This is a genomic window from Streptomyces sp. NPDC058653 (assembly GCF_042716895.1).
Classification (GTDB): Bacteria; Actinomycetota; Actinomycetes; order Streptomycetales; family Streptomycetaceae; genus Streptomyces.
This window is the reverse complement of the sequence record NZ_JBHXRM010000014.1, coordinates 68,169-124,720: the sequence shown is the minus strand read 5'-3', so window position 1 is coordinate 124,720 and position 56,552 is coordinate 68,169. Positions and strand designations below refer to the sequence as shown.

The window sequence follows — 56,552 nt, the reverse complement described above, 5'->3', positions numbered from 1 at the left end:
GGGACATACCGGTCGAGGTGATCCAGCACGGGAAGCGGTATCTGGCGGCCGTTCCGGAGTACGGGCCGGCGTTGGAGAAGGCGTGGACCGAGGGCCAGAGGAAGTGGCTCGGGGTGTCGAGCAACAGCAGGCTGAGCACGGCGAAGAAGAGCGAGCACTACATCTATGTCGACGAGCCCGAGGTCGCCGCCGAGGCGATACGGAGCGTCGTCTCACGCGCCGGGGACGACTCGGGGGCCGCGAACTGAAGCCCGCCGATCGCCGCCCGTGCGGCGGCTCAGGTCACCAGACCGTGGCGGTAGGCGTAGACGACGGCCTGGACACGGTCGCGGAGCTGGAGTTTGGTGAGAATGCGCGACACGAAGGTCTTCACGGTCTCGGGACTGATCAACAGGGTCGCGGCGATCTCGCTGTTGGAGAGACCGTCCGCGAGGAGGCGAAGGACCTCCAGCTCGCGCGGGGTCACGGGGATGTCCCGGTGGGTGTCGTCGGCGGGCCGTATCCGGGCGGCGTACCGGCCCACGACCTGGCGCGTCACCTCGGGGTCGAGCAGCGCCGCGCCGCTGGCCACGGTCCGGATGCCGTGCAGCAGTTGGGCCGGAGGCGCGTCCTTGAGAAGGAACCCGCTCGCGCCCGCGCGTAGCGCCTTGTACACGTACTCGTCCAGGTTGAACGTGGTCACCACGAGCACCTTCACGGGCTTCGGTACGCCGGCGCCGGCGAGCAGGCCGGTGGCCGCGATGCCGTCGAGCACCGGCATACGTACGTCCATGACCACGACGTCCGGGTGCAGCCGCCCCGCGAGGTCGACCGCGGTCCGTCCGTCCCCGCACTCACCGACCACCTCGAGGTCGGGCTGGGCGTCGATGATCGTCACGAGCCCGGTGCGGATCAGCAACTGGTCGTCACAGACGAGGACCCGGATCGGCTCGGTCACGACGGGCTCCCCGCGGGTATCCGTGCCCGCACGACGAAGCGGCCACCGGTGTTGCGGCCCGCGCTGAAGTCGCCGCCCAGGACGTCGACCCGTTGGCGCAGACCGGCCAGGCCCTTCCCACTCCCGCCGGGGGACGCGGAGCGCGAGCCGGAACCGTCCGTGCTGACCTCCACGGTGATCTCCCTCTCCAGATGCCGCACCTGAACGGAAGTGCTTCTGCCATGGGCGTACTTGAGCGCGTTCGTCAGCGCCTCCTGCACCACCCGGTAGGCCACGAGTCCGGCGCTGCCGACCGCCTCCGCCGGCGTGCCCTCCTCGGTGAACTCCACCGGCTGCCCGGCCCGGCGTGTCTGCTCCACCAGCGTGAGAAGCCTGCCGAGGTGCGGTGTCCCGGGCTCGGCACCATGGTCGGGGTTGAGCAGGTCGAGCAGCTGCCGCAGATCGGCGATGGCTCGTCGTCCGGTGTCGGTGACGTCGGTCAGCGTCCGGTCGAGCCGCTCGGGCGCCGCGGTCAGATACCGCGCGGCCTCGGCCTGCACGACCATGGCCGTCACATGGTGGGTCACCACGTCGTGCAACTCGCGGGCGATACGCGTGCGTTCGGCGGCCAGGGTCTCCTCGGCGCGGCGCCGGAGTCGCTCGGCTTCGGCGGCCCTGCCGGTGCGCAGCCACACCCCGATGCCCCATGCGAAGGCCAGCGCGAGGTAGAAGGTCAGGAACTCACCGGGCGACTCCCCGGAACCGAGCCGGGACAGTGCGAGCGCCAGCGATACGTACGCCGCGGAAAGGACGACCACGGTGGTACGCCGACGCTGATCCAGTCGGGATCCCAGGGTCAGCAGAGCGATCGGAAGCGCGGTGCCCGCCAGCGAGTGGTAGCCCCGCAGTTGGTCGAGAGCGAAGCCCGCCGCCACCAGAGCGAAACAGACGACCGGCCACCGCGACCGCACAGCGAGCGGAAGGCACTGGAGCCCGACGGCGACGACGGCCAAGGCGTCGTAGGGCCGGTCCGGCACCCCGCCGAGCACCGTTCCATGGCTCTGGAAGGCCGGCACGAACGAAGCGACGAGGAGTACCAGCGCGAGGGGTACGTACCAGACCGTGGACCGAATACGGTGCCACGGCTCCCGGGCTCGTCGAAGAGCGATCACCGGGGCAGTCTAACGACGGGAAATCCGCGCCCACATGTGGCGAACGCCGTTGCCCGCGTCGGGCCGACCCAGGGGCGGACGGCCCGGAGAGGAGCTTGCTCAGAGGAAGGGGGTGACGACGTCGGAGGAGTTGGCGTGCCAGTTGGTGATGAGGGGCCGGTCGACATTGACGGACTCGACCTTGAGCTCACCGGCGTCGCCGGCGTCGTCCGAGACGGAGACGATGAGCGTCTCGAACATCTTGCCCTCGTCGCTGTCGGTGCTCTTCGGGTTGACCCCGAAGTACGCGGCGGTGGAGTCCTTGAGCTTGATGGTGTCGCCGGAGCCCTGCTCGGCGTTGGACGCCACGGTGTCGGGGTCGGAGCCGAACATGACCTGCTCGGGCGCGCCTTCCAGGGTGCAGACGACGCCGGGCTTGGCCTTGGCGGTGACGAGGTAGTAACCGCCGGCCTGGGACTGAAGCTTGAGCGTGAAGTTCAGGTCGACGTTCTCGCAGGGCTTGGCGTAGTGGTCCTGCTTGGCACCGTCGACGTCGTTGTCGGCCGAGCCCTTGTCCTCGTCGTAGTACGCGTCCTTGGCACCGTCGACGTCATTGTCCTTACCGGCCGAGCCCTTGTCCTCGTCGTAGTAGTCGTCCTTCGCGCCGTCGACGTCGTTGTCCTTGGCGGATCCGGCGTCCGCCCGCTTGCCGGCGTCGGCCGAGGCGCTGCCCGAGGTGTCCCCGCCGGAGTCGCAGGCGGTGAGAGTGGCGGAGAGGGCCACCATGGCGACGGCGGCCAGGGCGCGGCGGGCGGACCGAGCGGACCGGGTGGCGAGGCGCGAACTCATGCTGGTCTCCGTCGAGTTGGTGTTTCCTGTGCTGTCCTGCTGACGTCGCCAACAGTAGGGCGGAGATCATCGTCAAACGATCCCGTGAATGTCCGGGTTCCGTCCCACCGCCTTCTCCCCACGCGGCGAAGGGCCCACCTGCGACGGGCGGTCACGAGGCGGTCACCCGCACGAGCGGCACCGCCCCCGCGCGCCTCGGACGGCGCCGTCGACGGCGGTAGCCTCCCCCCATGAGCCCGTCACCGAGCGACTACACCCCGGAGATCACGGAAGCGGAGTGCCGACGGTGCGGCACGCTGATCGCCGGCCTCGACGGGCGGTACGCGTGCGGAGTCTGCGGCTGGTCCAACCACTGGAGCGAGGGCCACACGGACCTCCCCGGCGCAGACGACGACCCGGACGCCGACGCCACGAACCACCTCGCCTGACCGAGCCCCGCACTCCCCTCGCCCCGGGGTCGGCAACAGGCCCCGTTCAGAACCTTCCTGACTACTCCTCACCTGGGCGAGTACGGATCACGCTGTGCGGAAGCCGGTCAGTGGACCGGATCGAGGAGTGAGTCGAAGGCGGCCGGCAGGTTCTTCCACGCCTCGCGCCCGGCCTCGTACTCGCCGTCCGTGAGCAGGCACGACTCCAGCAGCGCGATCAGCGCCTCGCGGTCGAGGCCGGGCGAGACGAAGACCAGATGCTGGCAGCGGTCGCCGTGCTCGGGATGCCAGTCCAGTGCGGCCGCCGCCCGGCGGACCGGGGGCACCATCTCCCAGGCGGCTTCCGGCAGGGACGCGAGCCAGGGACCGGTGCTCTCGACGCAGAGCGCCCCACCGGCCGCGTCCCAGGACAGAAGCGTGTCCGGCCGGTCGGCGAGCCAGAAACGGCCACGGCTGCGGGCCGCCGAGCAGGTCAGCCCTTCCAGGGCGTCGTACAGCCGTTGAGGGTGGAACGGCCGGTGCCTGCGCCACACCATTGTGCTGACGCCGCTCCTCTCCGCCTCTTGGGGCAGCAGCGCGGAGGCCGGATGCTGCCCGGCTCCGGCGGCCTCCACGTCGAAACCCGCGACAGCCAGCCGCGTCAGCTCGCCCGACCCGGTCGCCACTCGTCGGGCCGTCGGGTGCAACTGCTCGATCAGCGCGAGGTCCTCGCCCCGCGCCCCGCCGCTCTCGATCAGCGCGATGACGGAGGCGTACTCCAACTGTCTGGCCCAGGTGTCCCCGACGGTCCGCCGGTCGGAGGCCGCTGCGGCGAGTCCGACTTCGGAGAGGTCGTCGCCGTTGACGAGGTACGGCAGGACGAGCGCGGGATCCACCGCCGTGATCACGCCGGTCACCTCGGCCAGGTCGGCGCCGTGCGCGGCGATGACCTCCGCCATCGCCCGGGGCTCGACGGAATCCCATAGTTCGAGGACCGCCATCCGCGTCGTCCCGTCGGCCGACAGGCGTTCCAGTTCGGGGATCAGGTCCTCGCGCAGGGCGCAGCAGGCGCAGTCGTTGACCAGGGGCGCCTCGCCGCTGGAGATCTCCCCCGAGGCGTTCCGTACGGTCCGGTGCACCGTTCCCCGGCCCGCGGTCGACAGGTCGTGATGCAGCACGACGCTCTGGGGTGTCGCGTTGAGCAGTTCCTCCACGACCTCGCGGCGGGCGTCGGAGTGCAGCCCGCTGACGATGACGACGGGCAACAGCCGCTTGTCGTCCATCACTTGGCCTCGCGGCGGCCGTACCGCCGCTCGAAGCGCTCGACGCGGCCCGCGGTGTCCAGAACGCGGGCGGTGCCGGTGTAGAAGGGGTGGCTCGCGGAGGAGGTCTCGACGTCGACGACCGGGTAGGTGTTGCCGTCCTCCCACTCGACGGTCCGGTCGCTTGTGAGGGTGGAGCGGGTCAGGAAGGCGAAGTCGGCGGCCGTGTCACGAAAGACGACGAGGCCGTACGCGGGGTGGATTCCGGGCTTCATGGAGTGTCCTCGGGATCGGGACCGGGAGTGGCCGGTCGGGCGTGGTTCGTTACGAGCCATGGCGGTACTATATGGCAATGATTTCCATGTTCAAGAGTGGAATCGCTCGATGAGAGGCAGGTAACTCCGTGTCCGCCCACTGCCAACTGACCGGCGCACAGCCAGGCTTCGGCAACAACATCAGCCACTCGCACCGCCGTACGTCACGCCGGTTCGACCCGAATGTCCAGCGCAAGCGGTACTGGCTGCCGAGTGAGGGGCGTCATGTGCGTCTGATCCTCAGCGCCAGGGCGATCAAGACGATCGACACCATCGGTATCGAGGCGGCGGTGGCCCGCATCCGGGCGCGAGGAGTCACGATCTGATGGCCAAGAAGAGCAAGATCGCGCAGAACGAGAAGCGCAAAGCGACGGTCGCGCGGTACGCGCGACGACGTGCGGAGCTGAAGGAGATCATCCGCCACCCCGGCACACCGGAATCCGAACGGGCGGCCGCGGTCGAGGAGTTGCACGGCCAGCCCCGCGACGCGAGCGCGACCCGGGTGCGCAACCGCGACAGCGTGGACGGCCGCCCCCGCGGCCACCTCCGAAGGTTCGGCCTCTCCCGCATCCGCGTGCGCGAACAGGCACACGCCGGCTTTCTCCCAGGAGTGACCAAGTCCTCCTGGTGAAACGGCGACAAGCCCCGGTCCGAACCTTCCTGACCGGGGCTTGCACGCTAGGCCTGTAGGACTCGAACCCACACCCAACGGATCGCCGATGGTGCCCTTCACGGACGGCCGACGGAGCGGGTCCAGCGCGGACTCATCACCGCGTAGGTGCTGGAGTTGCCGACCCCGGCCAAAACGGTCGGGGCCTTCGTTGTGGCAAAGCTACTCGTCGGCCCGTCGAGCGTTCTCGGCCTCGTCCGCCACTTCCTGCCTGTAGCGGCGAACATCCCGATCAAAACGACTCATCTTGGGAATAGTTGCAGGGCTCAACCACCTCGGCTTCAAGAGCATGGGGTACATGGCCAGGGCAGGCGACAAGCAGATCCAGACAAAGCCGAAGACCACAGCCGCGAAGCAGTGTTCCGCAAGGCGCGGATCCGGACCCGCCTTGGGCGTGCCGAGCCAGTGAAGCGCGCTCACCTCCGCGTAGACGAGCGCCGCGCAAGCGAGCATCGCGGAGACGACATACACAAGGATTGAGAGGTCTCTCCACGAGAGCACCGAGTACTCAGGCAGTGCGTCATCAGCGGCGAGGACCTGCTCCCGAGTCGGTTGAGCGCCGGCGGCGTACAGGGACGCGGCTGCGGCCATCCTGCGCTCTAAGCCTTCGTACACTCGGCCGACGTGCTTCCGGTGGTTGTTGATCTCCACAACCGCGACGAGAAGGATCACCGGCGCCACCGCCGCGACGGTGGCCGCGAACGCGTCGTTCATCTCTAACCTGGACATCCCGCCAGTCTGGGCGCCTTGGCGGGGCCGTACCGGCCGAACGACAGAATGGGCGAAACCCCGCCCCGGCCGCCCCCGCTGAGCTCGACAACGCCACCGAAACCGCGCACTCGATGCGCGCTCCTCTCGGTCCGTGTGGAGGTCGGCGCCGACCGCATGGACCGGGGTGGCCGCGCACTGTCGGAGGTCCCGGAGGTTGATCGGCGGGAGGCCGGCCGTCTCGTATAGGCGCCGGAACTCCTTGGTCACGACGTCGGGGTACAGCCACTCGCCCAGCTCGGTCGTGAACACCTTGTCCCTCTCGACCCACTTCTCCCGGCCGCCTCCCGCTCCGCGTCCTGGCGGGCCTTGTGCTCGCGCAGTGCCTGAACCGTGGCCCGGTCCAGACCGATGGTGGCCGCGCTGCCGTCCGTCTTGGGCACGTCCTCGACCGGGGTCCACCCGTCGACCACGATCTCCTTCGCGACCGTCAGCTCCTGCGCGTCCAGGTCGACGTTCACCCAGTCCTGCCCGACGCCTTCGCCGCGGCGAAAGCCCCGGAACGCGATCAGATGGAAGTAGGCGTACAGCCGGTGCCCGTCAGCGGCGCCCAGGAACGCACCGATCTGCCCCTCATCCTCTCCCCCACCAGGAGACCACCCCCTCTCCGGATGGAGGCGCAGGTCAGGAAGCCGGACAGCAGCCGGAGAGGGCCCCGGAGAACGGTGGAGAGCAGCGCGGAGAGGAGGCGAAAGCCGCGTGATCCGCCAACTCATTGCCGCCCTGCTCGCCTTCGAACGGCCCACCCTCAACTACCGTCCGCAGCAAGGCGGCTGGTACCCGCCGTCCCACTTCCCCTGTCGCTGACTCGCTGCCCGCTCTGTTCGTACGGGCAGAGTCGAGGGGAGCCGGGACAGCCTCGGACAAAGGAGGGGACCTCGCGATGAACATCAAGCATGTACTGAGCGTCGTCGGAGCAGCTGTCTTGTTCGCAGCGACCAAGTCATCAGAGGGCGGCGGCCGCTACAAGGTGCAACGTCACGGCGACGGCAAGAGTCACTACGTCACCATCGGCCAGGGCGGCGCCATCGTCACAGGGCTCGCCTACGACGCCGCACGTCGTATCGCCCGCGAGCGCAATCAGGCTGCCCGCAACCAGCTCTGACCAACACACCTGGGGATCTTCACTGCGACCGTGAAACCGGCCCCACCGCGCACCCACCGGGCGGCGGGGCCGCGGTACGAGAGGATCCGACCGTGACCGCGAACTCCCGCGAGCCCAACCTCGCCACCGCGCTCCTATGGCTTGTCCTTGCCGCCGCCGCAGTCCTCCTGCTCCTCGGAGGCATTAACTTCCTCACCAACATCGGGGAGGAGGACACCGCACCCCCCACACCAGCAGAGACCGTCACAACGTACGAGACGCGCCCTACGCCAGGCCCGAGCCGCGCACCCATCCTCGACGAAGATGTCTTCACGTCCCCGCTCCCCGGCATCTGCGCGACAGCCGACGTGTCCCGAACACGCTGGTCCCCATGCGGGCAACTCCTCGGCTACTTCGATGACGAGACGCCCAACCTCTGAGCCACAATGAGGCCATGGACGACAAACCAACCCCTGGCGCACTCGCTCCCAACCGCGCGTCCACACTTGAAGACGCCCTCGAACTCTTCGAAGCAGATCTCAACTCGGACGACCCGGTCCACCGCCAGGCTGCCCAACTCGCCAACCTGTGCGTTCAGACGTTCCGCGAGTACGCGGCGCTCATGACCGAAGCGGACAAGCACCTGGCCCCGGTTGATCGCGACCGCATTATCCCGACGCATCAGAAGCGGAGCCTCGAAGGGCTCTCGCGTCTCACGGAGATCCTGGGCCTTGACGACACTCAGCGATGACCCCCCGATCGAGCCGCTCATCGTTGACGTCTACGCCGCCAAGACCGCCACCGGCATCAAGCCCGGCACCATCCACGTATGGATCCCCCGCGGCCATATCACCCGCCACGGATACGAGCGCGCAGGCGCGTCCTCATCGACCTCCACGAACTCGAAGCACCCATCGCCCCGCAGCCTGCTTGACCAGCCAGATCAACGGGTGCAGTGGTTCAAGGGCGTTCGGCGTGCCCACAGACTGTCGAGGCAAGGCCTGAACCAGGGAACTGGATTCCTCCACCCACGGTGGCAGCGGCCCCCGGAACACACGAAGACCTCAACCAACACGGTCGGGGTCCTCGCCGTTCGCGCGACTACTCCTCCGCCGACTGGGACTGTCCGGCCTCGCGCCTCTCGCGCGCTTCCTGTTCCCGATACCGGCGCACATCCGCTGTGAATCTGGAGAGGTACGTACCGCTTCCATCCAGCATTTTCAGTGCGTCCACGGCCATGAATTGGACGCCAACTACCCACGCGAAGCCAATCACCAATGCGATCATGCACGCTCTCGCAGCGAATGGCTCGGGCTCAGGGTCGGGCGTGGAGAGCCAGGAAAGTGCGACGAACTCAGCCACCAAGAGCGCGTTGCACACCAGCATGCCGGAGAGTATGTACCACCAGTTGACCTTGTACTGCGGACTCACCTGAGGGCGATCCCCCAGTGAGTCATCCGCTGCAAGCACTTGCTCTCGGGACGGTTCGGCACCACCCTCATACAGGTACCGGGCGACAGCACTCTCACGTTCATAGAGCTTGTTCATCTCACGAATGCGCGAGCCCCGATTATTGATCTCTACCATAACCACCAGAAGGATCACCGGGGCAACCGCCGCGACCGTGGCCGCGAACGCCTCATTCATCTCCACGTTGCTCATTCCGACAGTCTCGATGCCGTCGTCAGCCGTCGCAGACGAACGACAGAATGGGCGAAACCCCGCCCCGTGACACCGACATGACGCACCATGTCCCCCTCATCACGCAACGTCCTTCATACGTCCTCCGGTCGGTCCCAGTGCCGGAACGGGCCACAGCTGAGGTGCGCGTCAGTGCCGCAGGCCCGCAGAGAGGGTGGCGTAAGCCACGTCCGGCCTGCGCACGGGATGACCATGAACCACGGCACCCCGCTCTACACCACGCCCGAAGCCGCCGCCCTCGCCACCCGATGGCGTCAGCTCCTGTCGTCCCGAGCTGCCGCCGTCCGCCCCTCTGCGATCGCGACTGACCGAACCTGACCAACCATCACGGAATCATCACAAGCTTCGCCATAAGGCCATCAAGGACGCCGTGAGGCCCCAGGGTGAGCGGATGAAAACCAGACATGCCACAGCAGCCGCAGCCGCCACGGCAGTCCTGTTACTCGCCCTGACCGCCTGCGGCGGCACCGAGACCGACCCGGACAAGGCCACGGAGACCGCGGCCGCCCCCGAGGCCGCACCCGAGCCCGTCGACGACACGGTCGACGTCGAAGAGGCCGTGGAAGACACCGCCCCCGCCGAGACCGCGCAGCTTCCCGACCTGACCGGCGAAACCCTCCAGGCCGCACAGGACACAGCCCAGGCTTCCGGCTTCTACGGCCTCACCTCTTCCGACGCGACCGGCGCCGACCGCATGCAGATCCTCGACCGCGGCTGGCAGGTCTGCTCACAGACCCCGGCCCCCGGAGAGCACCCGACAGACACGATCATCGACTTCAGCACCGTGAAAACCGAAGAGACCTGCCCGTAGAAGCCCGCGGATCGGCCCCACCGCGCGTGCGCGCGGCGGGGCCGACGGACGAGCGCGAGAAGCGCCGTGCGCGTTACGGTTCCGCCCGCCCGCGCGATGATCCACCCCGCCCCTCACCGCGTTGACGGCACGCCTTCCGCCTCTCGATCCCCGTGGTTGAACGAACCACCGTTCTCAGCAGCCGAGATCAGGCTCTCAGCGACCTGCGCAATTCATTTCGAAGCGCCACTAGCCGCGCTGCCCTCTGCCACTCGTCTCGTATGCCCCGGAACATAGGCACCGTGGTGATGACCGCGAATCCAGCGACCAAGATGATCAGCAAGGTCCAAGCCAGGGCGGTGTTTGCTCCTGTCTCCGCACCAGGGCCCCCGTCTTCCGCCAGCCAAAGGAGCGGAGCGACAGTCGCCGTGATGAGCGACATTGCGAGGAAGATCCACAAATACAGGCCCGCCAATGGAAGGCGCTGACTAGCCGGCGGTCTCTCAATATCCCGCAGCACCTCTGCCGCCAGGGCAGGATCGGACTAGGCCCCTATTGTCCGGAGACCATCAGCAAGCCGAGCTTCCTCGTCTAACTGCAGCTGGATAAACCGCTTGATGGCCTGGTGATACTCAACTGCCCCGACAAGCCAGATGACGAGGGCAACAGCTGCAACCGTCGTGGCAAAAGGCTCTGACATCTGCATAACCCTCAGTCTGCCTACGCACACCCGCTAGCACAGCGGGATGAAGGTTTCGCGCGAGCGAGAGGGCCGTATGCGACATAGAGCCCGTCAGGTCTGCCCGACGCCCGGGTGCCCGACGCTGACCGCATCGGGCCGGTGCCCCGACTGCTCCGCGAAGGCTGACCATGAACGAGATCAACCACATCGACGGCCTGGGCCCCAATGGGCCCCGCGGGCACGACTGGGCCAACCTCCAGTCCATGACCAAGTCCCACCACTCGCGTCACACCGCGCGCGAGCAGCCAGGCGGATGGAACGACAGAGAGGCTGAGGCATGGCACGCAGGTACGACGTGGAGATCACCTCCGACATCACCACGGTCAGCTCCTAGAAGACGGAGCTTCTGATCCCTGAGCCGACAGTGGAAGCGCTGATCACGCTGGGATGAACGCCCCCTGGGCCGTCAGAGGCCTCACCGAACGTCACCTAGGTCTCTGAGGGCAAACCCGCAGGGCAGAAGCTTGTGAGCGGAGAAGTTCCAGGTCACAGAGGGTGAGGGGTGATCCCCTCGGAGCTGGGGCGCCGGAACGCCGGGGAGAGCTCGGGAATGCCGGTCGGGTTCAAAGGATCACCGCCGTCACTGCCAGTAACCGCCTAACCGTCGCCGTCACGCAGGGGGAGATGCGCGGTGCGGACTGCGTGATGTGCGAGACGCGCCTCAGCAACGCCACGGCGGTGAGCCTGGGGATTCGGACCGTTGAAGCTCACGGCACGGCGACGTCGTGGTACCCGCGCACCTGCTCGGGGTGTGCGCCGTGACTCGATTGGAATGGCAGTGGCGGGAGCGTGGCAGCGGCGGCGTGCCACGGGCAAGGCCTTCCCCTCCGGCCGGCACCTGTCCCCCGGGTGTGAGCTGGCCGAAGCGGGGAGCACGAAGCCCCGCCCACCGGATGCGGGATGCGCTCGGTGGGCGGGGCTTCGCCGTGTCGTGATCGTTTGCACTTCGATGGAGCATCGCTGGAGCAAGTGCCCGAAATGGGCTCGAACATGAAGCGACCCCAGCTCGGGAAGGGGCCCTGAGCTGGGGTCAAGCGGTAGGCCGTGTGGGACTCGAACCCACAACCAACGGATTAAAAGTCCGCTGCTCTGCCAATTGAGCTAACGGCCCCTGACGAGTCATCCACGAGCATAGCCCGCCCCGGGCGCCCCGCCGATCGGGTATCCCCCGGTGGGGGGGGTGGGGCACCGGGGCGGGGCCCGTGCCGCAGCCGGGGTCGGTGCGGTACGGGCCCCGTCGGGTCCGGCTCAGGGGATGGGGTCAGCCGTTGCGCTTCCAGCGCGGCTTGTCGTCGCGGCGGCCGAACGAGCCCGTGCTCGTGCCGGTGCCGGTCGTGCCGCCACGGTGGTCGTCGCGGCGGCCCGACGGGCGGTCGTGGCCGCCCGAGCGGAAGCTGCCCGAGGGACGGTCGTCGCGGCGGTCGCGGTTGAACGGGCGGTCACCGGTGGGACGGTGCTCGCGGCGCTCCAGGGGGCGGGCGCCGTCGCGGCGGTCGCCGCCCGAGGGGCGGTCGTCGCGGCGGTCGTCACGACGGCCGTAGTTGCCACGGTCCTCACGACGCTGGAAACCACCACCGGCCGGCCTGTCGTCACGGCGCTGGAAACCGCCGCCCGCGGGCCTGTCGTCACGGCGCTGGAAGCCACCGCTCGCCGGACGGTCGTCGCGGCGCTGGAAGCCGCCACGGTCGTCGCGGCGGTCGTCACGACGGCCGTAGCTGCCGCGCTCCTCACGACGCTGGAAACCACCACGGTCGCCGCTGCCGCCGTCGCGCGGCGTGTACCCCTTCGCGCCGCCCCGGCCGCTGCGCTCACCGCGGTCGTCGCGGCGGGCGTAGTTGCCACGGTCGTCGCGGGGAGCCTGCGCCGGCACCGACGCGGCCGCCGTCGCGGCCTCGATGGCCGCCACGGCCTCGGCGGCGACCTCCGCCACCGCCGCCTCCGGGTCGTCCCCACGCTCGCGCGCGGCGCGGGCGACGAGGCGGTCGGCCTCCTCGCGCAGTTCGCCGGCCCGTCGCTGGAGGCGCTCCAGCTCCTTGGTGAGGTCGGCGACCTCGCGCTCGGCCTGCTTGGCGGAGTTGTTCGCGGAGTCGGCCTGGACCTCGGTCAGCGAACGGGCGCCGGTGATCTCGGCGACCTCCGGCTCGAACGCGCCGGCTCCGGCGACCATGTGACGCGCGGCGTCGACGCCCGCGTCCTCCATGAGCCGGAAGATCTGGCGGCGCTGGTGCGGCAGGGCCAGTGAGACGACGACGCCGGACTTGCCGGCCCGAGCCGTACGGCCCGAGCGGTGCAGATAGTCCTTGTGGTCACCGGCCGGGTCCACGTTCAGGACCAGGTCGATGCCGTCGACGTGGATACCGCGGGCGGCCACGTCGGTCGCGACGAGCGCGTTGACGTGACCCTCCTTGAAGTCCGCCAGCGTCCGGGTGCGCGCGCCCTGCGTCATACCGCCGTGCAGCGCGTCGGCCTTCACACCCGAGTCGCGGAGCTGCTCGGCGATACGGTCGGCGCCCAGCTGCGTACGGACGAAGATGATCGTGCGGCCCTTGCGCGCCGCGATCGCCGCCGTGACCGGCGCCTTGTCCTTGGGCTTCACGACGAGCACGTGGTGGCTCATGGTCGTGACGTTGCCCTGCGCGCTGTCGACCTCGTGGTGCACGGGGTTCTTCAGGTAGCGCTTGACCAGCGTGCTGATCTCGTTCTCCATCGTGGCGGAGAAGAGCATCCGCTGGCCGCCGCTCGGCACCAGGTCGAGCAGCTCGGTGACCTCGGGCAGGAAGCCCAGGTCGGACATCTGGTCGGCCTCGTCGAGGATCGCGATCTGTACGTTCTCCAGGGAGCACGCGCCGCGGTTGATGATGTCGCGCAGCCGGCCCGGGGTGGCGACGAGGACGTCGACACCGCGCTCCAGCGCGTAGATCTGGTTGCCCATGGACGTACCGCCGCAGACGACCTTCATCTTCAGGCCGAGCACGTCGCCGTACGGCTGGAGGGCGTCGGCGACCTGCATCGCCAGCTCGCGGGTCGGGGTCAGGATGACGCCGCGGGGCTTCTTCTTCTCGGTGTGGCCCTCGGCGAGGGTGGCCAGCAGCGGCAGACCGAACGCGAGGGTCTTGCCGGAGCCGGTACGGCCGCGGCCCAGGATGTCCTTGCCGGCCAGGGCGTCCGGGATGGTCGCGGCCTGGATCGGGAAGGGGGCGATGACGCCGTTCTGGGTGAGCTTGCGGACGATGCCTTCGGGCAACCCCAGGTCGCCGAAGGTGATTTCGGGGGTCTTCGGGGTCGTGGGGGCCTCGGCGCGCTCGGCGGCCTCGGTCGTCTCCACGGCGTCCGCCGCGCTGCTCACGAGCGAACCGTCGGAGTGGTTCTCGTTGGATTCGTTCTCGGGCATGACGGCGTGGTCAGTACTGGAAATGGACATGCGAAATGCGAAACCTTCCGGAGTCTCGGCACGCGCCCAAACTCCGTGATTCGCAATTCGACCGCCTCAATGCGGTCAGCCACGGCAAGGGAGAGTACGCGCCACGCGGCGCTCTTCTGTGTCGGCGCCAGGCAATGATCAAACGATCTACTACCATACGCACCGCTCCCCCTCCCTGGCAAACCGCTTCCCCGCGATCCGCCTCACACCGGCCCCAACTGCGGCGACGCCACGGGCTCCTTCCGCATCCCCGTCCCGTCCCCCGGCCGCCAACCGTTCGTCCGTACGTCCGCCGCCGGCGACGCCGTGGGCACGTCCGGCGGGCCGGTCGGCTCGGGCTCGGGCTGCGGCTCCGCAGGGGGGTTCGGCTCGGGCGGCTCGGAGGGCGGCAGCGGGGTCCAGGTCGGCTGTTCCACGGGCGGTACGTCGCCGCCGGGCGGCCTCGGCGCCGGGGGCACCGGCTTGCCGTCCGGGCCCTTGGACGGCTTCGCCGACGGGTCGCGGGAGGATTTCGGGTCGCCCGGCCTCCTCTTCTCGCCGTTCTTGCCGCTCTTCCCGGCGTCTTTCGGCACCGCGCCGCTCAGGCCGCCCGCCGGCAGGCCCACGCCGGCGTCGGCCGCCGTACCGCCGTCCTCCTCGGCCGCGGCCCCGGCCGGCTCGGCCGATCGTGAGGGGGCCGGCTTCCCTCCGTCGTCACCGACGCTCATGCAGCCCGTGGAGGTCGCGACGGCCAGCGAGGTGACGATCCAGACGGCGAAACGGCCGGGGGCGGACAACTGGCGCACGCGGGGCACCTCCGGGGCGGGAAACGGCTCGCCCGCCGAGGGGAGCCCGAGGGAAGCCCGACGGCAGGGAAGGAATGCCCTGTCCAACTCCCTTTTCCCCACAAGGGACACGCCCGCCACGCCCCGAAGCCCGACCGGCCGTCCCGCGCCGGCCGCCCTCGGAGCACCCTCAGAGCGCCCCCAGCTCCCACCCCGCCCACACCGCGCCGAGCCCGACCAGCACCGACGCCGTCACATACGCGCCGGCCACCAGCCCCCGCCCGCGCTCGGCCAGCCGCAACGTCTCGTACGAGAACGTCGAGTACGTCGTGAGCGCCCCGCACAGCCCCGTACCCACGAGCGCGTACGTCGCGGAGGACACGGCCGCCCCGGCCAGCACACCCAGCACCAGACTCCCCGCCACGTTCACCGCGAACGTCCCCCAGGGGAACAGGGTCTGGTGCCGCGCCTGCACCGTACGGTCCGTCAGATACCGCAGCGGCGCCCCGACCGCGCCGCCCACGACCACCAGCAGCCAGTTCACGGCGCCGCCACCCGTCCCACCGCCCGCCGGGTGAGCGTCGCCGTCAGCCAGACCGCCGCCGTCGCGCCCACGAGCGTCACGGCCGCGTATCCGATCGCCGCGGGCGCCTCGCCGTGGCGCACCAGCCGCAGGAAGTCCAGCGTGTACGTCGAGAACGTCGTGAAGCCGCCCAGCACCCCCACCCCGAGGAACGGCCGCACCAGCGGATGGGCCGGCCTGTCGTCCTCGGCGACCAGCACCATCAGCACGCCGATCAGCCCGCAGCCCAGCACGTTCACCGCGAACGTCGTCCACGGGAACGCGCCGCCCGCCGTGGGCCACAGCCGCTCGGCGCCGTACCGGGCCGTGGCGCCCGCCGCGCCGCCGGCCGAGATGACGGCCAGCACCTGCCACAGCCGGTGCCCCGCCGTCTCGGCCCGCTGACCGGGCACCCGCAGATCGACATCGGGGTCGACGGGCTCCCCGGACGCGCGGGCCGGGAAGTCCTCCGGGCCCGGCGCACTCACCCGTACCCCAGCTCGTGCAGCCGCTCGTCGTCGATCCCGAAGTGGTGCGCGATCTCGTGCACCACCGTGATCTCCGTCTCGGCCACCACGTCCTCGCGCGTCTCGCACATCCGCAGCGTCGGCCCCCGGTAGATCGTGATCCGGTCCGGCAGCACCCCCGCGTACCACTCGCCGCGATCGGTCAGCGGCGTCCCCTCGTAGAGCCCGAGCAGATCCGGATCGAACTCCTCCCCCGACTCCTTCGCGGCGGCGGGATCGGGCTCGTCCTCCACGAACACCGCGACGTTGTCCATCAGCCGCATGAGCTCCGGCGGGATCCGGTCGAGCGCCTCGGCCACCAGTTCCTCGAACTCCTCGCGCGTCATCTCCAGCACCCCGCCATTGTCACGCAGGTGGACAAGATCAGGGCACGGCGGCGCCCAGGCATGATCGGGGGCACCCCTGGGCATACGCGCCCAATGGCTCGTGACGTACGACGTGTCCCGTTCCGTACCGCGCTCACGGCGATCAGCCGGATCCGGCGGCACTACCGGTCCCGAGGCTCCGTACCGACCAGCGCCCTCGTGAGCTCCCCGCACCCCTGGACGCGCGCGCTCGGCCTCGTCGCCGTCGTCGTGCTCGGCGCCTGGCTCGGGCTGCTGATCGTGGGCAGTGTGCGTACGCCGGTGGGCCCCATGGACACCAGGATGACCCTGCGTCCCTCCCTCACCGGGGGCACGAAGATCAACGTCTCACCGCTGGGCGCGCTGGAGCTGGACTCGCACACGGCGCCGATCCGGCTCGACGTCGACGTCGACCAGCTCGACCCGGTCCGCTCACAGGCTCTCGTCGAGCACCCCGAACGCCTCTCCGGTCTCCAGGAGGAGGTCGCGAGCGACGTCTCGGCCGGGACGACCGAGCTGGCCGTACGGTCCTGTGTCGCCGTCGTCTCGGGCGCCACCGCCCTCGGTCTGGCCGTCTACCGCCGCCCCCGCCGCGCGCTGGCCGCCGGCGGCCTCGCGCTCGTGCTGCTGAGTGCGTCCGGCATCACCGCGTTCGCGACCTGGAACCCGAAGTCCGTGCTGGAGCCGCGCTTCTCCGGGCTGCTCTCCTCGGCCCCGCAGGTCGTCGGCAGCGCGCGCTCGATCGTCACCGAATTCGACGTCTACCAGAAGGAGTTGGCGCGGCTGGTCACCAATGTGACCAAGCTGTACGACGCGACGTCGACCCTGCCCTCGTACCAGCCGGACCCGGGCACCCTGCGGGTCCTCCAGGTGTCCGACATCCATCTCAACCCGGCGGCCTGGCACATCATCGGCTCGCTGGTCGAGCAGTACCGGATCGACCTGATCATCGACTCCGGCGACACCATGGACCACGGCTCGGCCGCCGAGAACAGCTTCCTGGACCCGATCCCCGACCTCGGCGCGCCGTACGTCTGGGTGCGCGGCAACCACGACTCGGCCGACACCCAGAAGTACCTGGAGGGTCTGAAGAACGTCCATGTCCTCGACCACGGCCGCGCCGTCACCGTCGCGGGGATCCGGGTCGCGGGCACGGGCGACCCGCAGTTCACCCCCGACCGCTCGCTGGTCAACGCCGGTGATCCGGCGGAGGAGATGGCGGGCATCCGGCTGGCGTCGGCGATCCGCGACCAGGAGCGGGCGGGCACGCCGGTGGACATCGCCGTCGCGCACAACCCGATCGCGGCCAGGGAGACGGACGGCACGGTGCCGCTGGTGCTGGCCGGCCATGTGCACCGCCGGGACACCGAGATCATGCCGCTCGGTACGCGGCTGAAGATCGAGGGCTCGGCGGGCGGCGGCGGACTGCGCGCGGTCCAGAACGACCAGCCGGAGAAGGTCCGGGCCTCGCTGCTCTATCTGGACAGCACGACGAAACGGCTCCAGGCGTGGGACGAGATCACGCTGGGCGGGCTGGGGCTGACGACGGCCGAGGTCAGCCGCCATCTGCCGGAGGAGGCGGGCGTACCGGGGACGGACCCGTCGCCGTCGCCGACCACCGCACCGTCCGGACAAGGCTCGCGCCAACCCTCCGGATCGCCCTCGGGTTCACCCTCCGTCCGGCCGCCCGGCACCCGCTCACCCGTCGCCCCCGCGGGCCCGTCCCCCGCCCGGTAAACCGTTTTGGCGATAGCTCCCCGCATCCCATATGCTTCTCACGTCCCCGACGCGCTACCAAGCGCCCAGGCGGGCCCTTAGCCCTCATCGTCTAGTGGCCCAGGACGCCGCCCTTTCAAGGCGGTAGCACGGGTTCGAATCCCGTTGGGGGCACGCAACACCGTGTGCGAGACTCGTCTCGCACATTGCTTGGTCCTGTGGAGCAGTTTGGAGTGCTCGCCACCCTGTCAAGGTGGAGGCCGCGGGTTCAAATCCCGTCAGGACCGCTGTGGCTCGCGAGAGCCGCGTGGCTGGGTAGCTCAGTTGGTACGAGCGATCGCCTGAAAAGCGATAGGTCGCCGGTTCGATCCCGGCCCCAGCCACTTCTCTTCTTCGGTACGGACCTTCTTCAGTACGGGCCGTCGGTACCGGTCATTCAGTACAGACGCCCCTGCCGAGAGCTTCGGTGGGGGCTTCCCTGTGCCCGCCCCGCGAAATGGGTTCGCCACTCGCCCGGCCCGGGTGAGATCCTGGGCTCGGTATGTCTACTTCCCTCGCCGACCTTCAGTCCCTGCTGGCCGAGGTGTCGCTGCGCGACTCGCAGCGCCTCGGCCGCCGTCTCGAAGGCGTCCGGCGCATCCGCAAGCCCGAAGCCCGGCAGGCCGTCCTCGACGAGATCGCGGTCGAGGCCGGCAGGTCCGCCGAGCGTGTACGGGCCCGGGCCGCCCGGATGCCGGCGATCACGTACCCGGAGCAACTGCCGGTCAGCCAGAAGAAGGACGTGATCCTGGACGCGATACGCGACCACCAGGTCGTGATCGTCGCCGGTGAGACCGGATCGGGCAAGACCACCCAGATCCCCAAGATGTGCATGGAGCTGGGCCGGGGTGTCCGGGGCATGATCGGCCACACCCAGCCCCGCCGGATCGCCGCCCGTACGGTCGCCGAGCGTGTCGCGGACGAGCTGCGGACCCCGCTCGGCGAGGCCGTGGGGTGGAAGGTCCGCTTCACCGACCAGGTGAACCAGGACTCGGCGTTCGTCAAGATCATGACGGACGGCATCCTGCTCGCCGAGATCCAGTCGGACCGCGACCTGCGGGCGTACGACACGATCATCATCGACGAGGCCCACGAGCGCAGTCTCAACATCGACTTCCTGCTCGGCTACCTCGCCCAGCTCCTCCCGAGGCGCCCGGACCTGAAGCTCGTCATCACCTCGGCGACCATCGACCCCGAGCGCTTCTCCCGGCACTTCGGCGACGCGCCGATCGTGGAGGTCTCGGGCCGTACGTTCCCGGTGGAGGTCCGTTACCGCCCGCTCCTCGAAGAGGACGGCGACGAGGGCGACCGCGACCAGATCACGGCGATCTGCGACGCCGTCGACGAACTCCAGTCGGAGGGCCCGGGCGACATCCTGGTCTTCCTCTCCGGCGAGCGCGAGATCCGTGACACGGCGGACGCCCTCGACAAGCGCAAGCTCCGGCACACCGAGGTACTGCCCCTGTACGCGCGCCTCTCGCACGCCGAGCAGCACCGCGTCTTCCAGAGACCCGGCGGCGGCGCGACCCGCAGGATCGTCCTGGCGACGAACGTGGCGGAGACCTCGCTGACCGTGCCGGGCATCAAGTACGTGATCGATCCCGGCACCGCCCGTATCTCCCGCTACTCCCACCGCACCAAGGTCCAGCGCCTGCCGATCGAGCGGATCTCGCAGGCCAGCGCCAACCAGCGCAAGGGCCGCTGCGGCCGTACGTCCGACGGCATCTGCATCCGGCTGTTCTCCGAGGACGACTTCGAGGCGCGGCCCGAGTTCACGGACGCCGAAATCCTCCGTACGAATCTGGCCTCGGTCATCCTCCAGATGACGGCGGCCGGCCTGGGCGACATCGAGAAGTTCCCCTTCATCGACCCGCCGGACCACCGCAACATCCGCGACGGCGTCCAGCTCCTCCAGGAACTCGGCGCGTTCGACGCCGCGCAGAAGGACCCGCGCAAGCAGCTCACCCAGCTCGGCCGCAAGCTCTCGCAGCTGCCCGTCGACCCGCGTCTCGCGCGGATGGTCATCGAGGCCGAGCGCAACGGCTGCGTACGCGAGGTCATGGTGATCGCCGCCGCGCTCTCCATCCAGGACCCGCGCGAGCGCCCGTCGGAGAAGCAGACCCAGGCCGACCAGCAGCACGCCCGCTTCCGCGACGAGACCTCCGACTTCCTGGCCTTCCTCAATCTCTGGCGCTACGTCCGCGAGCAGCAGAAGGCCCGCGGCTCCTCGGCCTTCCGCCGGATGTGCAAGGCGGAGTATCTGAACTTCCTGCGGATCCGCGAGTGGCAGGACATCTACTCCCAACTGCGCACGGTCGCGAAGCAGATGGGCATAAAGGTCGACGAGGTCGCCGAGAGCGACGACAGCGCCCCCGCGCCCGACCAGTCCGTGCACATCTCGCTCCTGGCCGGGCTGCTGTCGCACATCGGGCTCAAGGACGTGAAGGACGGCGCGAAGAACGAGTACGTGGGCGCCCGCAACGCGAAGTTCGCGATCTTCCCCGGCTCGGCCCTCTTCAAGAAGCCGCCGCGCGTCATCATGTCCGCGGAGCTGGTCGAGACCTCGCGGCTCTGGGCCCGGGTCAACGCGAAGATCGATCCCGACTGGATCGAGCCGCTGGCCCAGCATCTGACCAAGCGCACCTACAGCGAGCCGCACTGGGAGAAGGACCAGTCGGCCGTGATGGCGTACGAGAAGGTGACGCTGTACGGCGTACCGATCGTCGAGCGGCGCAAGGTGAACTTCGGCCGGATCGACCCGGAGGCCTCACGCGACCTGTTCATCCGCAACGCGCTCGTCGAGGGCGACTGGCGGACGCACCATCAGTTTTTCCATGACAATCGCAAACTTCTGGGCGAGGTCGAGGAGTTGGAGCACCGCGCCCGGCGGCGCGACATCCTCGTGGACGACGAGACGCTCTTCGACTTCTACGACGAGCGGGTGCCCGACCATGTGGTCTCCGGAGCCCATTTCGACTCGTGGTGGAAGCACAGGCGCAAGGAGGAGCCCGAACTCCTCGACTTCGAGCGCTCGATGCTCATCAACGAGGCGGCGGGCGCCGTCACGAAGGACGACTATCCGGACTCCTGGCGGCAGGGCAGGCTCAAGTTCCGGGTGACGTACCAGTTCGAGCCGGGGGCCGACGCGGACGGTGTGACCGTGCACGTACCGCTCCACGTGCTCAACCAGGTCACCTCCGAGGGCTTCGACTGGCAGATCCCCGGTCTGCGCGAGGAGGTGGTGGTGGAGCTGATCCGCTCGCTGCCGAAGCCGATCCGCCGCCACTACGTCCCGGCGCCGAACTACGCGAAGAAGTTCCTCGAACGCGCGGTGCCTCTTCAGGAAGCGCTTCCTGTGACGCTGGCGCGCGAGCTCCAGCGGATGGTCGGTGTGCCGGTCACGGCCGACGACTTCGACCCGGGCCGGGTCCCCGACCACCTCAAGATCACCTTCCGGATCGTCGACGAGCGGCGCCGCAAGATCGCCGAGGACAAGGACCTGGAGGCCCTGCGGATCGCCCTCGGGCCGAAGGCCCGCAAGGCCATCTCGCAGGCCGCGGCGGCGGTGGCGGGGCCCACGGGCGAGTCCGTGGAGCGCTCGGGCCTCACCGACTGGACGATCGGCACCCTCTCGCGCACCTTCGAGACCCGTCCCCTCGGTGTTCGCCCGGGAAAGACCCCACTGGCCGGACAGCCGGTCAAGGCGTATCCGGCGCTGGTCGACCAGGGCGCGACCGTGGCCGTACGGCTCTACGACACCGAGGCCGAGCAGCAGCGGGCCATGTGGCAGGGGACGCGCCGGCTGATCATGCTCAACATCCCGGTCAGCCCGGCCAAGTTCGCGTCGGACACCCTCACGAACAAGCAGAAGCTCGCCCTGTCCCGCAACCCGCACGGCTCGATCCAGGCGCTGTTCGAGGACTGCGCCACCGCGGCGGCCGACCGGCTGATCGCGGAGCACGGCGGGCCGGCGTGGGACGAGGAGTCGTACCGGAAGCTGTACGACAGGGTCCGCGCCGACCTGGTCGACCTGACCGTGCGCACCATCGGCCAGGTCGAGCAGATCCTGGCCGCCTGGCAGGCGTGCGAGCGGCGGCTGAAGTCCACGAACAGCCTGGTCCTGATCAACAACGTCCAGGACGTGAAGGACCAGCTGGCGGAGCTGATGCCGGCGGGCTTCGTGACCCGCACGGGGCTGCGCAGGCTGCCGGACCTGATGCGCTACCTGGTCGCGGCGGACCGCCGCCTCCAGCAGATGCCGACGAACGTGCAGCGCGACACGACGCGTATGGAGAAGGTCCACGAGATGCGGGACGAGTACGCCTGGCTGCTCGAACAGCTCCCGCGCGGACGGCCGGTGCCGCAGCAGGTCCTGGACATCCGCTGGATGATCGAGGAGTTGCGGGTGAGCTACTTCGCCCATGCCCTGGGCACGGCGCAGCCGGTGTCGGACAAGCGGATCGTGAAGGCGATCGACGCGGCGGTGCCGTAACGGCCGGAGGCCGGCGGATCCGGTTCGACCGCACCGTCCGCGCTGCTGTACAGTCTCATTTCGCAGCCGCCGGTAGGAACAGCGCACCGGAGCTGCGAATTCTGGTCCTGTGGAGCAGTTTGGAGTGCTCGCCACCCTGTCAAGGTGGAGGCCGCGGGTTCAAATCCCGTCAGGACCGCGCTGAACGACACGGAGCCCGTATCCCACCGGATACGGGCTCCACTGCTGTCCGCCCGCCCGGACAGCCGCCCCGAGGCCGCGCCCGCGGCGGAGCCGCCATCGGGCACAGCAAATCCCGTCAGGACCGCGCTGAACGACACGGAGCCCGTATCCCACCGGATACGGGCTCCACTGCTGCGCGCCCGACCGGATAACCGCCCCCGAGGCCGCGCCCGCGGCGGAGCCGCCATCGGACACAGCAAAACCCGTCAGGACCGCCCCGACCAACACGAAACCCGCGCCCCTGCCGGACACGGGCCCCACCGCTGTCCGCCCGACCGGACAGCCGCTCCGGCGGTGCCGCTTGGGTTGACGGGTCTGCCCGGGGTCGGTAAGTCATCTGGAGGGGCCTTTCCACGGCAGCCCGGGGGCCCTTCATCCGGGGGGTGGCGCGCATGGCGGCATCGGCGGTCAGACACGAGACTCGCGCGCTCCTGCGCGCCCATCTGGCGGCCGCGACCGGCTACCGGCATGTCACGCGCCACTGCGCGGTCTGTCATCGCCTCCAGCGGCTCGCCATGGATCCGGCCGCGACCCCTCCGACCGTCGCGCCGTCCGAGGACGACGGAACATCGAACAGCTCCGCTCCGAACCGCACACCAGAAGCGGACAGCGACCCCCATTAGGGTCTTGGCCCGGAGTTGGCAAGAGGTTCGTACTGTGACGGGTGTCACCGATCACGTTTGCGGAACGGCTCCGCTTACCCCCCACCCACAAACCGCGAATTTGATATGTGCAATTGCACGCTCCCGCAAGCGCTTCCCGTCACCCCCCAACTCAAGCCCCACCGCACAAAAAAGATCGCGCTGGACCCGGCGGAGTCCAGCGCGATCAAAGTGACTTACCCCGTGTTGCGGGGGCGTGGGCCCTGTTGGGGCAGGTGCCCGTCGTGTGGAGCGTTGCGAAGCTATGTGGAGCTATGGAGCGGGACGACCGGATTGGGGACCCGGGTGTCCGGTTGGGGTTGGTTGGTTGTCAGCTGTGCCCTGACGAGACGTTCAGGCCTCGCTGCGCTGCTGCGGAATACCCGCAAGCAGTGCGCGGACCTCTGCCTCGCGATACCGGCGATGCCCACCGAGCGTGCGGATGGACGTGAGCTTGCCGGCCTTTGCCCAGCGTGTGACCGTCTTCGGGTCCACGCGGAACATCGTGGCAACCTCAGCCGGGGTCAGCAGCGGCTCGGCATCAGGGGTGCGAGCGGTCATGAGCGGCCTCCTCGGGAGAACCGAACCATCTCGGTTCTTTCCTCTAAATTCTGCACCTTGACCCACGTTGCCCGAAATGGCGGACGCGGGCCGAGTCGGTTATAGGACGAACGGCTTGTCCTCGGCACTACAACTACACCATCTGTCCAGCCTCGTCGGCCAAACCGATGGAATTGCCCTCTCAGGTGTTCATCAACGACGGAAGCCGATGGACCATGCCATAGCGGACAGTTACGTCGCAGTGACGATCAGTCACAGGAGCAATCTGGAGTCACGAGACCCCCGATAGAGCGCAATGCAGAGCATTCCGCCCTTACTTGGACGGAAGGAGCCCTCCCCGGACTCCTTGTCCTATTTTGACACGAGGGTGGGTGATGGGCGCAAGAGCCCCGTTAGTGCGGTCCGTCACGCTTGAGGGCAAAGAAACCGGATCGGGGCCTAAGTCCCCCGGGGGCGGGACCTGGGGCCGGCACACCCGCCACGACCCGCCGGGGGACGCCCCTCCGCGCCGGCCGGCCCCCGCCTCAACGCGCCGGCCGGCCCCCGCCTCAATTGGCGAACTGTCGGTCCCTGACCGCCCGCCAGCGCTCCGCCAGCCGTTCGTACGCCTCGCCCGCCGCCTCGCCGTCCCCGGCCCGCAGCGCCGCGATCCCCGCCGCCACGTCCGCCGCCGACCGGTCGTCTTCGAGCTGCGGTCCGGTCAGGGCGTGCACGAGCCCCCCGTAGTCGAGCTCGACCAGCGAGCGGGGGTGGAATTCCTCCAGCCACCGTCCCACATCTATGAGGCCCTCGATCAGCGGTCCCTCGTCGACCGACTCCCGCAGCGCCTTCAGCGCGCGGGCCAGCCTCCGCCGCGCCTGCACCATCGGGGTCCGGTAGCGCAGGGCGGGCGCCGTGGGGCCGGACTCCTCGTACGCCCGGTACTCGCGCTCGTCGTCGGCGAAGAGCGTGAACCAGCGCACCGGCACCTGCCAGACCGCCGTCCTGATCCACGGCCGGGCGTCCGGGTTGCGCTCGCGCCACTGCTCGAAGTCGGCGGCGGCCTGCTCGCGCACCACGGACGGCAGTACGGCCTCCAGCAGGGGCTTCGGCAGCATGTCGCCCAGCGACTCCAGCGCCAGCCAGCCGCGCAGCCGGGTCCGCCAGGGGCACACGCACACCACGCCGTCCACCTCCGTCACGAACGCGTCGGCGCTCTCGTGCACGGGCACCGCGACGGGCGGGGTGGGCAGCAAGTCCGCCAGGGAACGCCGGAGTTCGTCCTGTGCGGTGGGCGTACGCTCCCGGGCGGCGTAACGCGCCCAGTGGCTTCTCTCCGGTTCCGGGAATGCGGCCAGGGGCTCGTACACGCGCAGGTAGGAGGCGTAAGGGACGAGGAGTGAAGACACCGCTGGCATGGGCCGAATCGTCCCACGCCCGTACCCCCCGAGAGGGTGATCCTCGGCACTGCGTCGGATCTACGTCGCGGTAGGACTTACCCTCATGCCCAAACAAGTCCCTCCCCACCCCCAGGAGGGCTCTCACCGCTTCGTACTTGGGAGTCACCACCGTGACCGATGTGACCGGAGCCCCTGTCGCAACTGTCGACGCACTGCACACTCTGTTCCACTCCGAGCAAGGTGGCCATGAACAGGTCGTGCTCTGTCAGGACCGTGCCAGCGGGCTCAAGGCAGTCATCGCTCTGCACTCCACCGCCCTGGGCCCCGCCCTGGGCGGCACTCGTTTCTACCCGTACGCCTCCGAGCAGGACGCCGTCGCCGACGCGCTGAACCTGTCGCGGGGGATGTCGTACAAGAACGCCATGGCCGGCCTGGACCACGGCGGCGGCAAGGCCGTGATCATCGGAGACCCCGAGCTGATCAAGACCGAAGAGCTGCTGCTGGCGTACGGCAGGTTCGTGGCCTCGCTCGGCGGCCGTTACGTCACCGCCTGCGACGTCGGCACGTATGTCGCCGACATGGACGTCGTCGCGCGCGAGTGCCGCTGGACGACCGGCCGCTCGCCCGAGAACGGCGGCGCCGGCGACTCCTCCGTACTGACCGCTTTCGGCGTCTTCCAGGGAATGCGCGCCAGCGCCCAGCATCTGTGGGGCGACCCCTCACTGCGGGGCCGGAAGGTGGGCATCGCGGGAGTCGGCAAGGTCGGGCACCTCCTGGTCGAGCATCTGCTCCAGGACGGCGCCTCCGTCGTGATCACGGACGTACGGGACGAGTCCGTCCTCCGCATCACCGACCGCCACCCCGAGGTCACCGTCGCCGCCGACACCGACGCGCTGATCCGCGCCGAGGGCCTGGACATCTACGCGCCGTGCGCGCTCGGGGGCGCGCTCAACGACGACTCCGTGCCCGCGCTGACCGCGCGGGTGGTGTGCGGAGCGGCCAACAACCAGCTCGCGCACCCCGGTGTCGAGAAGGATCTCGCCGAACGCGGCATCCTCTACGCGCCCGACTACGTGGTCAACGCCGGAGGCGTGATCCAGGTCGCCGACGAGCTGCACGGATTCGACTTCGAGCGGTCGAAGGCGAAGGCATCGAAGATCTTCGACACCACGCTTTCAATATTCGCACGTGCGAAGGACGACGGGATTCCGCCGGCCGCCGCCGCCGACCGGATCGCCGAGCAGCGCATCTCGGAGGCACGCCGCCGCTGAGGTCCGCGGAGGGCGATCGGCCGGCGTGGAGCCGTCGCGCGGCTCCGGGGGAGACGAGACTCACCCCGGTCGGCGGGTCGCCCCTCGAGAAGAGGTTAAAATCGCAGCTGACCAGCGAGGACATCTGTTCTCGCCGGTCCCGCGCCGAGGCGCGTCATGCGGGCGGCGTACCGTATGGCCGCGGAAGCAGGTACCGTTGAAGTCCTAAGGACGGGTCTCTCTGCGGAGAGCTCGTTCTGAAACATGAACGCGTGTCAAGACTCTGGGGCCGTGGAGCCCCGTCACCGAGGGGGTCGAGCCATGGGGCGCGGCCGGGCCAAGGCCAAGCAGACAAAGGTCGCCCGCCAGCTGAAGTACAACAGCGGCGGGACAGACCTGTCGCGTCTGGCCAATGAGCTGGGCGCATCGCCTTCGAGTCAACCGCCGAACGCTGAGCCGTTCGAGGATGACGACGAGGAAGATGACCCGTACGCACAGTACGCGGAGCTGTACAACGACGACGAAGAGGACGAGGAGTCCGGCCCGTCGTCACAGCGCCGCGGCGCTTGACGTACGTACACCTCACAAAGAAATCACCCATGTGACCCGGTCCGGGCTCCCCGGACCGGGTTTCACCATGAGACCGGCGCCCTCTCGGCGCGCTCCCCTGCCTAGGCATAGTCCCCGGTCAGCGCCGCGCCCGTGGCGGCGCCGGTGCTCTGCCGGTCCACGACGGCGCCGGCCACCCAGGCGCCCACACCCCGGTCGGCGAGCGTCGTGAGGGCCGTGTCCACCGACTCCTCGGGGACGACGGCGACCATGCCGACGCCCATGTTGAGCGTCTTCTCCAGCTCCGTGCGCTCCACCTGACCCGCCGAGCCGATCAGCTCGAAGACGGGGCCGGGCGTCCAGGTCGAGCGGTCGACCGTCGCGTGCAGATGGTCCGGTACGACCCGCGCCAGGTTGTTGGCAAGGCCGCCTCCGGTGATGTGGCTGAAAGCGTGCACCTCGGTGGTCCTGGTCAGGGCCAGGCAGTCCAGCGAGTAGATCCTGGTGGGCTCCAGCAGCTCGGCCCCGAGCGTCCGGCCGAACTCCTCGACCTCGCGCTCCAGCGACCAGCCGAGCCGGTCGAACACCACGTGCCGCACAAGTGAGTACCCGTTGGAGTGAAGTCCGGAGGACTCCATGGCGATCACGACGTCACCCGTACGGATACGATCCGCGCCCAGCAGCCGGTCCGCCTCGACCACGCCCGTACCGGCGCCGGCGACGTCGAAGTCGTCCTCGCCGAGGAGTCCGGGGTGCTCGGCGGTCTCGCCGCCGACGAGGGCGCAGCCCGCCAGCACACAGCCCTCGGCGATGCCCTTGACGATGGCGGCGACCCGCTCGGGGAACACCTTGCCGACGCAGATGTAGTCGGTCATGAACAGCGGCTCGGCGCCGCACACCACCAGGTCGTCCACGACCATGCCCACGAGGTCGTGGCCGATCGTGTCGTAGACGCCCATCCTGCGGGCCAGATCGACCTTGGTGCCCACGCCGTCGGTGGCCGAGGCGAGCAGCGGACGCTCGTAGCGCTTGAGCGCGGAGGCGTCGAAGAGGCCGGCGAAGCCGCCGAGGCCCCCGACGGTCTCGGGGCGCTGGGTCTTCTTCACCCACTCCTTCATCAGCTGGACGGCACGGTCGCCGGCCTCGATGTCGACGCCCGAGGCGGCGTAGGAGGCACCGGGGGATTCAGCTGGCATGGCGGGGAGCTTTCGTGTCATTGCTGCGGAGATTCGGTTCGGGTCCGTGGTCGGGTCCGTGGGTTCGGGACGTGCCTGCGGGCCGCCGCGGCCGGAAAGGAGGTCGCGGCGGGCCGTACGGGCACGTTCACGGGCGCTCACGGCCGTTGTTACGGCCGCCGGAGCGCGTCGGCGGCGTCGGCACCGCCCGCCAGCTCGGTCTCCAGCAGCTGCTTGCCGAGGAGTTCGGGGTCGGGCAGGTCCATCGGGTACTCGCCGTCGAAGCAGGCGCGGCAGAGGTTCGGCTTGGCGATGGTGGTCGCCTCGATCATGCCGTCGATGGAGATGTACGAGAGGGAGTCGGCCCCCAGTGACGTGCCGATCTCCTCGACGGACATGCCGTTGGCGATCAGCTCCGCGCGCGTGGCGAAGTCGATGCCGAAGAAGCAGGGCCACTTCACCGGCGGGGACGAGATCCGGATGTGGACCTCGGCGGCGCCCGCCTCGCGGAGCATCTTGACCAGGGCGCGCTGGGTGTTGCCGCGGACGATCGAGTCGTCGACGACCACCAGGCGCTTGCCCCTGATGACCTCTTTGAGAGGGTTGAGCTTGAGCCGGATGCCGAGCTGGCGGATGGTCTGTGAGGGCTGGATGAAGGTCCGGCCCACATACGCGTTCTTCACGAGTCCCGAGCCGTACGGGATGCCGCTCGCCTCCGCGTAACCGATCGCGGCGGGGGTGCCGGACTCGGGCGTCGCTATGACGAGGTCGGCGTCGGCCGGTGCTTCCTTGGCGAGTTTCCGTCCCATCTCCACCCGGGAGAGGTAGACGTTCCGGCCGGCGATGTCGGTGTCGGGGCGGGCCAGATACACATACTCGAAGACACAGCCCTTGGGCTTCGCTTCAGCGAATCGGGAGCTGCGCAGGCCGTTCTCGTCGATGGCGATCAGCTCGCCGGGCTCGATCTCCCGGACGTAGGAGGCGCCGCAGATGTCGAGGGCGGCGCTCTCGGAGGCCACGACCCAGCCGCGTTCGAGCCGGCCGAGGACCAGCGGGCGGATGCCCTGGGGGTCGCGGGCCGCGTAGAGGGTGCTCTCGTCCATGAAGACGAGCGAGAAGGCGCCCTTGGTGTGCCGCAGGACCTGCGGCGCGGCCTCTTCGACGGTGAGGGGCTTGCCCTCGTCGTCCGTCTGCCCGGCGAGGAGCGCCGTGATCAGATCGGTGTCGTTGGTGGCGGCCACCCGGGTGGTGCGGCCGTTCTCCTTGGGCAGGTCGGCGACCAGTCCGGCGAGCTCCGCCGTGTTGACCAGATTGCCGTTGTGACCGAGAGCGATCGAACCGTGGGCGGTGGCCCGGAAGGTCGGCTGCGCGTTCTCCCACACCGAGGCTCCGGTGGTGGAGTAGCGGGCGTGACCCACGGCGATATGCCCTTGGAGGGAGCCGAGGGAAGTTTCGTCGAAGACCTGTGAGACAAGGCCCATGTCCTTGAACACAAGGATCTGGGAGCCGTTGCTCACTGCGATGCCCGCGGACTCCTGTCCACGGTGTTGCAGTGCATACAGTCCGAAGTAGGTGAGCTTGGCGACCTCTTCACCGGGGGCCCAGACTCCGAAGACGCCGCAAGCGTCCTGAGGGCCCTTCTCGCCGGGGAGCAGGTCGTGGCTGAGTCGTCCATCACCACGAGGCACGCCACCGAGTGTAGGCGAGATCGACCGCTGGTCCGAATGCGGTACGGAAGTGGGCCATGAGGTGGACCCGGCGGAGGGCCGGCGGCGTGTCGCCACCGGCCCGCCCGGGGAGGTCCTCCTTCACCAGCGAGAACCGTGCCCGCACTACTTCGCCGGGGCCCCCGCGCCGGCGTTGAATCCCTCGCCGCCGGCCGTCCTGAGGGTCAGCTCACGGTGGTGCACCTCATACGTGACCTTGCCCTTGAGCACCTTCATCAGCTCCCGCTCCACGGACATTCCCGGCTCGGGGCAGAGCTTCCGGGTCGCCCTGAGGGGCCCGAAGGTGATCGTGGAGCCCGCGACCTTCGCGGGCGCCGAGAACCCGTTGCAGCCGAGGTTGCCGCTCACGGTCCCGTCCTTGGCGAAGGTGAGGGTCGCCTTCGGCGTCTCCCCCTTCTTGCCCTTGGGCAGCGAGCGGGCGGTCCCGTCGGAGACGAGACTGTCGACGGCCCATCCGGTGCCGACGAGCGGGGCCGGCTTCTCGGCGGACATGGCGATGGAGTCGCCTCCGGCCCCGGTGAGGGTGAGCTTCTTGTCCTCGACCTTGGCCTTCAGCTTGCCCGAGAAGGCGCCGCCGAGAGCCTCCTCGAAGGTGCCGAGCATCCCCGGGCAGCCCTTCAGCGTCGTCGGCAGCCTCTCACCGACGGTGATCGTGTCGCCGTCGACGGTGACCTTCGCTGCGACACCGTTGCAGCCGGTCCGCGCGCTGGCCGTGCCCTTGGAGTCGATCTCGAAGGTGGCCCCGGCGGGTACCGCGATCTTCTTGCCGTCGACGTTGAGGCTCTCGATGGTCCAGCGCACATCGGTCAGGGACGGATCGGTCCGCACCTCCCCGGCGCCCTCTCTGCCGGAGTCCGTGCCGCAGCCGGCGAGGGCGATGAGCGCCAGGGTCGTGAGGGCGGTGACGTTGGTCAGTGGCTGTTTCCGCATACCGCTGGGACGGAGCAGGCCCGGGTCCGGTTCCGTGCGATCGCCGCGCCGGACCGGCCGGACCCGGTCGGCTCAGCTCATGACCGGGAGCAGTCCGCCGAGATCCGCGCGCTCGCCGCTGGCGCTGACCTGCGCCGATGCCAGGGCCTCGGCCCATGTCGTACGTCCCGTCGCGAGCCGCAGCCAGGTGACCGGGTCCGTCTCGACGACGTTCGGCGGGGTGCCGCGGGTGTGCCGGGGTCCCTCCACGCACTGCACGACGGCGTACGGCGGGATGCGCACCTCCGTGGAGGCCCCCGGCGCCTTCTCCGCGAGCGCGTCGGCGAGCAGCCGTGTGCACGCGGCGAGCGCCTGCCGGTCGAGGGGGATGTCGAGCCCGGCGGCCCGGTTCAGGTCGTCGGTGTGGACGACGAGCTCCACGGCGCGCGTGACCAGGAAGTCGCCGAGGGTCATCGCGCCGACCCGGACGCCGATCAGCCGGCCGGGCGGCGTGTCCCCCAGCAGCTCGGCGATCCGGTCGGCCGTGCGCTCGAACAGCTCGGCCGGCTCGGCGGAGGCCGCGTACGCCTTGACGTCGTCCGAGATCGGGACGGCCACCGCGGCGGTCGCGAAGGCCCACTCGGGCAGTCCCACCTCCGCGACGGGCGGCGCGGGCTGTTCCAGCGCGCGGCCGACGCTCTCGACGCCCATGCACAGATGCGCGGTCAGCTCGCGTACGGTCCAGTCGCCGAGACCGGCGGGGAGGGCGAGCTGCCCGGGGGTGAGGGCGGCGACGGCTTCGCGCACGTGCGCGAACTGGGTGAGGACCGCGGTACGGGTCTTGTCGGAGTCGTAACCGCGTTTCTTGCGCTTCTTGGCCGGGGGCATGACCGGGAGGCTAATCGAGCCGGCCGCGCGGCGAGCCCTCCGGCCGGGCCCGGACGCCGAGGGCGTACGTCCGGGGGCATGAGGAGGCCCCCGCCCGGTTCAGTGTGCGAACCGGACAGGGGCCGAGGCGGGACGCGGGGCCCGGGGTCAGGCCAGCAGCGCCTCGATCGTGCCCTCGTGGGCGGAGCGCAGTTCGCTCAGCGGGATGCTGAACTCGCCCTGGACCTCGACGTCCTCGCCGTCGACCACACCGATCCGTGTCGCGGGCAGCCCGCGCGCCCCGCACATGTCGGTGAAGCGCGTCTCCTCGCTGCGCGGCACGGCGACGACCGCGCGCCCCGCCGACTCGCTGAACAGGAACGTGAAGGCGTCGCCGGTGGTGGACCCGCTGACCGACGACGAGTCCGGCACGACCAGCCGCGCGCCCTTGCCGCCCCGCAGGCACGACTCGGTGACGGCCTGGATCAGACCGCCGTCGCTCAGGTCGTGCGCCGCGTCGATCATGCCGTCGCGCGAAGCCGAGATCAGGATCTCGCCGAGCAGCTTCTCCCGGTCCAGGTCGACCGTGGGCGGCAGTCCGCCCAGATGGTCGTGGATCACCTGCGACCACGCCGACCCGCCGAACTCCTCGCGGGTCTCGCCCAGCAGATAGAGGAGCTGGCCCTCTTCCGCGAAGGCGATCGGCGTACGGCGCGTGACGTCGTCGATCACGCCGAGCACGGCCACCACCGGTGTCGGGTGGATCGCGGTCTCGCCGGTCTGGTTGTAGAGCGAGACGTTGCCGCCGGTGACCGGGGTGCCCAACTGGAGGCAGCCGTCGGCCAGTCCGCGGGTGGCCTCGGCGAACTGCCACATGACCGCCGGATCCTCGGGCGAACCGAAGTTCAGGCAGTCCGAGATGGCGAGCGGCGTGGCACCGGAGGCGGCGACGTTGCGGTACGCCTCCGCCAGCGCGAGCTGCGCGCCCGCGTACGGGTCGAGCTTGGCGAAGCGGCCGTTGCCGTCCGTCGCCATCGCCACGCCGAGGTTCGACTCCTCGTCGATCCGGACCATGCCCGCGTCCTCGGGCTGCGCGAGCACGGTGTTGCCCTGGACGAAGCGGTCGTACTGGTCGGTGATCCACGCCTTCGACGCCTGGTTCGGCGAGGAGACGAGCCGCAGCACCTGTTCGCGCAGCGTGGCCGGGTTCGCGGGCCGGGCAAGCTTGTTGGCGTCGTCGGCCTGGAGCGCGTCCTGCCAGTCGGGACGGGCGTACGGCCGGTGGTAGACCGGGCCGTCGTGCGCGACCGAGCGCGGCGGCACGTCCACGATCTGCTCGCCGTGCCAGAAGATCTCCAGCCGGGTGCCCTCGGTGACCTCACCGATGACGGTGGCGATGACGTCCCACTTCTCGCAGATCTCCATGAACCGGTCGACCTTGTCGGGCTCGACGACCGCGCACATGCGCTCCTGCGACTCGCTCATGAGGATCTCCTCGGGCGAGAGGGAGGAGTCGCGCAGCGGCACGGTGTCCAACTCGACCCGCATACCGCCGGATCCGGCGGACGCCAGCTCGCTCGTCGCACAGGAGAGGCCCGCGCCGCCGAGGTCCTGGATACCGGCGACCAGCTTCTCCGCGAAGATCTCCAGGGTGCACTCGATGAGGAGCTTCTCCTGGAACGGGTCGCCCACCTGGACAGCCGGGCGCTTGGCCGGTCCGGTCGACTCGAAGGTCTCGGAGGCCAGCACCGAGACGCCGCCGATGCCGTCGCCGCCGGTGCGGGCGCCGTAGAGGATCACCTTGTTGCCGGGGCCCGACGCCTGCGCGAGGTGGATGTCCTCGTGCCTCATCACGCCGATGCAGCCGGCGTTGACCAGCGGGTTTCCCTGGTAGCAGGGGTCGAAGACGACCTCGCCGCCGATGTTCGGCAGGCCCAGGCAGTTGCCGTAACCGCCGATGCCCGCGACGACACCGGGCAGCACCCGCCGGGTGTCGGGGTGGTCGGCCGCGCCGAAGCGCAGCGGGTCCACGACGGCGACCGGGCGGGCGCCCATGGCGAGGATGTCGCGGACGATGCCGCCGACACCGGTGGCCGCGCCCTGGTAGGGCTCGATGTACGAGGGGTGGTTGTGCGACTCGACCTTGAAGGTGACCGCGTACCCCTGGCCGACGTCCACGACGCCCGCGTTCTCGCCGATGCCCACGAGCATCGCGTCGCTGGCCGGGGCCTTGTCGCCGAACTGCTTGAGGTGGACCTTGCTGCTCTTGTACGAGCAGTGCTCCGACCACATCACCGAGTACATGGCCAGCTCGGCGCCGGTCGGCCGGCGCCCGAGGATCTCCCGGATCCGGGTGTACTCGTCCTCCTTGAGGCCGAGTTCCTTCCAGGGCTGGTCGACGTCGGGCGTCCCCGCCGCGTTCTTGACGGTGTCGAGGTTCTTGATCGTCATCAGGCGCTTACCAGCTTCTTCAGGATCGAGGTGAAGAACCCGAGCCCGTCGGTACGGCCCGTACCGATCAGCGGTTCCACGGCGTGCTCGGGGTGCGGCATCAGGCCGACGACGTTGCCCGCCGCGTTCGTGATGCCCGCGATGTCGCGGAGCGAGCCGTTCGGATTGCCGTCCAGATAGCGGAAGGCGACCCGGCCCTCGGCCTCCAGCTCGTCCAGGACGCTCTCGGCGGCCACGTACCGGCCGTCGATGTTCTTCAGCGGTACGGAGATCTCCTGGCCGGCCGTGTAGTCGGCGGTCCACGCGCTCTCCGCGTTCTCCACCCGCAGCCTCTGGTCGCGGCAGATGAAGTGCAGATGGTTGTTGCGCAGCATCGCGCCCGGCAGCAGATGCGTTTCGGTCAGGATCTGGAAGCCGTTGCAGATCCCGAGGACCGGCATGCCGCCCTTCGCCTGCTCGATGATCGTCTCCATCACCGGCGAGAAACGGGAAATGGCGCCGGCCCGCAGATAGTCGCCATAGCTGAATCCGCCCGCCAGGACGACGGCGTCGACCTGCTTGATGTCCTTGTCGCGGTGCCAGAGCGAGACGGGCTCGGCTCCGGCGATCCCGACTGCGCGAAGACTGTCGCGGTCGTCGAGTGTGCCGGGGAAAGTGACGACTCCGATACGAGTGGTCACGACTCCACCTTTACGACGAAGTCCTCGATGACGGTGTTGGCGAGGAACGTCTCGGCCATCTCATGGATGCGGGCGAGGGCGGCCTCGTCGACCGGGCCCTCCACCTCCAGCTCGAAACGCTTTCCCTGGCGGACGTCCGCGATCCCGTCGAAACCCAGCCGGGGCAGTGCTCGCTGCACTGCTTGTCCTTGCGGGTCGAGGATCTCCGGCTTGAGCATGACGTCGACTACGACGCGTGCCACTGGCACTCCCGGTGGTGTGGTGCGGCTGTGTGCAGCTGTCTGCGGCTGTGGTTCTGACCGGGGAATCCCCCGACCCCCCGAGTCCCATCAGCGTACCCGTACACAAAATCTACGCGGGTAGATATGCGGGTGCCGCCGGACTCCCCGACGATCTCCGTCGATATCGCACCGCGAGACCGCACGGAAAAATCCCGGAAAAAACTCGCCTCCGCCATTGCCGTCGGACACGCTGATGCAATTGGCTGGGCTTCACAATGCGACGCGGTTCGCTGTACAAAGGAATAGAGCAGAAAGTCGCATTGCTCCTAAACAGCCGGAAGGCCGGTATCGCCGCACGTCAGCCATGTTTCAGAAGCACGGGCCGACGGAGCGGGTGCCGCACGAAAGGACCGATATCCGTGGCGCAACGCGTAGTGGTCATGCTCTCCGACGACATCGACGGCGGAGAAGCGGCGGAAACGGTCTCGTTCGGCCTCGACGGGAAGTCGTACGAGATCGACCTCAATCCCGCCAATGCCAAGAAACTGCGCAAGGCCCTGGCCCCGTACCTCGCGGCGGGCCGGCGACAGACCCACGCCGGCCGGAACCGCAAGCCGTACCGGCACACGGCGCTCGCGCCCGACCCGGCGGCCGTACGCGCCTGGGCGCTCTCGCACCGGATGGAGGTGCCGGCCCGGGGCCGTATCCCCAAGCGCGTCTACGAGGCGTTCCGCGAGGCGAGTTGAGACACCGGCCGCCGGGGCGGCCGGACGGGCACGCCGGGAACGGAGTTGCACTGCACCCCCGGCGATCGGCTAGAGTCTGGAGCACGCCGAAGGGCAAGGCCGAAAAGCCGAACCCGACGCAGCGTGCGGGTGTAGTTCAGTAGTAGAACGCCCCCTTTCCAAGGGGGAGGCGCAGTGTGCGATTCCTGTCACCCGCTCTGCATCACATCGAGGCTGTTTCTCGGTGGGCGATGCACTGCGGACGTAGCTCAGTTGGTAGAGCGCAACCTTGCCAAGGTTGAGGTCGCCAGTTCGAACCTGGTCGTCCGCTCCGAATCGAAGGCCCCGGTCACTTCTGACCGGGGCCTTCGTCGCGTGTGGACATCGGACGCGGAGGCCTCACGTCCCCGGCGTGGTCCGCGCACCGATGACATTTGTCATGAGCACTGATGACAGCGCGCACTGCTCCCGGGCCCGATCCGGCGGAAACCTTGAGGCATGACACGGACTCGGGGAACCCACAGGACGAGCACGGCAGACGGCAACGTCATCGAGGTGGAGCGGCTCCGGCGCACGTACGCCGGAGGATTCCAGGCGGTGAACGAGATCTCCTTCAGCGTCGGGGAGGGCGAGCTGTTCGCGCTGCTCGGCACCAACGGCGCGGGCAAGACCTCCACCGTCGAGATGCTGGAGGGCCTCACCCGCCCCAGCGGCGGCACGGTGCGCGTCTTCGGACGCGACCCGTACACGGACAGGGCCGAGGTACGGCCACGCACAGGCGTGATGCTCCAGGAAGGCGGCTTCCCCAGCGATCTGACGGTCAAGGAGACCGTACGGATGTGGGCGGGCTGCACCAGCGGGGCACGGCCCGCCGACGAGGCGCTCGACCTCGTGGGGCTGAGCAAGCGCGCCGGGGTGCGGGTCAAGCAGCTCTCCGGCGGTGAGAAGCGGCGCCTGGACCTGGCGCTCGCGCTGCTCGGACGGCCGGAGGTGCTGTTCCTTGACGAGCCGACGACCGGTCTGGACGCCGAGGGGCGCCGGGACACCTGGGAGCTGGTGCGGGAGCTGCGCGACGCCGGCACCACCGTGCTGCTGACCACCCACTACCTGGAGGAGGCCGAGGGCCTCGCGGACCGGCTGGCGATCATGCACGCGGGCCGGATCGTGGTCTCCGGGACACCGGCGGAGGTGACCGCGACCAGGCCCGCCCGGATCCGGTTCATGCTGCCCGTGGGGGTCGAGCCGGGGCATCTGCCGCTCACGCTGCGCGCGGCGGCGGACGGCCGGCAGATCGACATCCGTACCCAGGAACTCCAGCGGGATCTCGGTGAACTGCTGCGCTGGGCGGACGAGTTCGGCGTACAGCTCGAAGCGATCGACGCCCGGTCGGCCTCGCTCGAAGAGGCGTTCCTGGAGATCGCGGCACAGCGCACCGGGGCAGACGCCGCCGGCGCGTCCCTGGGCGAGACCGGAGAGGCGGTAGCAGCATGAGCACGGCAGTCGCACAGAACCGGGAGACGGCCGCCGAGGGCGGGACGACGACCGCCACGGGGCGTCTGAGCGCGCTGGGGCGCGCCGAGCTGGCCCTCTTCGTACGCAACAGGACCATGCTCTTCATGGCCCTCTTCATGCCGATCATGCTGATCTTCTCGACCAAGGCCTCGCTGCAGAACGTCGATCTGGGCGGGACCGGGCTGAGCATCACCGAGGTCGCGCTGACGGGCGGCATCGGCATGGTGCTGCTCATGGTCGTGTACATGAACCTCACCTCGGCCTACACCGCGCGGCGCGAGGAGCTGGTGCTCAAGCGGCTCCGTACGGGCGAGGTCGCCGACCGGGAGATCCTGACCGGGACCGCGCTGCCGTCGGGCGCGCTGGCGCTCGTGCAGTGCGTCCTGCTGGTCGTCGTCGGGGTCGCGGTCCTGGACGTGAGCTCTCCGAAGCGGCCCGAGCTGCTGGTCCTGGGTGTGCTGGTGGGCATCGGGCTCATGGCGGCGCTGGCGGCGGCCTCGGCCGGGTTCACCCGTACCGTGGAGAGCGCGCAGATCAGCACCCTGCCGATGCTGCTGATCTCGGCGATGGGGTCGGGGCTGTTCGTGCCGCTGGAGGCGCTGCCCGACAAGGTCGCCTCGGTCTGCGAGGTGCTGCCGATGACCGGGGTCGTGACCCTGGTGCGGGCCGGCTGGCTGGGCGGCGCCTCCGGCGGCGATCTGCTGACGGCGGGACTGAATACCCTGGTCTGGACGGCGCTGGCGGTGTTCGCGGTCAAGCAGTGGTTCCGCTGGGAGCCGCGGCGCTGATCGCGGGGCGGGGGACGGGGCGGGACGCGGGGTGGCGCGGGCAGGACACGCGGTGGCCGGGGCGGGACACGCGGTGGCCGGGGCGGCGCCGGGGCAGGGTTACGGACGAGGACAGGGACACGAGCCCGGGAGGGTCGACATGGTGAGGATGCGGGCGCCGGGCTCATGGGCCGGGAGGAGCAAGCCGGCCAAGGTCGAGATCTACACCCGCTGGTCCTTCCACTCCTTCGCCCTGATCGAGGTGGGGCTCGTCGGCCTGCCGACCCTCTCGCGCGCCGGGTCCCCCGTGGGCGGGTGGTGGCTGCTGCTCGTCTCCGCCCACGCCGTCGTGAGCGCCGTCGCCAGTTCGTACGCCCTGTCCTGGGCGCTCGGCAGGCGGGCCCGGCCGGTCCGGCTCATGGTCGCGACGGGCGTGGTCACCGCCGTCGGCATGGTGGCCTCCATGAGCGTGTTCCCCAGGGAACCGAACGTCAACGACGCGCAGTCCGTGGCCTATCTGCTGGTCACCTTCGCCGGTTTCGGGGTCGGGGCGCTGGCTGTCGCGGTGCGCCGGGTGCGGAGCATGCTGCTGTGCGTGCTCGCCGCGCTGGGGATCGTGGTGGCGTCGGGACTGGTGTTCCGGCTGCCGGTCGGCGCCATCCTGGCCAGCCTCATCGGGGTGCTGGCGGCGACGCTCGCCCTGGTCTTCGCCTGCGGCTTCTCCGTCTGGCTGGTCAAGTCCGTGTGGGACCTGGACGCCGCCCGGGAGCTCCAGGCCCGGCTCGCCGTCGCCGAGGAGCGGCTGCGCTTCGGGCGGGACATGCACGACGTGATGGGCCGCAATCTGGCGGTGATCGCGCTCAAGAGCGAACTCGCCGAGCAGTTGGTACGGCGCGGCGGCACGGAGAAGGCCGCCGAGCAGATGGCCGAGGTGCAGCGGATAGCGCGGGAGTCGCAGCGCGAGGTACGGGCGGTGGTGCGGGGCTACCGGGAGGTGGATCTGCACACCGAACTGGAAGGCGCGCGGGGCGTGTTGGAGGCCGCGGGGATCGGGTTCCAGCTGGCTCTGGAGGGCGCGGGGGCGGCCTCCGGGGCGACCGGCGGAACCGTCCCAAGCGGCGGCGAAGAGCCTTCGGAAGGGCTGGCCGGCGGGGCGGGTGACCGGTCGGGTGACCGGGCGGCCGGCGGGGCGAGTGGCGGGCTGTCCGGCGCGGCGGGTGGCGCGGCTTTCGACGGGCTCGCCGGGAAGCTGACTCCCCCGGTGCAGTCGGCCCTCGGATGGGTGGTGCGGGAGGCCGCGACGAACGTGCTGCGGCACGGGGACGCGCGGCACTGCACCGTACGGTTGTCAGTACGGGAAGGCGGTGAGGCGGTGCTGGTCGTGGAGAACGACGGGCTGCCCGAGCAGGGCGTTCTGGTCCGGGCAGGTTCCGGTGGCACGCCGAGGACGGCCGGGGCCGGGCTCGCCGGGCTGCGCGAGCGGCTGGCCACGCTGGGCGGCACGCTCGACGCGGGCCCGGTGGCCGGCGCGCGTTTCCGGCTCACGGCGCGGGTGCCGCTGCCGGCATCGACGCCGACACCGACACCGACACCGACGTCGTCCACGTCCACGTCCGCGTCAGGAGAAGCCGTGCCGGCCGTCCACGCGAGCGCCGCCGAGCCGGTGGCGCCGAGGCCCGTCTCGGACGAGGTGATCGCGTGAGCGGCACCGGACAGGCACGCGACGCCTCGTCGGCCGCTCCCGTACGCGTCCTCCTCGCCGACGACGAACATCTGATCCGCGGCGCCTTCGCCGCGCTCCTCGGGCTGGAGGACGATCTGACCGTCGTCGCCGAGGCCGCGTCCGGGCCCGAGGCGCTGGCGATGGCGCTGGCGCACCGCCCGGACGTCGCCGTACTCGATCTCCAGATGCCGGGCGCCGACGGTGTGAAGGTCGCCACATCGCTCCGTGTCGAACTGCCCAGCTGCCGCACGATGATCGTCACCAGCCACGGCAGGCCGGGCCATCTCAAAAGGGCCCTGGCCGCCGGGGTGCGCGGCTTCGTGCCGAAGACCGTCAGTGCCCTCCAGCTCGCCGAGATCATCCGTACCGTGCACGCCGGAAACCGGCACGTGGACCCGGAGTTGGCCGCCGACGCGATCGCCGCCGGGGACTCGCCGCTGACCGTCCGCGAGGCCGAGGTGCTGGAGCTGGCCGCCGACGGCGCGCCCATCGCCGACATCGCGGCGTGGGCCTCGCTGTCGCAGGGCACCGTACGGAACTATCTGTCCTCCGCCGCGTCCAAACTGGGGGCTTCGAGTCGGCATACGGCGGTGCGTCTCGCCCGCGAGCGGGGTTGGGTATAGTGGATGTCGCGCCACGGCGCATGCGGACGTAGCTCAGTTGGTAGAGCGCAACCTTGCCAAGGTTGAGGTCGCCAGTTCGAACCTGGTCGTCCGCTCAGCACAGGAACCCCCGGCCGGATCACCGGCCGGGGGTTCTTCGTCGTTCGCGTGGCCGGCTACCAGCGGGTGCCGGTGAGGAGTTCGTACGCCTCCAGGTACTTGGCGCGCGTCGCGTCCACGATCTCGTCCGGCAGCTCCGGCGGCGGCTGCTCGCTCGCCCGGTCCCAGCCGGACGCGGACGAGGTCAGCCAGTCGCGTACGAACTGCTTGTCGTACGACGGCTGCGCGTGCCCCGGCTCCCAGCCCGCCGCCGGCCAGAAGCGCGAGGAGTCGGGGGTCAGCACCTCGTCGGCGAGCACCAGCCGGTCCTCCGCGTCGAAGCCGAACTCGAACTTGGTGTCGGCGAGGATGATGCCCCGGTCGCGGGCGATGTCGCGGGCGCGGCCGTAGATGTCGAGGGTCGTACGGCGCAGCAGCGCGGCGGTCTCCGCGCCCACCTGGCGGGCGACCTCCTCGTACGACACGTTCTCGTCGTGCTCGCCGACCGCGGCCTTCGTGGCGGGCGTGAAGATCGGCGCCGGGAGTTCGGAGCCGTCGACCAGGCCCTCGGGGAGGGCGAGTCCGCAGACGGTGCGGGTCTGCTCGTACTCGGCGAGGCCCGAACCGGTGAGATAGCCGCGGGCGACGCACTCGACCGGGGTCATCCGCAGCGACCGGCAGATCAGCGCCCGGCCCTCCCAGTCGGCGGGGGCGCCGTCCGGGAGGTCGGCGGAGATGACGTGGTTGGGCGCGAGATCGCTGAGCCGGTCGAACCACCAGAGCGAGAGCTGGGTCAACACCCGCCCCTTGTCGGGGATTTCGGTCGGCAGGACCCAGTCGTACGCGGAAATGCGGTCGCTGGCGACCATCACGAGATCGCCCGCCTCGTTCCGGTACAGGTCGCGCACCTTGCCGGTGTGCAGATGCACCAGACCCGGGACCTGTGGCGGCTCGGGCTTCTCTACGAATCCGGACACGGTTCCTCGTTCCTCGCCGTGGGTGTTTCCGATTCCGATTCTCCCGTATGCCCGGAGTCGGGCGTGCGCGGGGGCGAGGGGGCTTCGCGGGCGCCGGGTCCGCTTCCCGCTCAGTCGCGCTTGCAGATGCGGTCGAGGAGGTTCGCCGTCGCCCGCTGGACGCGCGCGTCGACATGGCCGGGGCGGTCCAGCGCGGGCGACCACGCGAAGGTCCCGGAGGCGAAGACGAGGGCGCCGGAGGGGGCGCGGTAGAGCGAAGTCTCCTGGTGGCGAAGGGTGTTCTCGCCGTCCCGGTACGGCGAGTGGGCCAGCAGCATCCGCTCGTCGTGCTCCGGCAGGGCCGTACGCGGGAAGTAGCGGTCCGCCTCGCCGGCGACGAGGCCGGGGATCTCGTCGCCCTCGGAGGCGCCGGTGGCGTCCCAGAACCAGTGCTCCGCGTTCCGTACGACCATCGGGTGCGGTTCGGGGACCCGGCCCACGTACTGGATGCCCAGCAATCCCTGCTCGGGCCTGTCCACCTCCCGCCAGAGGGCGGGGCGGCCGGGGCCGCGGCGCTTGCGGCAGGTGAGGAGACGCCCGGGGACGCCGGAGGGCGACGGGCCCAGCTCGATCTGCCAGTACAGGGTGTTGGCGGAGAGGAAGACCAGGGAGGTGCCGTGCTCGCGCGCCCGCTCGACGGTTCGGCGCATGGGGATCGACCAGTACTCGTCGTGGCCCGGGAAGACCAGCCCCCGGTAGCGGGTCGGGTCGATCAGGCCGGCGTGCAGATCGCGGGCGTCCGCGTACGCGATGTCGTAGCCGTACCGCTCGGCCCAGCGGATGAAGTCGTAGGCGTGGCCGACATGGATGGGCAGGCCCGCGCCCGCGTACGGACGGTCGAAGGAGACGGTGCTCGCCGCGTCCTCCTCACCGAGGAGCCGCCCCTGCTCGTCCCAGGCGTGGTAGAGGCTGGCGCCGAGATGGCCGTCCTCCGGGTAGAGGTTGTACGCCTGCCACGTGATGTCGGGGAGCAGGAGGAGCAGATCGGCGGGGTGGCTGTCGCGGACCGTGAAGGGGATGTGGGAGCGGTAGCCGTCGGTGGTGGTCAGGACGGCGACGTACGCGCCCAGCGACCAGTACGAGGGGATCTGCAATCGCCAGGAGAGCCACCAGTGGTGGCAGGAGACCGTGCGCTCGGCGGCGAGCGGGGCCGGCTGGACGATCCCGGAGAGCCGGGGGCTGGTGGTGATCTTGCGGGCGCCCTCGCCGCCGTAATGCCCGATCCGGTAGACGTCCACGGAGAACGGCTGGGGTGGATCGACGGTGATGTGGAAGTCGATCGACTCGCCGGGCGCGGCGGCGCCGGTGGAGGAGAAGCCCTTGATCTGGCAGTGCACGTCGTCGGCGGTGCGGGGGCCGCCCCGGTCGCGCCCGAGCGCCGGGTCCGCGTACCAGGGGACGACCTGGCCGGTGTCGTCGAAGTAGGTCTCGCTGCCGCGCAGCCAGGGCACCGGTCCCTGGCCGAAGGGGTCGGAGACGGCGTGGGCGAGCGCGCCGGACTCCCAACGTCGGATGTGATCGGCGCACATTGGCGCGCCCCTCCCTGGATGCCCCGTGCAGGTGCTGTTGGTCGATCGACTGCCGCCGGGCGGGCCGCCGTTGGGCGGACCGGGCCGGCGTCGGTCTCCAGCACATCACATAACGCACGCGCTCCGTCACCGTTCGTCGTGAATGGAAGTGACAGGAAGGGGACGGAAGGTACGAGAAGCCTCCGGAACAACCGCCTCCGGATGGCGGGTTGGGGCGGGCCGACGGCTCAGGACGGAGCCGGGGCGGGGCCGGGACAGGGGCGGGGCGGCAGCGTGACGGGGCTGTTGACGGCCACGTTCGGCCTTGTCGGCGGCCGTGTCGGGGCGTGTCGATGGCGGGTCGACGGGTGGGGTCGGCCGCGGTCGGGCGGGCTCGGGCCACGTCGGTGGTCGTGGCCGACACGCGCGCGACCACGGGGAACGGTGGGGGACGGCCGTTCGACGGGGCTGCGGAAGGCTCGGGCGTGTCTACAGCCGGTCGACGGGAGCGGTCGGCCGGGCACGGGCCAGGTCGGTGGTCGCGGGCGACTCCCGCGTGCCCACGTGGGACGGTGCGAGAGGGCCGTTCGACGGGCCTCCAGAAGACTCGGGCGTGTCCGCAGCCTGTCGACGGCCACGGCCGGGCGCGCACGAGCCACCTCGGCGGCTGCGGCCGACACGCGCGTAACCACGTGGGTCCGAGCGGGACAGCCGTTCGACAGGCCTCAGGAAGGCTCGGCATGTCCACGGCCGACTGACGGCCACGATCGATCGCGGACGGGCCACGTAGGTGGTCGCGGCCGAATACGCGCGCGACCACGTGGGGCCGAGCGGGACAGCCGTTCGACAGGCCTCCGGAAAACTCGGGCATGTCCACAGCCGGTCGACGGCCACCGTCGGCCGCGCACGAGCCACGTCGGCGGCCGTGTCGGGGCAGTTGACGACCGCGGTTGGCCGCGCTCAAGCCACGTCGATGGCTGCGGCCACTACGCGCACGACCACGTGGGACGGAGCAGGACGGCCATGCGACGGGTCCCCGGAAAACTCGGGCGTGTCCACGGCCGGCTAACGGGTACGGTCGGCCGCGCACGGGCCACGTCGGCGGCCGTGTCGGGGCAGTTGACGGCCGCAGTCGGGCCAGGTCGGTGGTCGTGGTCGATACGCGCGCGACCACGTGGGGCGGAGCGGGACGGCCGTTCGACGGGTCCCCGGAAAACTCGGGCGTGTCCACGGCCGGAGCCCTTCGCGGGGGCGCGGGCGGCCGGCCCCCGTCGGGCCCTGTCGCGCGTTCGCGCGCCGGAGTGGGCGGCGGGCGGGCCGCCGGCTTTCACGCGGCTGTTTCGCGGGGCGCGTGGTGACCGACCTCACACCAGACGGACCGGTTTCTCCGGCCGTACGCCCGTCGCGGCCAGCCACTGGCGCAGCGGCTCACCGTCACCGTCCTCCACCAGGCTCAGCACTCCGCCCGCCAGATCCGTGCGGCGCTTGCCGTCCATCAGGAGCGCCGGGCCGTCGAGCCAGTCGAGGCCCGGGGCGGCGCCCGCCGTGTCGACCGCCGCGCAGCAGACCATCGCGGTGACATGGTCGGCGAGCAGCTCACGCCCCGTACGCGGCGGCATCAGCGGGAGCAGCGGCAGCGGGTCCGTCCCACGGAGCGCGAGAGCGTCTCCAGCGGCCTCGGCGGCCTGAGGAGCCGCCGGGGCGGGCGGCACCGCCTCGGCCTCCTCGCGGGCCACCTCGGCGCTGATCCCGGCCGCCAGGATCTCGCCCGCGTCCTCGCCCTGTCCGGCGAGATGGTCCATGACCCGGTCGAGCGTGGGCCCGGGCAGGGCGGCGTCGGCCGTGGGGTCGCCCGGCCGCGCGGGGCCGCGCACCCCCATGCCGTCCAGGACCCGGTGCAGCCTGGCCGCTTCCGTACGCCACTTACGGTCCACGACCTCCTCCGGATACTGCTGCCAGTCGACCGGGGACCAGTCGGGGCCCGAGGCGGCCGGGCCGCCGTGGAAGAGACGCGCGGCCAGCAGGGACGCGGCCTCGTCGACCAGGCCCGGCTCTTCGAGCAGATCGCAGGCGGGGCGCTCGCCGAGCCGGGTGGCGAAGCCCTCGGCCAGCCGGTCGCGGCGCGAGAGCTCGGTCAGCGCCGATACGACTCCGACGTCGAGCCGGGACGGCCAGCGGCCCATCCGCCAGGCGGGCAGGGCGACGCGGGTCAGCAGCCGGTCCCAGCCCGCGTAGGCGAGGCCGACCTGCTCCTGGGCGACGATCCGCAGGCCGTAGTCCACACTCTGCGCGCGCTCGGACGCGGCGGAGGCGACTCCGCGCTCCATCAGGGCGGCGTGCTCGGCGCAAGCGCGCAGCATCAGGCGGGCGATCCGGCCGACGACGGCGAACGCGGCGCGGCGTATCAGTCCCAGGTCCTTGCGGCCCGCGAGGGCCACGGCGGCGTCCAGGCCCCGTACGAAACGGCGGGCGGCGGCTATGTCGGGCTGCGACGCCGGTCCCGTACCGGCCACGACCGGCGCCAGCACGGCGCGCAGCTCGGCGACGCGCATCCACCACAGGAAGGGGGAGCCGATCACCAGGACGGGCGCGACGGGGACGGCGCGGCGCCCGGTGGCGGGGGTGCGGGAGGTGCCGGGGGTGCCCGGGACGCCTGGCGTGCCCGCTGGGGCGCCGGGGGCGCGTGAGGCGGGGGTGGTGCGTGAGGCGCGTGAGGTCCGGGGGTCGTGCGGGCCGGTCCCGGAGCCCGCGCCGTCTCCGTCCCCGTCTCCGGGTGGGTTGGTCGAGGCGTCGGCGAGGGCGTGCGCGGGGTGCGTACGGTCCTCCAGCCAGCTGTCGCAGTCCGGCGTCAGCGCTATGGACGAGGGCGCCGGCACGTCGAGCCGCTCGGCCAGCTCCCGTACCAGGCGGTACAGATCCGGGGCGGACCGCTCGTCGATCTCCACGGTGGGGCTGAGGGCGGGTCTGGCCCGGGCGATCACGGCCGCGACGGCGGCCGCGCACACCAGCACGACGATCGCGACAGCGCTGACGATCCAGCGCGCCGCGTCCCAACTCCCCCCGGTCAGACGGCCCGTGGCACCGCCCGCGAGCAGGATGACCGCCGCCGCGGCGGGCAGCAGAGCGACGGCCGCCGCCCTGCCGCGCACGCGCAGCACAGCGAGAGCCCGGGACCTGGCGCCCTGGGCGCCGATCTCCTCACCGACACCGGAACCGGACACGTCCGGATCTCACCCCCTCTGCCAGCACTGCGGCGGATTTGTTCACTCCCCCACTGTGGCACCCACCACTGACATCGCAATGCCGGTGGGCCAAGTGCCCGAACGCTTGCGCCGCACCATAGTTGGGGCCCCGACGGGGGTCATTCGGATGGGTCAACCGTCACCCGATGGAATGGCTTTGGTCAAAGGTGCTGACGTTGCCGATGTTTTTTGGTGGGGCGTCCGGGACGTGGCGGGGATGCCGTCGCGCGGCACAGACGCGGCATGCACGCGGCGCGGAAAGGTCCCCCGTCCGACCGGGCCGGAGGGGGACCTTGAGGAGGACGGCGAGGGGGACAGGGCCGCGTTTGTGCCCTCGCCGCCTCGCCGACGTGGGGGTTCAGGCTTCGGCGGCCTCGCGGGCGATGTCGGTACGGTGCTGCGAACCGTCCAGCCGGATCCGGTCGACGGCCGCGTACGCCCGATTCCGGGCCTGCGCGAGATTCTTGCCGGTCGCTGTGACGGACAGCACACGGCCGCCCGCGCTGAGGACCGTGCTGCCGTCGTCGGCCAGCCGGGTCCCGGCGTGCAGGACGTACGCGTCGGGCCCGTCCTGCGCGACGACGTCGGCCAGACCCTCGACGGGATCGCCGGTACGCGGCGTACCGGGATAGTTGTGCGAGGCCACGACGACCGTGACCGCCGCGTCGTCACGCCAGGCCAGGGCCGGCAGATCGGCGAGCCGGCCCTCGGCTGCGGCCAGCAGGACACCGGCGAGCGGGGTCCTCAGCCGGGCCAGTACGACCTGCGTCTCGGGGTCGCCGAAGCGGGCGTTGAACTCGATGACCCGCACACCGCGGCCGGTGATCGCCAGCCCCGCGTACAGGAGCCCGGAGAAGGGCGTGCCACGGCGGCGCAGTTCGTCGACGGTGGGCTGGAGGACGGTCTCCAGGACCTCGTCGACCAGTTTGGGGTCGGCCCACGGGAGGGGTGAATAGGCGCCCATGCCACCGGTGTTGGGGCCCTCGTCGCCGTCGAGCGCGCGCTTGAAGTCCTGGGCGGGGCGCAGCGGGAGCACCGTACGGCCGTCGGTGATCGCGAAGAGCGAGACCTCGGGGCCGTCCAGGAACTCCTCGATGACGACGCGTCCGCAGGCGAGCGCGTGCTCGCGGGCGGTGGCGAGGTCGTCGGTCACGACGACACCCTTGCCGGCGGCGAGACCGTCGTCCTTGACGACGAAGGGCGCGCCGAAGGCGTCGAGGGCCTTGTCGATCTCCTCGGGGGTGGTGCAGACGTAGCTACGGGCGGTGGGAACGCTCGCCGCCGCCATCACGGCCTTGGCGAAAGCCTTGGAACCCTCCAACCGCGCGGCCTCCGCGGACGGGCCGAAGCAGGCGATGCCCGCGTCCCGTACGGCGTCGGCGACCCCGGCCACGAGCGGCGCCTCGGGCCCGACGACGACGAGCCGGGCCTCCAGCTCCCCGGCGAGGCGGGCGACGGCGGCACCGTCCATGACGTCGACCGCGTGCAGCTCGGCGACTTCGGCGATACCGGCGTTGCCGGGCGCGCAGTGCAGAGCGGTGACGTCGGGATCGAGGGACAGAGAGCGGCACAGGGCGTGTTCGCGGGCACCGCCGCCGATGACAAGGACCTTCACGGGGGGCAGCCTAGCGGGGACGGGGGTGGGGGTCGGACGTGGTGGCTGGTGGGGGGGGGTGCCGGGGGGACCTGGCGGGGGGGCTTCTGCGCAGGACTGCCCAGGGGCGCCTAGTCGTTCGGGTATTCCTCGACGACGGTGGCTCCCAGTTCGCGGACGATCAGGTCGTGGCCCGAGAGCGCCGAGTCGACGAGGTCCGCGTCGTCCTCTTCAGGGATGTCGTCCTCGGGAGCGACGTGGTGAGGGGGCGGTGCGGCGGGAGCGTCCGACGGGCGGCGCTGTTCCGGCGGCGTACGGCCCGGGGCGGTGGCGGCGGGCGCGGGCGCGGCGGGGGCGTAGGCACCGGCCACCGCCGAACCGGAACCGGGTCCCGGGGAGGACTGCGTGGGCGGCTCGGGCCGCTGGGAGGGGGCCGGGGCGGGGGGTCTGGTGCCGCCGCCTCCGTCCCCGCCGCCGTAACCACCGGGAGCACCGCCACCGCCACCGTAGCCGCCGCCTCCGCCGCCGTAACTTCCGCCTCCGCCAGGGCTGTTGCCGCCACCGGGGGCGGGCGGCTGCGGGGTGCCGCCCGAGGGGTCGATGATCGCCTCGATCTTCCACTGCACATGGAACTGCTCGGAGAGCGCCTGCTTGAGCACCTCCTCGCTGCCGCTGCTCGCGAAGTTGTCGCGGGCGCCCGCGTTCAGGAAGCCGAGTTGGAGGGTCGTGCCGTCGAAGCCCGCGACCTGCGCGTTCTGACTCAGCAGGATCCAGGTGAAGCGGCGGCGGTTCTTGACGGCCTCCAGGATGTCCGGCCACATGTTCCGCACCTGGCCGGCGCCTTGAGCCATGGCGGGACCGCCGCCGTGGGCGGCCGGACCGGGGGGCTCCGGCGCCGCCGGGGCGGGAGCGGGGGCCGGTTCCGCGGCGGCGGGGCCGCGGCCGGGGGCCGAGGCGGTGGGCCAGCCGCCGGGCTTGCGGGGGGCCTCCGAGGCAGGAGCGGGGGCAGGGGCAGCCGCGCCGGGCCAGGCGCCCGGGCGGTTGCCGTTCGGGGGCCCGGGATCGGGGGCCGGGGCCGGCGTGGGTGGCTCGGCGGCAGGCGGCGGTGTGGGCGCCGGGCCCGGCGCGGCACCGCCCTGTGCGGCAGGCCGCGGCGCCGCCGGACCGTTGCCGGGGCCCGCCGCGTGGGCCTCGGGCCCGGGGACGTACCCCATCGCGGGCGCGGGCCCCCCGGTCGAGAACGCCGCAGCGGACACCCCCCGCTCCAGCCGGTCGAGCCGCGTCTGTACGGACCGCTCGTCGTCGAAGGCGGCGGGCAGCAGCACGCGCGCGCAGATCAGCTCCAGCTGAAGCCTGGGCGAGGTGGCGCCCCGCATCTCGGTCAGCCCGGTGTTGACGAGGTCGGCGGCCCGGCTCAGCTCGGCGGCCCCGAAGACCGACGCCTGGTCCTGCATCCGCTGGAGCACGTCGTCGGGTGCGTCGATGAGCCCCTTCGTACCGGCGTCCGGAACGGCGGCCAGGATGACCAGGTCCCTCAGCCGCTCCAGCAGGTCGGCGACGAACCGCCTCGGGTCGTTGCCGCCCTCGATCACCCGGTCCACGACCTCGAAGGCCGCAGCCCCGTCGCCCGCCGCGAAGGCGTCGATCGTCGAGTCGAGCAGCGAACTGTCCGTATATCCGAGCAGGGCCGTCGCCATGGCGTACGTCACACCGTCCTCGGCGGCACCCGCGAGGAGCTGGTCCATCACGGACATCGAGTCCCGCACGGACCCGGCACCCGCGCGCACGACGAGCGGCAGCACGCCGTCGGCCACCGGGATCTGCTCCTTGGCACAGACCTCGCCGAGATAGTCACGCAGCGTCCCGGGCGGCACCAGCCGGAACGGATAGTGGTGCGTCCGCGACCGGATCGTGCCGATGACCTTCTCCGGCTCGGTGGTCGCGAAGATGAACTTGAGATGCTCGGGCGGCTCCTCGACGACCTTCAGCAGGGCGTTGAACCCCGCCGGGGTGACCATGTGCGCCTCGTCGATGATGTAGATCTTGTAACGACTGCCGGCCGGCCCGAAGAACGCTTTCTCCCGCAGATCACGCGCGTCGTCCACACCACCGTGCGAAGCGGCGTCGATCTCGATCACATCGATCGACCCCGGCCCGGTCCTGGCCAGGTCCTGACAGGACTGGCAGACCCCGCAGGGCGTCGGTGTGGGGCCCTGCTCGCAGTTCAGACAGCGCGCGAGGATGCGCGCGCTGGTCGTCTTCCCACAGCCCCGGGGCCCGCTGAACAGGTACGCGTGATTGACCCGGTTGTTCCGCAGGGCCTGCTGCAGCGGGTCGGTGACATGCTCCTGCCCGATGACCTCGGCGAACGACTCGGGGCGGTAACGGCGGTACAGCGCTAGGGACGACACACCTACGACGATATCGGCCCGCTCCGACATCCCGCCCCCGCCAACGCGAACGCCCCTCACGCACCCGCCAGAGCCAACCTACCCTTGCTGCCTTCCGGCCCTGGGGGAGTTCAGTCAGATAGCGCCACGTGAGGGGCTGCGCCCACAGTACCCGATGCCCACCCCCGGCAACGAGTTCGCGAGCACCGCTCCACGTCTTGTATGGTTCGTCGCGGAGGATTCGCCTAGTGGCCTAGGGCGCACGCTTGGAAAGCGTGTTGGGGGCAACCCCTCACGAGTTCGAATCTCGTATCCTCCGCCATTGCTCTCACCGGGCAATAGTCGAAGGCCCGCCGTTGCTAGCGATGGCGGGCCTTCGACGTGTCCGTCTCAGTTTCCGTCTCATTCGTTCTGCGGCGGCTCCCAGAGCATGTCGCCAACCTGCTGCGCGACCTTCCGGAGCATGGGCCCGGTGATGTGCATGTACCGGGCGCGCATCCGGGCCGCTCCCCCAGGCTCCCAGCCCATGATCGAGTCGACCACGACGTCAGGGACTCCCAGTAGAAGCAGGACGATCGCGAAGCCATATATCTACCAAACGGACCCACCGTTCGCACGCGAAGCACCGCAGCCAGCAGGCAGATTGACACGCCAGCACCGATGCAGCCGCGTGCCCTCTCGGCTTCTGATCTTCTGGCAACCCAGAGGCGGCCAGCGGACGCCCAGGAACTCCGTCTAAGCAGGCGTCGACGTTCTCAATCTGACCAGCGCGCGGACCTCTTGATCACGAGCTGCGGTAATCACTCGGTCACCCAGAGGTCGGTACAGGAGCGAAGTACAGCAACCTCAGCAATCAACACCGCCCCGCAACGCGCTCAAGCGGCCTTGGTGCGACCAGAACGAACGACACTGACCGATCCCGCTAGAGCTACGGATCAGAAGGTTGCCGCCGTAGGTGTCGAAACGCGTCTCCATTTACAACAAGTGCCCGCGCACGGCGCGGGCTGACCCCTGGCCCCGGCCCTTTGCGCCTTCGGCGCCAGGCCGGGTCCCTGGGCCGCAGCGAGGTACGGCCCTGAGTCGAGAACCAAGCCCGCGGCTTCAAGACATGCCTCCGGCGGGGGCGCAGACTCCGGGATGGCCGGGGCGCCGTTCGCGAGTGCCGGCCGGAGCGTGGCGAGCGTCGTGGGGCTCCCATCCCGACCACCTTTGACCAGGCAGAGCCGAGCAGTCGCGGCCCAGGGCGTCAAGGTCGTTCGTACAGTGGCGCGCTCCACCTTGACGCCCTGGATCACGCCCGCTCCACGGTGTGTGGGTCGAAGGCGGACGGGATGGGAACTGGGTGAGTGGTGGGATGAGGCGGGTGGTTAAAGCAAGGGTCGCAGGGGCGAAAGAGCCTGCTGGGCATGAGACTTCAGTTCGACCGCATTGCGCGTCTGTTTTGCAACTGTCGAAGCGCGCTGTTCAGGGCTATCGCTGGGGCTTGTCACAGAACCAAGCACAAGCCCGACTTCCGCACTTACTATCGTGATCATCGCACCCATGTGCTCGTCGACGACTAGGTGATTTAGCTCGCTCAAGCGCTCTTTGGCATTCTGCAGACCGAGTCGTTGAGCCAACTCGCGTCCCTGTATGTGTAAGCGACCGTGCCGGATATGTCGATGACCTTGGCTAGTAGGCCAACGAGCTCCGCAGGCGGACCGCTCCTCCTCCACCTGTTGGCTTGGTGCTGGTTCCAAGCAGCCCACAGCCCCGCTGGCCCTCCGATAGCACCCACGACGCCACCCGTCGCCGCCAACCAATCCGTTACGCCCGACACGGGAGCCTCCCCACCCCGTGCCCCTGTCGAAGCTGATCCATGAAGGAATCGCCAGGGCCACGGCAACTTGGAAGATCATACGTAGAGCCCGGGAGCAACGCCTTGCTGTACAACAACGAAGTACAGCAACCAGCCCAACCGCAGCCGACCGCCCTCAGTCGACTGAAGCCGCACAGCCGTGTCAACAACCCCCAGCGACCACCCCGCCCGTAGTTCGCATCGAGGGGCAAGGTTCACAGGAGCGCGCCGGGCAGAGGCCCGTTTCCTGACCGTGGGGCGGGCCTCTCTTCGCGCGTGCCGTCGTCGTTGTAGTTGCCTCAACCCTTAAGACTCCACCGGCCTTGAGTTCGCCGAAAACTCGTGCACACTCCAAACCGTCAGGCAAGATTGGGTCGACGGCAAACAAGCCCAGGGGAGGGCGTGTGAGGGCAAAGAAGAACGAGTGGTTGACGCATGAATACTTTCGCACGTACCGGATTGCCAATGCAGTGGACACCATCATGCGTGACCCGTTCTCGCATTTGCGCCACCTGGAAGGGTTGACGGTAGACAACGGAATTTTCGACTTTCTTCCGCATTGGCAGAAGGATTCCGCCCTTCATAAATTCATCCGCTTCGTGGCTGATGAGATCCTGATGAATGATACTGACGGTCCAACGCGAGTTCCGTTCGGTCCTGACCATGTTTATCCCAATTGGATTCTTCCTGTTGATGCCGCGATGTTGCAGTATGGGATAATCGAGGAGCCGTTGTTCTTCGTCCCTGACGAGCCTGCCCCTCGGAGAACCCCCAGCAGTGAAGGTGACGCACCGGAACCCGGTGATCCGTACCACGTTGTCAATGCATGCTACGACTACCTCTTAAATCTGCGGTGGACTCAGGTTTACGAGGACCTCATGTCCCGCATAACCGACGAAGTCTTTTATGTGATGTTTCTGAACCGGCGAGCCTTGGCTAATTTGAACCAATTTCTTTCCGGGTATGTCGAGGAGGTTGCTAGCGACCATTTTAATGCGGACGAAGCGTCACTGGCAGAGCTCTTGGTGCGTGACGGAGAACTGAAGCGAGTTCGCCCCCCGATGTGGGCGCGTAGGGCCGTATTCTACCGCGATCGCGGCCGATGTACGTCTTGCGAAACGGACTTGTCGGGGCTCATTGATACCTTGAGCGTTGGCAATTATGACCATATGATGCCGCTTGCCCGAGGCGGACTGAATGACGTCACCAATCTCCAGTTGCTCTGCGAGAACTGCAACTCCAAGAAATCCGACAAAGTTGAGGACCCTAGTAATAGGTATCGTCGCTGGTATTGAGCCAGATCGTCAGGTTGGTGTCGACGACACTCACGGCAAAGCGCCGGGCCCGGGCAGTCCCTGGGCCGTCCGAGGCTGACGGGAGGCACCCACAGGTGACCACCCCCACCCCGCTCTAGCCTGGGCACCCCAAGTCGATCTGCGGCACTGGTACGACCATGCCTGTACCCGGAGAACTGAGCTGACGTGCGCTGATCGCGCTGAGGGCCGCGCCGGTGTGTGTCTAACTGCGTGACAACGCCGACGAACAACGGCGGTCGAGCACGGACGCTGGCGGTCCATCGGCGCAGGTGGGCGGCACGCCTTCCCAGGGCAGCATCCGTATCGAAGTTGGTTCGGGACGAAGCGGTCGTCGCCCAACCTCGTGCCCGATCCATGCCCGAAGGTGCGGTAAACCAACAGTCAACAGCGGGGGCCGGACCGAGCTCTACGGTTCGCATCAGCGTCCGTTGACGCTGGTCAGAGGGTTGCCCGTGCCCCTCGGGATCGGTGATTCCCAAGCTCAGAGCCGAGGGGTGGCGGCCGGCGGGACTGTCGTGTCGTGCACTCTGTCGTGATGACGACGATTGAACCGCACGTGAAGATCGGCTTTCGCCTTGAGGTCGATGAAGACGGCTGGCCCCCGGTCGGGGTGGAGAACGTGTGGGCCGTCGACCTGGGTGATGCGACAGCACGTCTGGCCAACACCCCGTGGTTCGTCCGTGGAATCGCAAACGGCGATGTGGTTCGCACTCACACCGACACCGAAGGGCGGCTCTGGGCCGGAGACGTGGTCCGGAACTCTGAGAACTGCACGATCCGATTGATCGTGCTCCGGGACGGCGGCTCCGCGGCAGCTCGGCAGAGCGTGCTCAACACCTTCTGGGAACTCCGTGTAGGTGGTGAGGGAGTGGATCAGTTCAGGATGATCGCTCTGGATGTACCCCCGGAGGCTGATCTCCTCAAGGTCCAACAGCTCTTGGACCATGGCGAGAGCAAGGGCTGGTGGCACGTCGAGGAGGGATGCGTAACCCCCGCGTGGACGACGACAAGAGAGTCGGCCTGACATCCAAAGCTGACATCAACGACGGCGGACAACAGCGGCACCGAACGGCCGTCGGCAACGTCATCTTCCATGGAGTGAAGGGGCGCGGTGGCTGCCGGGGCGAACTCCTAAAGCGGGTGTCGAGGACCGAGGTTATTTCTCTCGGTGCCGAGCGAACACCTGCTGCTGCTCGTCCCGCCAGGTCCAGTTAGCCGGTCGGGAAAAGGGCAGGCTTCGAGCAAGGCCGGAGAACTGGTCGGATGGCTCCCGGCTCGCCTTATTCACCACGATCGACGAGAGCATCGGTGCTCGTCCGTCCTCGTTACGGTAAAGGCAAACATCCTTGAGCAGGTAGGTCATGACTCCGCGGTGAGGCGGGATGGCGTCAAAGCCCCGCGCCGCCAGCTCGGCGCTCAACTCCCCGTACGTGATGGTCTGTCCCCGACAGGCCCACTCCCGCAGGATTTCCACAGCCGCTTCGACCGCTGCCGGGTATTCCGGGTCCTTAATCCTCATTGCCCCTCCCCATGGCGTGGCCACTGCCCAGCCTGCATACCGGCCAGACACCGGCTCGTTACTGCTACGGCGAACAAAGAGATCGTGCCAGAACCGTGCCAGATCGTGCAGGAGGATCCGTGAAGTGTTCCTGACGCCTGGTGCGTACGAGATCCGCCACCAGTTGGCCATCGTCCCACCACCGGAGATCGTGGAAGCCGCACGATCAGCGTTCGTGGTCCTGAGGGATACCCGAGACCTGCTCGTGGCAGGTGCCTCGGTCGACGACGCGGCCTATGTGGAGTTGGAGGAGAGGTTTGATGCTGCCGTGGCCGAGCTCCGCACCGGCATGCGCCGTAATCTTGGGGCGGCAAAGTCGATCACGGCACGATGACACGCAGCCCGGCGGGCAGTAGCCCGTAGCCGCAGAAGGCTCGCACCAGATGCGCACCGGTTGGTACGGCGAACCACGGTCAAGGGCGGCTGCCGAAACAGTGCACCCTTCCAACCCAACGGCTACATAGCTGCTGGTCAGATGGTGTGCTGGCACGGCATTTCCTGCGATTCCCAAGCTCAGGGCTTCGGCCACCGGATACGCGGTGGCCACCTGACGCGTGGTTCTGTAGCTTGCCCACGTGACCCACAACCGAAGGGGCAATGCCGCGTAAGCGCCCGTCAGCCCTGCGGGGCGACGTCCCTATCCGCCCGCGGAGGCAGCGACGGTACCCGTTCATTGATCGCCTTTCAGGATCTTGCACAGCTGACCTGCGCCGGCTGGAGCGGGCCCGCTTCTGGCCCGAAGCCACAGAAGAAGCGTTCTGGCACTGGCAGGTTTATGCCCATGGCCCCCTCAGACAACTTGTAGACCACTCGCAGGTCCCGATTGCGGCATCCCGGAGTGCGGGTGTTACGGCGCTGATTTCCGCGAGCACCTCGAAGCCGTGCTTCACTCACTGCCCAGGAAGAGCGCGCGTGAGTTGCGCGCCCTCGTGTGGGCCCTCGACCGGAAGATTCTTGCAAGGGCCAAGGTCATCCCGGCTGACAGCCTGGACGTGCCATGGTGGCGAGGTCAGCTCTAAAACCATGGGTAGCCCTCTCAGTTTCCGTCTCATTCAGCCCTGTTCACGGCCGTTCAGGCGAGACCCTCAGCCGTCCCCGCGTCGACAGCCAGCCGCCCATGAACCCAGGTGAACGCCCTCGCACACAACCCGCTGGCACACCAAGACAGTTGGAAAGCGTCTTGGGGGCAACCCCTCACGAGTTCGAATCTCGTATCCTCCGCCATTGCTCTCACCGGGCAATAGTCGAAGGCCCGCCGTTGCTAGCAATGGCGGGCCTTCGACGTTCGGCTGCACTGGCGACGGCGCCTCCGGCAGACGCCGCCTGGACGAGCTCGTTCGGCGGCCCAACCGTCCTCACCGCGGCTCCTCCGTGGACCGTCAGGCGTCGCTCACAGTGGATGACTTCGAGCAGCGTGGGCCCGTGCCGTAGCGAGCTGTGGAGGGTCGGGGCCTTACCTCAGGTGTCGGGTGAAGAACTGGGCCGCCGAGTCCCCCGCGGACTGCGGGACGC

Annotated in this window: 51 protein-coding genes, 9 tRNA genes and 1 other RNA gene (2 of these 61 cut by a window edge); 29 read left to right on the top strand and 32 right to left on the bottom strand. The window is 69.7% G+C overall.

Annotated features, from left to right (window positions below):
- A protein-coding gene (locus ACFWU9_RS15090; protein ID WP_384318307.1) for an alpha/beta fold hydrolase crosses the window boundary here: on the top strand, positions 1–248 show its 3' portion. 712 nt of this gene lie to the left of the window's left edge; 248 of the gene's 960 nt are visible here — the last part of the coding sequence; its start codon lies off the left edge, out of view; its stop codon occupies positions 246–248.
- Positions 249–277: 29 nt separating this feature from the next.
- Here the strand turns inward: ACFWU9_RS15090 and ACFWU9_RS15085 are convergent, their stop codons facing one another.
- The 3 genes from ACFWU9_RS15085 to ACFWU9_RS15075 form a co-directional block, all read right to left on the bottom strand.
- On the bottom strand, positions 278–937 hold the full coding sequence (locus ACFWU9_RS15085) for a response regulator (protein ID WP_384318260.1): 660 nt from the start codon (positions 935–937) through the stop codon (positions 278–280).
- Positions 934–2,088, bottom strand: a complete 1,155-nt coding sequence (locus ACFWU9_RS15080; protein ID WP_384318258.1) for a sensor histidine kinase — start codon at positions 2,086–2,088, stop codon at positions 934–936. The genes ACFWU9_RS15085 and ACFWU9_RS15080 overlap by 4 nt, the downstream gene beginning before the upstream one ends.
- Positions 2,089–2,187: 99 nt before the next feature.
- Positions 2,188–2,916, bottom strand: a complete 729-nt coding sequence (locus tag ACFWU9_RS15075; RefSeq protein ID WP_384318256.1) for a DUF4232 domain-containing protein — start codon at positions 2,914–2,916, stop codon at positions 2,188–2,190.
- A 230-nt stretch (positions 2,917–3,146) separates the two neighbouring features.
- On the opposite strand from ACFWU9_RS15075, the gene ACFWU9_RS15070 reads away from it, so the two are divergent.
- Positions 3,147–3,344: a hypothetical protein gene (locus tag ACFWU9_RS15070; RefSeq protein ID WP_384318254.1), complete on the top strand. Its 198-nt coding sequence runs from the start codon at positions 3,147–3,149 to the stop codon at positions 3,342–3,344.
- 107 nt (positions 3,345–3,451) lie between these two features.
- Here the strand turns inward: ACFWU9_RS15070 and ACFWU9_RS15065 are convergent, their stop codons facing one another.
- Together ACFWU9_RS15065 and ACFWU9_RS15060 are read right to left on the bottom strand one after the other, a co-directional pair.
- Positions 3,452–4,606, bottom strand: coding sequence for a CobW family GTP-binding protein (locus ACFWU9_RS15065; protein ID WP_384318252.1), 1,155 nt, complete (start codon positions 4,604–4,606; stop codon positions 3,452–3,454).
- Complete coding sequence (locus ACFWU9_RS15060) at positions 4,606–4,860, bottom strand: type B 50S ribosomal protein L31 (RefSeq protein WP_384318250.1); 255 nt, start codon at positions 4,858–4,860, stop codon at positions 4,606–4,608. Before ACFWU9_RS15060 ends, ACFWU9_RS15065 begins: the two co-directional genes overlap by 1 nt.
- Positions 4,861–4,988: 128 nt before the next feature.
- Here ACFWU9_RS15060 and rpmB point away from each other — a divergent pair, with 128 nt between their 5' ends.
- Positions 4,989–5,225 (top strand): 50S ribosomal protein L28, encoded by a 237-nt coding sequence (gene rpmB, locus ACFWU9_RS15055; RefSeq protein ID WP_384318248.1) that lies wholly within the window; start codon positions 4,989–4,991, stop codon positions 5,223–5,225.
- Entirely contained in the window at positions 5,225–5,530 is a 306-nt protein-coding gene (gene rpsN, locus ACFWU9_RS15050; RefSeq protein ID WP_384318245.1) for a 30S ribosomal protein S14, read from the top strand. The genes rpmB and rpsN overlap by 1 nt, the downstream gene beginning before the upstream one ends.
- Positions 5,531–5,731: 201 nt before the next feature.
- On the opposite strand, the gene ACFWU9_RS15045 is transcribed toward rpsN, so the two are convergent.
- Positions 5,732–6,298 carry a hypothetical protein gene (locus tag ACFWU9_RS15045; protein WP_384318244.1) on the bottom strand — a complete coding sequence of 189 codons (567 nt, stop codon included), beginning with the start codon at positions 6,296–6,298 and terminating at the stop codon, positions 5,732–5,734.
- Between the two features lie 245 nt (positions 6,299–6,543).
- A complete protein-coding gene (locus tag ACFWU9_RS15040; RefSeq protein ID WP_384318242.1) occupies positions 6,544–6,798 on the bottom strand; it encodes a hypothetical protein in 255 nt (84 codons plus the stop codon).
- Positions 6,799–7,220: 422 nt separating this feature from the next.
- Between ACFWU9_RS15040 and ACFWU9_RS15035 the strand changes: the two genes are divergently transcribed.
- The 3 genes from ACFWU9_RS15035 (at position 7,221) to ACFWU9_RS15025 (ending at position 8,172) form a co-directional block, all read left to right on the top strand.
- On the top strand, positions 7,221–7,442 hold the full coding sequence (locus ACFWU9_RS15035) for a hypothetical protein (protein ID WP_384318240.1): 222 nt from the start codon (positions 7,221–7,223) through the stop codon (positions 7,440–7,442).
- 92 nt (positions 7,443–7,534) lie between these two features.
- The gene (locus ACFWU9_RS15030; protein WP_384318238.1) at positions 7,535–7,861 is read left to right on the top strand and encodes a hypothetical protein; all 327 of its coding nucleotides are present in this window, start codon (positions 7,535–7,537) and stop codon (positions 7,859–7,861) included.
- 14 nt (positions 7,862–7,875) lie between these two features.
- Positions 7,876–8,172 (top strand): hypothetical protein, encoded by a 297-nt coding sequence (locus ACFWU9_RS15025; protein WP_384318237.1) that lies wholly within the window; start codon positions 7,876–7,878, stop codon positions 8,170–8,172.
- A gap of 350 nt (positions 8,173–8,522) precedes the next feature.
- Here the strand turns inward: ACFWU9_RS15025 and ACFWU9_RS15020 are convergent, their stop codons facing one another.
- The gene (locus tag ACFWU9_RS15020) at positions 8,523–9,083 is read right to left on the bottom strand and encodes a hypothetical protein (protein ID WP_384318235.1); all 561 of its coding nucleotides are present in this window, start codon (positions 9,081–9,083) and stop codon (positions 8,523–8,525) included.
- A 430-nt stretch (positions 9,084–9,513) separates the two neighbouring features.
- On the opposite strand from ACFWU9_RS15020, the gene ACFWU9_RS15015 reads away from it, so the two are divergent.
- A complete protein-coding gene (locus ACFWU9_RS15015; protein ID WP_384318233.1) occupies positions 9,514–9,933 on the top strand; it encodes a hypothetical protein in 420 nt (139 codons plus the stop codon).
- Positions 9,934–11,692: 1,759 nt separating this feature from the next.
- Here ACFWU9_RS15015 and ACFWU9_RS15010 read toward each other — a convergent pair.
- From ACFWU9_RS15010 to ACFWU9_RS14985, 6 genes are all read right to left on the bottom strand, one after another.
- Positions 11,693–11,765, bottom strand: a tRNA-Lys gene (locus ACFWU9_RS15010).
- A gap of 150 nt (positions 11,766–11,915) precedes the next feature.
- Positions 11,916–14,045 (bottom strand): DEAD/DEAH box helicase, encoded by a 2,130-nt coding sequence (locus ACFWU9_RS15005; protein WP_384318231.1) that lies wholly within the window; start codon positions 14,043–14,045, stop codon positions 11,916–11,918.
- A gap of 233 nt (positions 14,046–14,278) precedes the next feature.
- Positions 14,279–14,860 (bottom strand): hypothetical protein, encoded by a 582-nt coding sequence (locus ACFWU9_RS15000; RefSeq protein WP_384318229.1) that lies wholly within the window; start codon positions 14,858–14,860, stop codon positions 14,279–14,281.
- A gap of 169 nt (positions 14,861–15,029) precedes the next feature.
- A complete protein-coding gene (gene crcB / locus ACFWU9_RS14995) occupies positions 15,030–15,383 on the bottom strand; it encodes a fluoride efflux transporter CrcB (protein ID WP_384318227.1) in 354 nt (117 codons plus the stop codon).
- A complete protein-coding gene (gene crcB, locus ACFWU9_RS14990) occupies positions 15,380–15,889 on the bottom strand; it encodes a fluoride efflux transporter CrcB (RefSeq protein WP_384318225.1) in 510 nt (169 codons plus the stop codon). Before crcB (ACFWU9_RS14990) ends, crcB (ACFWU9_RS14995) begins: the two co-directional genes overlap by 4 nt.
- On the bottom strand, positions 15,886–16,263 hold the full coding sequence (locus ACFWU9_RS14985; RefSeq protein ID WP_384318223.1) for a metallopeptidase family protein: 378 nt from the start codon (positions 16,261–16,263) through the stop codon (positions 15,886–15,888). Before ACFWU9_RS14985 ends, crcB (ACFWU9_RS14990) begins: the two co-directional genes overlap by 4 nt.
- 84 nt (positions 16,264–16,347) lie before the next feature.
- Between ACFWU9_RS14985 and ACFWU9_RS14980 the strand changes: the two genes are divergently transcribed.
- The 7 genes from ACFWU9_RS14980 to ACFWU9_RS14950 all read left to right on the top strand — a co-directional run bounded on the left by ACFWU9_RS14980 (position 16,348) and on the right by ACFWU9_RS14950 (position 23,364).
- The gene (locus ACFWU9_RS14980; RefSeq protein WP_384318221.1) at positions 16,348–18,009 is read left to right on the top strand and encodes a metallophosphoesterase; all 1,662 of its coding nucleotides are present in this window, start codon (positions 16,348–16,350) and stop codon (positions 18,007–18,009) included.
- A gap of 80 nt (positions 18,010–18,089) precedes the next feature.
- Positions 18,090–18,162, top strand: a tRNA-Glu gene (locus ACFWU9_RS14975).
- Between the two features lie 38 nt (positions 18,163–18,200).
- Positions 18,201–18,275, top strand: a tRNA-Asp gene (locus tag ACFWU9_RS14970).
- 22 nt (positions 18,276–18,297) lie between these two features.
- Positions 18,298–18,371: transfer RNA gene (locus ACFWU9_RS14965), tRNA-Phe, on the top strand.
- Between the two features lie 158 nt (positions 18,372–18,529).
- Positions 18,530–22,519 (top strand): ATP-dependent RNA helicase HrpA, encoded by a 3,990-nt coding sequence (gene hrpA / locus ACFWU9_RS14960; protein WP_384318219.1) that lies wholly within the window; start codon positions 18,530–18,532, stop codon positions 22,517–22,519.
- A 103-nt stretch (positions 22,520–22,622) separates the two neighbouring features.
- A tRNA-Asp gene (locus ACFWU9_RS14955) sits at positions 22,623–22,697 on the top strand.
- 436 nt (positions 22,698–23,133) lie between these two features.
- A complete protein-coding gene (locus ACFWU9_RS14950) occupies positions 23,134–23,364 on the top strand; it encodes a DUF6274 family protein (RefSeq protein ID WP_384318217.1) in 231 nt (76 codons plus the stop codon).
- 372 nt (positions 23,365–23,736) lie between these two features.
- On the opposite strand, the gene bldC is transcribed toward ACFWU9_RS14950, so the two are convergent.
- Positions 23,737–23,943: a developmental transcriptional regulator BldC gene (gene bldC / locus ACFWU9_RS14945; RefSeq protein WP_003949541.1), complete on the bottom strand. Its 207-nt coding sequence runs from the start codon at positions 23,941–23,943 to the stop codon at positions 23,737–23,739.
- Between the two features lie 548 nt (positions 23,944–24,491).
- Positions 24,492–25,340: a hypothetical protein gene (locus tag ACFWU9_RS14940; protein ID WP_384318215.1), complete on the bottom strand. Its 849-nt coding sequence runs from the start codon at positions 25,338–25,340 to the stop codon at positions 24,492–24,494.
- Between the two features lie 152 nt (positions 25,341–25,492).
- Between ACFWU9_RS14940 and ACFWU9_RS14935 the strand changes: the two genes are divergently transcribed.
- Entirely contained in the window at positions 25,493–26,593 is a 1,101-nt protein-coding gene (locus ACFWU9_RS14935) for a Leu/Phe/Val dehydrogenase (RefSeq protein WP_384318214.1), read from the top strand.
- Positions 26,594–26,893: 300 nt separating this feature from the next.
- Positions 26,894–27,142 (top strand): DUF3073 domain-containing protein, encoded by a 249-nt coding sequence (locus ACFWU9_RS14930; RefSeq protein ID WP_189111161.1) that lies wholly within the window; start codon positions 26,894–26,896, stop codon positions 27,140–27,142.
- A 101-nt stretch (positions 27,143–27,243) separates the two neighbouring features.
- Here ACFWU9_RS14930 and purM read toward each other — a convergent pair whose 3' ends face one another.
- The 7 genes from purM to purS form a co-directional block, all read right to left on the bottom strand.
- Positions 27,244–28,317 (bottom strand): phosphoribosylformylglycinamidine cyclo-ligase, encoded by a 1,074-nt coding sequence (purM, locus tag ACFWU9_RS14925; protein ID WP_384318212.1) that lies wholly within the window; start codon positions 28,315–28,317, stop codon positions 27,244–27,246.
- Positions 28,318–28,466: 149 nt separating this feature from the next.
- Entirely contained in the window at positions 28,467–29,984 is a 1,518-nt protein-coding gene (gene purF, locus ACFWU9_RS14920) for an amidophosphoribosyltransferase (protein ID WP_384318210.1), read from the bottom strand.
- 144 nt (positions 29,985–30,128) lie between these two features.
- Positions 30,129–30,953 carry an META domain-containing protein gene (locus ACFWU9_RS14915; RefSeq protein WP_384318208.1) on the bottom strand — a complete coding sequence of 275 codons (825 nt, stop codon included), beginning with the start codon at positions 30,951–30,953 and terminating at the stop codon, positions 30,129–30,131.
- 72 nt (positions 30,954–31,025) lie between these two features.
- Positions 31,026–31,820, bottom strand: coding sequence for a sterol carrier family protein (locus tag ACFWU9_RS14910; protein WP_384318207.1), 795 nt, complete (start codon positions 31,818–31,820; stop codon positions 31,026–31,028).
- 147 nt (positions 31,821–31,967) lie between these two features.
- Positions 31,968–34,250 carry a phosphoribosylformylglycinamidine synthase subunit PurL gene (gene purL, locus ACFWU9_RS14905; protein ID WP_384318206.1) on the bottom strand — a complete coding sequence of 761 codons (2,283 nt, stop codon included), beginning with the start codon at positions 34,248–34,250 and terminating at the stop codon, positions 31,968–31,970.
- Entirely contained in the window at positions 34,250–34,930 is a 681-nt protein-coding gene (gene purQ, locus ACFWU9_RS14900) for a phosphoribosylformylglycinamidine synthase subunit PurQ (RefSeq protein ID WP_384318204.1), read from the bottom strand. The genes purL and purQ overlap by 1 nt, the downstream gene beginning before the upstream one ends.
- Positions 34,927–35,172, bottom strand: a complete 246-nt coding sequence (gene purS / locus ACFWU9_RS14895; RefSeq protein ID WP_078076409.1) for a phosphoribosylformylglycinamidine synthase subunit PurS — start codon at positions 35,170–35,172, stop codon at positions 34,927–34,929. The genes purQ and purS overlap by 4 nt, the downstream gene beginning before the upstream one ends.
- A gap of 398 nt (positions 35,173–35,570) precedes the next feature.
- On the opposite strand from purS, the gene ACFWU9_RS14890 reads away from it, so the two are divergent.
- The 8 genes from ACFWU9_RS14890 to ACFWU9_RS14855 all read left to right on the top strand — a co-directional run bounded on the left by ACFWU9_RS14890 (position 35,571) and on the right by ACFWU9_RS14855 (position 40,596).
- Entirely contained in the window at positions 35,571–35,897 is a 327-nt protein-coding gene (locus tag ACFWU9_RS14890) for an Lsr2 family protein (protein ID WP_384318202.1), read from the top strand.
- Between the two features lie 125 nt (positions 35,898–36,022).
- Positions 36,023–36,094: transfer RNA gene (locus ACFWU9_RS14885), tRNA-Gly, on the top strand.
- A gap of 40 nt (positions 36,095–36,134) precedes the next feature.
- Positions 36,135–36,207 (top strand) — tRNA-Gly (locus ACFWU9_RS14880).
- A gap of 167 nt (positions 36,208–36,374) precedes the next feature.
- Positions 36,375–37,367, top strand: a complete 993-nt coding sequence (locus ACFWU9_RS14875; RefSeq protein WP_384318200.1) for an ABC transporter ATP-binding protein — start codon at positions 36,375–36,377, stop codon at positions 37,365–37,367.
- Positions 37,364–38,176 carry an ABC transporter permease gene (locus ACFWU9_RS14870; protein ID WP_384318198.1) on the top strand — a complete coding sequence of 271 codons (813 nt, stop codon included), beginning with the start codon at positions 37,364–37,366 and terminating at the stop codon, positions 38,174–38,176. The genes ACFWU9_RS14875 and ACFWU9_RS14870 overlap by 4 nt, the downstream gene beginning before the upstream one ends.
- Before the next feature lie 139 nt (positions 38,177–38,315).
- Positions 38,316–39,857 carry a sensor histidine kinase gene (locus ACFWU9_RS14865; RefSeq protein ID WP_384318196.1) on the top strand — a complete coding sequence of 514 codons (1,542 nt, stop codon included), beginning with the start codon at positions 38,316–38,318 and terminating at the stop codon, positions 39,855–39,857.
- Entirely contained in the window at positions 39,854–40,501 is a 648-nt protein-coding gene (locus ACFWU9_RS14860) for a response regulator (protein WP_384318194.1), read from the top strand. The genes ACFWU9_RS14865 and ACFWU9_RS14860 overlap by 4 nt, the downstream gene beginning before the upstream one ends.
- A gap of 22 nt (positions 40,502–40,523) precedes the next feature.
- A tRNA-Gly gene (locus ACFWU9_RS14855) sits at positions 40,524–40,596 on the top strand.
- Positions 40,597–40,656: 60 nt separating this feature from the next.
- Here ACFWU9_RS14855 and ACFWU9_RS14850 read toward each other — a convergent pair.
- The 6 genes from ACFWU9_RS14850 to ffs form a co-directional block, all read right to left on the bottom strand.
- Positions 40,657–41,556, bottom strand: a complete 900-nt coding sequence (locus ACFWU9_RS14850; RefSeq protein WP_384318192.1) for a phosphoribosylaminoimidazolesuccinocarboxamide synthase — start codon at positions 41,554–41,556, stop codon at positions 40,657–40,659.
- Positions 41,557–41,666: 110 nt separating this feature from the next.
- The gene (locus tag ACFWU9_RS14845; RefSeq protein WP_384318190.1) at positions 41,667–43,124 is read right to left on the bottom strand and encodes a N,N-dimethylformamidase beta subunit family domain-containing protein; all 1,458 of its coding nucleotides are present in this window, start codon (positions 43,122–43,124) and stop codon (positions 41,667–41,669) included.
- Between the two features lie 1,343 nt (positions 43,125–44,467).
- A complete protein-coding gene (locus tag ACFWU9_RS14840; protein WP_384318188.1) occupies positions 44,468–46,324 on the bottom strand; it encodes a hypothetical protein in 1,857 nt (618 codons plus the stop codon).
- Between the two features lie 379 nt (positions 46,325–46,703).
- The gene (gene purD, locus ACFWU9_RS14835; RefSeq protein WP_384318186.1) at positions 46,704–47,960 is read right to left on the bottom strand and encodes a phosphoribosylamine--glycine ligase; all 1,257 of its coding nucleotides are present in this window, start codon (positions 47,958–47,960) and stop codon (positions 46,704–46,706) included.
- A gap of 110 nt (positions 47,961–48,070) precedes the next feature.
- Entirely contained in the window at positions 48,071–50,350 is a 2,280-nt protein-coding gene (locus tag ACFWU9_RS14830; RefSeq protein ID WP_384318184.1) for a DNA polymerase III subunit gamma and tau, read from the bottom strand.
- 42 nt (positions 50,351–50,392) lie between these two features.
- Positions 50,393–50,491, bottom strand: an RNA gene (gene ffs / locus ACFWU9_RS14825) — signal recognition particle sRNA small type.
- A 72-nt stretch (positions 50,492–50,563) separates the two neighbouring features.
- Between ffs and ACFWU9_RS14820 the strand changes: the two genes are divergently transcribed.
- A tRNA-Ser gene (locus ACFWU9_RS14820) sits at positions 50,564–50,651 on the top strand.
- 80 nt (positions 50,652–50,731) lie between these two features.
- On the opposite strand, the gene ACFWU9_RS14815 is transcribed toward ACFWU9_RS14820, so the two are convergent.
- A complete protein-coding gene (locus tag ACFWU9_RS14815; RefSeq protein WP_384318182.1) occupies positions 50,732–50,872 on the bottom strand; it encodes a hypothetical protein in 141 nt (46 codons plus the stop codon).
- Positions 50,873–52,570: 1,698 nt separating this feature from the next.
- Between ACFWU9_RS14815 and ACFWU9_RS14810 the strand changes: the two genes are divergently transcribed.
- The gene (locus ACFWU9_RS14810) at positions 52,571–53,461 is read left to right on the top strand and encodes an HNH endonuclease (protein WP_384318180.1); all 891 of its coding nucleotides are present in this window, start codon (positions 52,571–52,573) and stop codon (positions 53,459–53,461) included.
- A gap of 556 nt (positions 53,462–54,017) precedes the next feature.
- Positions 54,018–54,506, top strand: coding sequence for a DUF4265 domain-containing protein (locus ACFWU9_RS14805; protein WP_384318179.1), 489 nt, complete (start codon positions 54,018–54,020; stop codon positions 54,504–54,506).
- Between the two features lie 132 nt (positions 54,507–54,638).
- Here ACFWU9_RS14805 and ACFWU9_RS14800 read toward each other — a convergent pair whose 3' ends face one another.
- On the bottom strand, positions 54,639–55,001 hold the full coding sequence (locus ACFWU9_RS14800) for a hypothetical protein (RefSeq protein WP_384318177.1): 363 nt from the start codon (positions 54,999–55,001) through the stop codon (positions 54,639–54,641).
- Positions 55,002–55,125: 124 nt separating this feature from the next.
- On the opposite strand from ACFWU9_RS14800, the gene ACFWU9_RS14795 reads away from it, so the two are divergent.
- Entirely contained in the window at positions 55,126–55,374 is a 249-nt protein-coding gene (locus tag ACFWU9_RS14795) for a hypothetical protein (protein WP_384318175.1), read from the top strand.
- A 1,119-nt stretch (positions 55,375–56,493) separates the two neighbouring features.
- On the opposite strand, the gene ACFWU9_RS14790 is transcribed toward ACFWU9_RS14795, so the two are convergent.
- Positions 56,494–56,552, bottom strand: partial view of a dienelactone hydrolase family protein gene (locus ACFWU9_RS14790; protein ID WP_384318174.1) — the 3' portion only. The gene runs 682 nt beyond the window's last position; 59 of the gene's 741 nt are visible here — the last part of the coding sequence; its start codon lies off the right edge, out of view; it ends in the stop codon at positions 56,494–56,496.

What these genes read in the sequence shown, in the direction of transcription:
- ACFWU9_RS15075 (WP_384318256.1), bottom strand. Translation starts at nt 2,916, where the DNA reads ATGAGTTCGCGCCTCGCCACCCGGTCCGCTCGGTCCGCCCGCCGCGCC.
- ACFWU9_RS15070 (WP_384318254.1), top strand. Translation starts at nt 3,147, where the DNA reads ATGAGCCCGTCACCGAGCGACTACACCCCGGAGATCACGGAAGCGGAG.
- ACFWU9_RS15065 (WP_384318252.1), bottom strand. Translation starts at nt 4,606, where the DNA reads ATGGACGACAAGCGGCTGTTGCCCGTCGTCATCGTCAGCGGGCTGCAC.
- ACFWU9_RS15060 (WP_384318250.1), bottom strand. Translation starts at nt 4,860, where the DNA reads ATGAAGCCCGGAATCCACCCCGCGTACGGCCTCGTCGTCTTTCGTGAC.
- rpsN (WP_384318245.1), top strand. Translation starts at nt 5,225, where the DNA reads ATGGCCAAGAAGAGCAAGATCGCGCAGAACGAGAAGCGCAAAGCGACG.
- ACFWU9_RS15045 (WP_384318244.1), bottom strand. Translation starts at nt 6,298, where the DNA reads ATGTCCAGGTTAGAGATGAACGACGCGTTCGCGGCCACCGTCGCGGCG.
- ACFWU9_RS15035 (WP_384318240.1), top strand. Translation starts at nt 7,221, where the DNA reads ATGAACATCAAGCATGTACTGAGCGTCGTCGGAGCAGCTGTCTTGTTC.
- ACFWU9_RS15025 (WP_384318237.1), top strand. Translation starts at nt 7,876, where the DNA reads ATGGACGACAAACCAACCCCTGGCGCACTCGCTCCCAACCGCGCGTCC.
- ACFWU9_RS15020 (WP_384318235.1), bottom strand. Translation starts at nt 9,083, where the DNA reads ATGAGCAACGTGGAGATGAATGAGGCGTTCGCGGCCACGGTCGCGGCG.
- ACFWU9_RS15015 (WP_384318233.1), top strand. Translation starts at nt 9,514, where the DNA reads ATGAAAACCAGACATGCCACAGCAGCCGCAGCCGCCACGGCAGTCCTG.
- ACFWU9_RS15005 (WP_384318231.1), bottom strand. Translation starts at nt 14,045, where the DNA reads ATGCCCGAGAACGAATCCAACGAGAACCACTCCGACGGTTCGCTCGTG.
- ACFWU9_RS14980 (WP_384318221.1), top strand. Translation starts at nt 16,348, where the DNA reads ATGGCTCGTGACGTACGACGTGTCCCGTTCCGTACCGCGCTCACGGCG.
- hrpA (WP_384318219.1), top strand. Translation starts at nt 18,530, where the DNA reads ATGTCTACTTCCCTCGCCGACCTTCAGTCCCTGCTGGCCGAGGTGTCG.
- ACFWU9_RS14950 (WP_384318217.1), top strand. Translation starts at nt 23,134, where the DNA reads ATGGCGGCATCGGCGGTCAGACACGAGACTCGCGCGCTCCTGCGCGCC.
- bldC (WP_003949541.1), bottom strand. Translation starts at nt 23,943, where the DNA reads ATGACCGCTCGCACCCCTGATGCCGAGCCGCTGCTGACCCCGGCTGAG.
- ACFWU9_RS14940 (WP_384318215.1), bottom strand. Translation starts at nt 25,340, where the DNA reads ATGCCAGCGGTGTCTTCACTCCTCGTCCCTTACGCCTCCTACCTGCGC.
- ACFWU9_RS14930 (WP_189111161.1), top strand. Translation starts at nt 26,894, where the DNA reads ATGGGGCGCGGCCGGGCCAAGGCCAAGCAGACAAAGGTCGCCCGCCAG.
- purM (WP_384318212.1), bottom strand. Translation starts at nt 28,317, where the DNA reads ATGCCAGCTGAATCCCCCGGTGCCTCCTACGCCGCCTCGGGCGTCGAC.
- ACFWU9_RS14915 (WP_384318208.1), bottom strand. Translation starts at nt 30,953, where the DNA reads ATGCGGAAACAGCCACTGACCAACGTCACCGCCCTCACGACCCTGGCG.
- ACFWU9_RS14910 (WP_384318207.1), bottom strand. Translation starts at nt 31,820, where the DNA reads ATGCCCCCGGCCAAGAAGCGCAAGAAACGCGGTTACGACTCCGACAAG.
- purL (WP_384318206.1), bottom strand. Translation starts at nt 34,250, where the DNA reads ATGACGATCAAGAACCTCGACACCGTCAAGAACGCGGCGGGGACGCCC.
- ACFWU9_RS14875 (WP_384318200.1), top strand. Translation starts at nt 36,375, where the DNA reads ATGACACGGACTCGGGGAACCCACAGGACGAGCACGGCAGACGGCAAC.
- ACFWU9_RS14870 (WP_384318198.1), top strand. Translation starts at nt 37,364, where the DNA reads ATGAGCACGGCAGTCGCACAGAACCGGGAGACGGCCGCCGAGGGCGGG.
- ACFWU9_RS14865 (WP_384318196.1), top strand. Translation starts at nt 38,316, where the DNA reads ATGGTGAGGATGCGGGCGCCGGGCTCATGGGCCGGGAGGAGCAAGCCG.
- ACFWU9_RS14845 (WP_384318190.1), bottom strand. Translation starts at nt 43,124, where the DNA reads ATGTGCGCCGATCACATCCGACGTTGGGAGTCCGGCGCGCTCGCCCAC.
- ACFWU9_RS14805 (WP_384318179.1), top strand. Translation starts at nt 54,018, where the DNA reads ATGACGACGATTGAACCGCACGTGAAGATCGGCTTTCGCCTTGAGGTC.
- ACFWU9_RS14800 (WP_384318177.1), bottom strand. Translation starts at nt 55,001, where the DNA reads ATGAGGATTAAGGACCCGGAATACCCGGCAGCGGTCGAAGCGGCTGTG.